The organism is Bradyrhizobium sp. LTSP885 (assembly GCF_000938305.1).
GTDB lineage: Bacteria > Pseudomonadota > Alphaproteobacteria > Rhizobiales > Xanthobacteraceae > Bradyrhizobium.
In genome coordinates, this window is the sequence record NZ_JYMT01000038.1 from 484,475 (window position 1) to 539,854 (window position 55,380).

Sequence of the window (55,380 nt, forward strand, 5' to 3'; positions counted from 1 at the left end):
GATCAGCGCCCGCTTGGTCCAGCCCGACCATTGGTGGGGAATGTCGAGCACGATACAGGGCATCGTGGTGCGCAGCGTATCGAAGATCGAGTCGAACGCCTCGGCTCCGAAATCGTAGACCTTGTCGAGCGTCGCCGGCGCCGCCAGCAGGCTCAGATGGTCGGTGCATTTCGACAGCAGGCGGTCGACGAAGGCCGTGTCGACGCGGTCGGGCGAGAACACCGCGTCGGCGATGCCTTGCGCCGGGTCCTGGTTGTAGTTGAGGCCCGCGGTGCCGAATGCGAGATCGAGATCGGCGACCACCGAATCCAGCGCCAGGTCGCGGGCGATCGCCCAGGCGACGTTGTGGGCGATCGTCGAGGAACCGACGCCACCCTTGGCGCCGACGACCGCGACGACGCGCCCGACGGCCTTGGCCTCCGGTGCCGAGAACAGGTTGCAGACCGCGCGCACCACGTCGATCGTGTGGGCCGGCGCGATCACATAGTCGCTGACGCCGCGGCGGACCAGTTCGCGATACAGCGTGACGTCGTTGATCTTGCCGATCACGATCACGCGGGTACCCGCGTCGCAGACCGTGGCGAGGTGATCGAGGCCGGTCAGCACGTCGTTGCGGCCTTCGGTCTCGAGGATGATGACGTTGGGCGTCGGCGCCGAGCGGTAGGCCTCGACGGCGGCCGCCATGCCGCCCATCTGGATCTTGAGATGGGCCTTGGCCAGCCGGCGGTCTTCGCCCGCCGACTGTACGGCGGCAGCGGTCTCGACCGTTTCGCAGAACGCCTGGACCGAAACCCGCGGCGCCGGCGCAATATGATCGTCCGCGGCCGGCGGCGTGACGTCCGTCTGCTGGTCGGAGTTTTGCTGCGCGTAGGTGATCATTTGCCTGTGTCGCTGAGTTTGGCCTTGTCGGACTCGGGATAGGCCGTCGCGGTGGCGGTACCCTTGCGATATTTTTCAAAGGCGATGCCACGTCGCGGCGTATAGGCCGGGGTCTCCGCGCGCGGCTGGACGAGGTCCGCTGGATTCTCGACCATGGATGCGAGGTTGCGCTGGTTGGCGCAGCCGAAATTGTAATACTGTTTGTTCTCGAGATAGGACGGGTTATGGACCGACGTGCCGAGGTCTTCCGGCCAGATGCCGCACGGCCCGGCGACCGCCGTGATCCTCGGATAGTTCACCCGGATCGCCGGCATCTGGCGCGGATCCTCGGGATGATATTTGCGAACCAGAATCCCGCGCGGCGGCACACCGACGGCGGCGAAGGTGGCCTGGATCTCGCGCAGCGAATCCTGGGCGGCGCGTGCGTTCGCGGTGTCGACGGGAACGTCGACGCTGACGGCACCGGTACCCTCGCGCATCCAGTCCTGCGCCATCCCCGTCACCTCGGCGCGCTGCTCGGCGGTCAGGCCGCCGCGGCCGCGGCCGACAAAGACCACGATCGAGCGATCGGCCTCGGTAACCGCGATCGGATGACGCTGCCGATAGTCGGCCGGCGCGTTCACCATCGCGAGGCTGTCATCAGAGGTGTGCTGGCAGGCGCCCAGCGTCACGGCCAAGCCGACGAGTGCGCCGGCGAGACCAAGGGCGCGCTTGCGTTCGGCGGGTATTGTGGATGTCGTCTGTGTCATCGTCCCGCCTCAGTCAGTGATGAAGCCGTAAGTGCCGCGGTAATTCCGCGCCGGCTCGGTGCGGCCAGGTACGCCGTAGATCCGATTGATGCTGCCCAACAGGTCAGCCTGCGGATCGGCGGCGTTGGCGAAGCCATCATCCGGACGCGAGAGATCCTTCTGGGCTACCGCGCGGACGATGTAAGGCGTCACCAGCACCATCAGCTCGGTCTGGTTGTTGACGAAGTCACGACTGCGAAACAGCGTCCCGAGCACGGGCAGCTCCGCCAGTCCGGGCAGACCGTTAATGGCCTGCTTGGTCTGGTCCTGGATCAGGCCGGCCATCGCCATCGAGCCGCCGGAGGGGATTTCCAGCGTGGTTTCGGCGCGGCGGGTCTTGATCGAGGGAATCGTCGTTCCGCCCTGGCCGCCGGTCAGCGCGTTGTCGCTCGACACTTCGGACACTTCCGTCATCACCCGCAGGCTGATCCGTCCCTCGGTCAGCACCACCGGCGTGAAGTTGAGCGAGATGCCGAACTTCTTGAAGCTGACCGTTTGAACGCACTGTCCGATCGCGCCCGACGTCGTCGTCTGGCAGGTCACGCCGGTCGGAATTGGAAACTCGCCGCCCGAGATGAAGGTCGCCGCTTCGCCGGAAATCGCGGTCAGGTTTGGCTCGGCGAGTGTCCGTATGACACCGGCGCTTTCCATGGCGCGTATCGTCGCCGACACCGATGGCGTGCTGCCGAACGCGGTGGTGATGGCATTGCCGGATGCGAGCGGACCGTTGTTGGCGGTAAACGCGTTACTGTTGGCGAACTTCACCACTGCCGTGCCGTAGTTGAGGTTGGCGGTGAGGTCGATGCCGAGCTGCTTGATCAGGCTGCGCGAGACTTCGGCGACGGTGACCTTTAGCATCACCTGGTCGCGGCCCCGAACCGAGATGGAGTTCACGACCTTGTCGGCGCTGCCGGCGAGCCGCGCGACGATGTCGGCGGCCTGCTGCGCCTCGATCGGGGTCGCCGCGCTTCCGGTCAGCATGACGCCGTCGCCGACGCCCTCGATCTGAATATCGGCATTGGGCATCGCCTGCTTGAGCGCGGCGCGTACGCCGTTGAGGTCGCGCTTGACGGCGATGTCGTAGGCGGCGATCTGCTGGCCGGCGGCGTCGAAGAACACGATGTTGGTCTGGCCGACGGTGGCGCCGATGATGTAGGCGCGCTGCGCCGAGCGGACCACGGCATTGGCGATCTTGGGATCGGCGACCAGTACGTCCTTGATGTCCCGCGGCAGGTCGATCACTACAGATTTGCCGATGCCGAGCGCCAGGAAGCGCGCATTCATCTGGCCGTCGGAAGCTGCGGGCGCGGGCGCGGGCGCGGCGACGCGGTAGTCGCTCGCCACCACCGGGCTCAATGCCGGGTTGAGCGTAAGCGCCGCGACCGCCGCAAACGACAGCGCGCGGATCGTGAATGCCCGCATCGTCCGTTGCGTTACCCTGCACGTCATCTCGTGTGCCCTCATCGTCACTTCTGCATCGTCGCTTGGCTTGCAACGCCGTAGCGGATGACGTTCACCGTCTCACCGCGCTTGGTGCGGTTGTCATCGCCCTTGACGTCGACCTGGTTGACGTCGGCGATGCTGCGCAGCGCGAGCGACAGCGTTCCGCTCTGGCGCGCGCGCGCCAATGTCTCGGTCTGTTCGGGCTTCAGCTCCAGCGTCACGGTCTTGCCGACCAGCGCGTTGGTACCGTCCTTCTCCTTGGGGGCCTGATCGATCGCGAGCACGCGGACATTGGTCAGGATGACCTCGGAATTGACAATGTCGGCGCCGCTGCGGTCCGGGTTCTTGTCCCGCTTGGATAGCAGGACGTCGACCCGGTCGTTCGGCAGGATGAAGCCGCCGGCACCGGTCTCGGGGGAAATTTCGGTCGATACCGCGCGCATGCCGGTCGGCAGGATTGCGGCCATGAAGCCGCTTCCGTCGGCCTTGACGAGCTTTTGCTCGCGGATCGGCTCGCCCTGAATGAACGGAGCGCGCGCGATCGAGCCGGTGATGTCCTTGATAGCGTCGGCGTTGGCGTCCTTGCGCATGAAGCTGCTGCTGGCGGTGGCGGCGGGCCAGGTCTGCCACTGCAGATCGTCAGGCTTCACGGTCTGGCCGAGGCCGATGTCGGACCGTGCGACCAGGATGTCGACCGTCGGCAGCTGCGCGACCGCAGGGGCGGGGGCCGGCTTGTTGTCGCTTCCGCTCGCCAGATAGAGGGCCGCGAGGCCGGCGCAGCCTGCGATAGCCAGGACCAGAATGCGGGCGGTATTCATTACGCTTCACTTTCCACATGACGCCGCGACGCTGCCGCCGCTGTGATGGGAGTTGACCAGCTATTCGTCAAAGCATGGTTAATGAGGCGTATCTAAATCGCCTTAACGGGTGGTTACCCGCGGGCCGTCAGCGCATGGCGAAGTGCGCGAGGTCGATCGTCTTGATCCAGTCGGTGTCCGGATAGATCATCAACGCGCCGAGGGCGAGCGCGATGCCGTAGGGAATCCCGGTCTGCTTGTCGTGCAGGCGGGTAAGCCAGGGCTGGGACGTGAAGGCGTAGGGCAGCGGCCACTGCCTGAGCTGCAGCAGCAGCACGGTCAGCGCGCCGCCGAACAGCGACGCCAGGACCAGATAGTCGAGCAGATGGTCGAACCCGAACCAGAGGCCGATGGCTGCCGCGACCTTGGCGTCTCCGCCCCCGACCCATCCCATGGCGAACATGCTGAACGCCACCACGAGCACCAGCGCACCGGCGCCGGCATGGTTGAGGACGTCGTGGACGTTCATCCCGGTCAGCGGCGCCATGACGACGAAGCCCGCCAGCAGCGCCAGCGAGACCCGGTTCGGAATCGTCATGGTGAGGAGATCGCTCGCCGCCGCGAATGCCATCAGGGCCGGAAACAGCATCAAGCGCGCGATGTCGAGGATCATGGATGAAACGCCGTCGAGCTGGAGCTGAGGTCGAGACCCGACGCTAGCGGCCAATGGTGAACAATCGGGAAAGGATCGTCCGCAAATAGCAAAGGTCCCGGGGATACCGGGACCTTTGAGGCGAATTCGTAGAAACCCGCTTACCTGAGCGAGGTCGAGATCGAGGTGAAGGTGGTGGACAGCGCCTTGCCGACGCCGTTGACGGCGGCAATGATCGCGATCGCGATGCCGGTCGCAATCAGACCGTACTCGATGGCGGTCGCGCCGGATTCGTCCTTCACGAAACGCGAAACGAGATTCTTCATAAATGACTCCTGTGTACACGTGGCTGGTCGAACTAGATCTGGTCTGGCCGGCGTTCTCAGCACCGTGACCATGCGGGCACCCTAAGGTTCGACAATTGCGGCGCAGTTAATTTGATCGCGCAAAGTCGGGGGGAACCCGCAGTTGTTGCGCACAGTAAATTTGGCATTAAGCCGCATGAACAAATTGCCGAATACTGTCTTGAGCGGATGTCCGGCCGGTCCGGATTCACAGCTCCTTAAGCGGAAGCCGATAGGCAAGAGACTTGCTATTAAAAGAAACTTGTCATTGAACGAGGCTACCATGTCCACGCTGCCCCTTGAAGTCATCGAGATGATGGGTCAGACGATGATGAAGGTGGCGCCGATCACGATCGGGCTGGCGCTCGTCTTCACGGTGTTGGCCCACTTCTGGGCCTGCAACCCCGGCAAGCCCTGGTGGCAGAAGCGCGAGCTCGTCACCGACATCTGCTACTGGTTCTTCGTGCCGGTGTTCGCCCGCGTGCTCCGCATCGGCCTGCTGGTGGTGGGCGCGGCTGCCGTCTTCAACGTGCATGGCGCCGACGAGCTGATCGCGTTCTACGACAATGGACATGGCCCGCTGTCGCAGCTGCCGCTCGCGCTGCAGGCGATCATCTTCCTGGTTGCCTCCGACTTCATGCTGTACTGGCTGCACCGGATGTTCCACGGCGGCGGCTTCTGGAAGTACCATGCCATCCATCATTCCTCCGAAGATCTCGAATGGATCTCGGCGGCGCGCTTCCATCCCGTCAACCTCTTGATCGGCACAATCACGGTCGATGTGATCCTGCTGATGGCCGGCATCTCGCCGAACATCATGCTGTGGGTTGGTCCCTTCACCACATTCCACTCCGCGTTCGTCCACGCCAACCTGAACTGGACGCTCGGCCCGTTCAAATATGTGATCGCGACACCGGTGTTCCATCGCTGGCATCACACCTCCCTCGAGGAGGGCGGCGACACCAACTTTGCGGGCACGTTCCCGATCTGGGATATCCTGTTCGGAACGTTCCGGATGCCCAACAATGTGCTGCCGGAGACCTACGGTGCCGACGACAAGGCGATCCCGACCGAGATCGCCGGACAGTTGGCCTATCCGTTCCGTCAATGATCTGATTGGCCGGGCTGCGCCGCCATGAGCTCGGAGACCGCAACCATCCCACGCGAGAGAGCCTCCGTCTTCGAGGTGCCCGCCTGGTTGTGGATGGGGTGCGGCGTCTATGGGCTGCTGCTGGTGACCGGCAGCCAGCTCCTCGTCGATTCCGATACCTATTGGCAAATCGCCATAGGCCGCTGGATCCTCGATCACGGCGCCGTGCCGTCGGTCGATATCTATTCGTTCACCCGGGCCGGCGAACAGTGGATGTCGTCGTCCTGGCTTGCGCAGGTCCTGTACGCCAAGGCCTATGATCTCGCCGGCTGGACCGGGCCCGTGGCGCTGGCCGCGATCTGTATAGCCACTGTGTGTGCGCAGCTCACCGCCATTCTGGGCCGCAAGATGCCGGCGACCTATGCGAGCGTCGTCGCGCTGGCGGCGCTGGAGCTGTCGACCGGCCATCTGCTGGCCCGTCCGCATGTGCTCGTGCTGCCGGTGATGATCGCCTGGACCAACGGCCTGATGACTGCCAGCGAACGCCGCGAGCCGCCGTCGTTCTGGCTGCTGCCGCTGATTGCGCTCTGGACCAATCTGCACGGCGGATTTCTGTTCGGCCTCGTGCTGGTCGGCGCATTCGCGCTCGACGCAATGTGGAACGCCACGTCGGCACAAAGACCGTCGCTTGCGCTGCGCTGGATAGCCTTCGGGATCGGCGCGCTCGCTGCCTGCTGCGTGACGCCCTATGGCTGGGGCTCGATCCTTGCCGCGTTGAAAATCCTTGGCCTCGGTGAGCTTCTGCGTCTCATCGGGGAATGGATGCCGGTGGATTTCGGCCGCTTCGGCGCGTTCCAGCTGGCCGTTCTCGCCTTGATCGGTGCCGCGCTCTCCAGCGGCGTGCGGCTGCCGCCGCCGCGGGTCGCCCTGGTGCTCGGCCTGTTGTACATGGCGCTGTCCCACGTCCGGAACGTCGAGATTTTCGCGCTGCTGCTGCCGCTGGTCGTGCTCGCGCCGGTGGCGACCCAGTTCGGCCTGCAGGCTGCGGGCGTTGCCCGGCTGAGGGCGGTGCCGGCGGTGGCGCTGCTCGCGGCGCTGTGCGCCTTGACCTCGGCCGTTGCGATGAGCGCGCGCATCGCGCCCCCGGCCGTCCAGTCGCCTGCGGCCGCAGTCGACGTCCTGAAGGCCTACAACGTCAAGCGGGTGCTCAACGACCTTCCGTTCGGCGGCTATCTGATCTGGCGCCAGGTGCCGGTGTTCGTCGACGGGCGCGCCGAGCTTTACGGCGAGACATTCGACGTCGCCTATTATCGCGCGCTCCAGCTCAAGGATGTCGACGGCTTCATCGGTCTGCTCCGGACCTACGACATCGACGCGGTGTTGCTGCAGCCGTCGACGCCTGCGGTCCAGCTGCTGGACCGCACAGCCGGCTGGCAGCGCGTCTACACGGATGACAACGCGGTGGTGCATGTGCGCGTTGCCAACTGACAGGACGGGATATGAGTTCAGCAGACGCGGCAATTGACGACAGGCAAGGCCTGCTGCGGCCGCCCGCGGCCGTGCTCATCGTTGGCCTGGTGATGTCCGTCTATGTGTGGGTGATCCTCGCCACGACAGTTCCATATCCCGGCAGGATCGGACTCGACTACAATACGCTCGGTACCGATTGGATGGTTTTCTACGGGGCGATCCGCTCGGTCCTGGATGGTCACGCGTCCCTGGTCTTCGACGGCGATCGCTTCACGGCGTTCCTCAACGCTACATTTGCGGACTGGCTCTCCAAGCCGCTCGAATTCCGGCCATGGGCCTATCCGCCGAGTTTTCTCGTGCTGCTGCTGCCGTTCGCGCCGCTGGGGTTCTTTGGTTCCTATGTGGCGTTTCAGGTGGTCAGTGCGGCCCTGATGGCGGCCGCATTGCGGTTGAATGCGGCGGGCCCGGGATCCTCCGGAGTCCTTCTGGTGATGGCCCTGCTGTGTCCGGCGTCCGCCATCAACGTGATGGATGGCCAGGCCGTGTTTCTGGTCGTCGCGCTGATCGTTGCCGGACTGGGCCTTCTCGAGCAGCGTCCGGTTCTCTGCGGGCTGGCGATGGGACTGCTGACGTTCAAGCCGCAGTTCTGCATTCTGGTCCCGCTGGCCCTGATCGCGGCCGGGCAGTGGCGTGCGCTATGGGCGGCCGGCCTGTCTGCCCTGGCCCTGGCGGTTGCGAGCGGCTTGATCTTCGGCTGGGACCTGTGGCTTCGCTGGCTTCCCCTCATGACCGAGAATCTGGTCAACCCCGATGCGAAGTGGATCGAGTATGGCCGCCTGTGGGGCAACAGCGTCTACGCCTGCGCCAGCCTGCTTGGCGCCCCACAGCAGCTGGCATCGGCGATCCAGCTCCTCGCAACGATCTTTGCGGCTGGCTCCGTTGTTCTCGCGTTCCGCTCGCGGTTGAGCACGATGGAGAAGACGGCCGTGTTTCTCGCGGCCACCGTCCTCGCCGCACCGCATTCCGGGCCTTACGATCAGGTGCTGCTAGTGGTCGCGGCGGCTTACTGGTTGATGGCGCAAGGCCGCTCGCAGCCGCTGTGGTGCTGGACCCTGATGTTCATGATCTGGCTTGTGCCGATCATCAGCCCGCCGCTTCTGTTTGCCCCGAGCCGGCTGGCCCCGTTGTTGACGGTGACGCTCATCGCGCTCGTGCTTCGCCGCGCGCTGCCGATGGTGAAGCTGCCGACGCGATAGACGTCCAATCGATCAGGCGCCGGCTCGCTCCGCATCCCGTTCGCGCGCCGGCGTCGACCTGTTCTGGAGCCGGACCAGGAGGATTGCGCCAGTGGTCAGGGCGGCACCGGCCAGGACATCGGCGAGGTGATGGCCCCCCACGGGCATCGTTGCCAGGAACATCGTTCCGTTCACGACTGCTACTGGGATCATGAGCCAGCGCGTATCGCGCGCGGCGTAGATCGTCATGAGACCCAGCATGGTGTGAAACGACGGAAAGCTGACGATACCGTCGGGTGCCGTGAGGTCGATGACGGAGAGTGTTCCATCGCGCAGTATGAGGAAGGTGTGCACAAAGGGCCACATCGGGCCCACGACTGCCGAGTAGTTTGCGAATTCCTGCGGAGCGGGCTCGAAATACGCGAAGGCGCCTGCGGCCGGAACCAGTGCCATGCCGATACACACCGCGATGGTGCTCAGGCTCAGAACGGCCATGAATTCCGTGATCCTGTCTCCACGGCGCCGCAAAACGAGCCACATCACGACCACGTCGGAGGCGGGACCTGTGGCGTCGTAGGCCTTGGCCAACACCTTCACGATGAACGGGCTGGCGTTCGTTGCCTGCAGAAAGCTCGGCCAGTCGAAGCCAAGCAGGTGATCGACATCCGCCAGGACGTTGTCCCTCAAGGGCAGGTCCGCGGCGGTGATCAGATAGCTCAGGGTAACCCCTCCGACCAGCAGCGCGCCAATAGGCAGGAACGTGCGCCACAGCAATTCGGTCAGATGCAGAACGTATCGCAGCAGAACTGCCGGACGTCTTTCGTCTCCGGCAAGACGGCTGGATGCGACAGCGAGGAAGATACCGGCGAACGCACTGAAACCGACGCATTTCAGGATGATCGCCCAGTTCGCCTGTGCAAATGAAATCCGCGAGCCTTGCAGCCAGATCACGTCGACAATGGCGTAGCCCAGGACGCACGACCAGACGACCGCCATGTGCCGCTGCGCGACGGCGCCATAGTCGCTGAACATGAGCCAGCGTCCCAGGGCGTCTCGAATCCCCGCCAGATTGACGGTCCGACCGCGGATGCCGGAAGTGGCGTTGCGTTTCTCGATCCCGGATATCGACGACACGTGATGTCCCTCGTCTTTTTGGCTGCGCAGAAGCTGGAGCGGGAATCTTAAGATTGCTATAATCGTGGAGCGCGCTCGCAGATGGCGACGCGGTCGGTCGCCTGATCTATGGTCAGGGGCATGGGCGAGCGCATTTTCGGCTCGTTGCGATCGCCGCCGATGGGACGATGATAGTGAGCCTGCCAGTCCAGATCGCCGAGATGCTCGGCCAGACGCTGATCCAGATGGTGCCCGCCACCATCGCACTCGCGCTGGTGTTCACGGTGCTGGCGCATGTCTGGGCCTGCAATCCCGGCCGGCCCTGGTGGCGCAAGCGCGAGATCGTCACCGACCTCTGTTACTGGTTCCTGGTGCCGCTGTTTGCCCGCGTGTTTCGCATCGGGCTTCTGGTTGTCATCGCCGGCCTCGTGTTCGGCATCCGCGACTCCGCCGAACTGGTTGCCTTCTATGACAACGGCCACGGGCCGCTGTCGACGCTGCCGATTTGGCTGCAGGCCATGCTGTTCCTCGTGATCTCCGACTTCGTGATGTACTGGCTGCATCGCATGTTTCATCGCGGCGGCTTCTGGCGATATCACGCGGTCCACCACTCGTCGGAAGATGTCGACTGGATTTCGGCCGCGCGCTTCCATCCGGTCAATCTTCTGCTCGGCACGGTTGGCGTCGACGTCCTGATGCTGACGGCCGGCATTTCGCCAAGCGCGATGCTCTGGGTCGGTCCGTTCAATCTGTTCCTGTCCGCTTTCGTACACGCCAACCTGAACTGGGATCTCGGCCCGTTCAGATATTTGCTGGCGTCGCCGGTCTTTCACCGCTGGCACCACACCTCGCTCGATGAGGGGGGCAACAGCAATTTCGCCGGCACTTTTCCGGTCTGGGATATCCTGTTCGGCACCTTCCGGATGCCGGCGGGCCGGCTGCCGGACGATTACGGCATCGACGACAAGGCCTTCCCGAGCGAGATCGCCGGACAATTGGCCTATCCGTTCCGGAAGTCGTGACATCCGCGCAATTCAAGCCTCGATTTTTGCTCTTCTTAAATGAATTGCCGTCAGATTTGCCCCGTCGGGCGCCGGTCCGCCGCGTATCGCTTTTGCCGGCTAGTCAACGTCCCGGGGTAGAGTATGTCGTTTCAGTCTCAGCGTATTCGCGCCATCGCGCGTTTTGGATTCGTCTTCCTGGCCGCAGCTGTGTTGCTGTGGCCTGCGGTCTCCAAGGCCGCGCCAGATCCTGACCGGATCGCGGTCAGCGTCGACCAGGCCAAGCTCGTCAGGCTGCCCTCGGGCATCGCGACGATCGTCGTCGGCAACCCCTTGATCGCCGACGTCACCCTGCAGAATGGCGGCGTCGTCGTCGTCACCGGCAAGGGCTACGGCGCCACCAACTTCATCGCACTCGACCGCACCGGCCAGGTGCTGGTGGATCGCCAGATCCAGGTTGAAGGCCCGCCAAGCGACCAGCTCGTCACCGTCTATCGCGGCATCGACCGCGAGACCTACAGCTGCATGCCGGTCTGCCAGCGCCGCATCACCCTTGGCGACGGCGAGACTTACTTCAAGTCAACAATGGACCAGGCCGGCACGCTGAACAGCCAGGCCAGCGGTTCGGCCGCAGCCGCCAAGCCAACGAATTGAGCCATTCCTGCTCCGGTGCATCCATGCGCCGGGGCCGCGGTCGATTGCAGGCCGCCATCTCGACACGGTTAAGATTGGCTTAATGGAACAGGGCATTCTGTCCCGATCCGACGAAACACTTCAACAATGGGTTTCCGGTAGCTGTTACCGGCCACATTCATCCGGGGTCGTTGATGCCGCTGCCCGCTCGTTTCTCCCAAAACCTCCTGCGTCGTTTCCGCCGCAACTCCCGCGGCTCGGCTGCGGTGGAGTTCGCGCTGATCGCGCCGCTGTTTTTCGGGCTGGTGTTTGCGATCGTCGAGACGGCCATGATCTTCTTTGCCGGCCAGGTGCTGGAGACCGTGACGCAGGATTCCGCGCGCGCGATCATGACCGGTCAGGCGCAGAGCGGCCTGGTGACGGGCTGTTCGACGCCCTGCACTCAGGCGCAGTTCAAGACCTACGTCTGCAACCAGATCAGTGCCTTGTTCGATTGCACCAACGGCATCTATATCGACGTGCGCAGCTACACCGCGTCCCAGTTCGGTTCAGTCAACCTCACCCCGCCGATCGATTCGGGCGGAAACTTCCTTCCGGCCATGCAGTACAGTACCGGTGGCGCCGGCAGCATCGTCGTGGTCCGCCTGTTCTATCAGTGGCCACTGTTTGTCACTTCGCTTGGTTTCAACGTCGCCAACCTGAACACCGGCAAACGTCTCCTGACCGCGACTGCGGCCTTCAAGAATGAGCCCTTCTGATGCGGAACATGCGACAGAGAGTGCGGATTTGGCTTGGTCTGCGGCGGTTCGCGCGCGACAGGCGTGGGCTCGCGGCCGTCGAGTTCGCCCTTATCCTCCCGCTGATGCTGCTGTTGTTCTTCGGCACCGTCGAGTTCTCGTCCGGCGTCGCCGTCGACCGCAAGGTGACGTTGATGGCGCGCACATTGTCCGACTTGACCTCGCAGTCGATCTCGGTCGCGGACAGTGATCTCACCAACTTCTTTAGCGCCGCCGTCGGGATCATGACGCCCTATGACCCGAGCCCGACCCAAGCCACGCTGTCGGAGATCTACATCGATACCACGCTGACCGCGAAGATCATCTGGACCAAGGCTGCGACCATTTCCAGCGGTGCCACGCAGGCGACGTTGACGACCTCGTCCCGCAGTGTGGGTGACAACGTCACCAGCATCATCCCACCGGCACTATTGATTTCGCAAACCTCTCTGATCTTCAGCGAAGTCAAATACAAATACGTTCCAACGGTCGGCTATGTAATGGCGAAAGCCGGCATCACGCTCAGCGACGTCGCCTATACCCGCCCGCGACAAGCGAATTGCGTGATCTATCCGACGCCCGCCTCGGGGTCTCCTCTGCCGCCTTGTCCGTCGACGTAGGCCGCTGTCGCTGCCGATCCCGACAAATAGCACCCGCAAAAAAGGCCGCACCTGAGGTGCGGCCTTTGATGTCTTGACGGCAATTTCCTCGAGCGTCGCGCTCGCGGGAAATCGGCTTATCCAGCGGCGCGGAGATTGTCGGCCGAGGATTTGCCGGAACGGCGGTCAGCTACGATCTCGTAAGAGATCTTCTGGCCTTCACGCAGAGTGCCAAGACCGGCACGCTCGACAGCACTGATGTGCACGAACACGTCGTTGCCACCTTCATCCGGCTGGATGAAGCCGTAGCCCTTGGTCGCGTTAAACCACTTCACGGTTCCCATGCTCACGGGGGTAGTCCCTTCTCAGATATACAAGTTCAAGACCCGCTGGTCGGCGGGGTGGTGAGATCGAATTTTTGGAAGGGTCGTCAGCGTCTGAACCGGCTGTACCGGTGGATAGCTAATGTCGTCCGGCCGAAAATCGATGGCCGATATATTATTCGATAGAGCGGTTCAAAACAATCCTGACGTGCGCGATTTTTTGGCCGGCGCGGGCGCCGGCCAATTGTTGCGCATGGCATCGGAATGTCATGCGCGCAACAGTTGCAAAGCCTCGGTTACCGACGGCGGAACTGACCGCCGCGCGGCGGTGCACCCCGCGGCGGGCCGCCGGGTGAACTCGGACGCTCGTCCTTGTGGCGGAATATCAGTCGGCCCTTTTCGAGATCGTAGGGCGACATTTCGATCGTGACGCGGTCGCCGGCCAACGTCTTGATCCGGTTCTTCTTCATCTTGCCGGCGGTGTAGGCGACGATCTCGTGTCCGGCGTCAAGTTGAACCCGGTAACGAGCGTCGGGGAGGATTTCGGTCACCAGTCCTTCGAACTGGATCAGCTCTTCCTTAGCCATGTGTTTCCTCAGATCGAGCGACGGCTAGTGCTGCGGTCGTTTGTTGCGGTTGGGCTGCGTGTTTGGCCGGCTCTCGCGATGCAAAAAGGCGACGCCCTGGATGCTTTCGCTGTTGCCAGCCTGCGACGAACGCGGCGACTCGCCCCGGTTCGTCTGCGGCGCGCCATTGTTACCACCTCCACGGCGGTGGCGGCGAGGGCCTTTTGCACCTGGAGCGGCCTCATTCCCACGGACATTGTGGGCGCGGGGCGCAGAACGGCCGCCCCGGTGCGGCTGCGGGCTCTGTGCCGGTGCGGCGTCGCGGCTACCTGGTGTGCGGCGGTCTTCCCGTGGCACCGTGATCTTGATCAGCCGTTCGATGTCGCGCAGATAGCCCATCTCCTCGGCGCCCGCGACCAGCGAGATCGCGACGCCCTCGGCGCCGGCGCGCGCGGTGCGGCCGATCCGGTGGACATAGCTTTCCGGGATGTTGGGCAGGTCGAAATTAATCACATGGCTGATGCCGTCGACGTCGATGCCGCGCGCGGCAATGTCGGTCGCGACCAGCGTGCGGATCTCACCGGTGCGGAACGCCGCCAGCGTGCGCTCGCGGTGGTTCTGCGACTTGTTGCCGTGGATCGCATTGGCACTGATTCCGGCGCGCTCGAGGCCCTTCACGACCTTGTCCGCGCCATGCTTGGTGCGGGTGAAGATCAGGGCGCGATTGACCGGTTCTTGCTTCAGAAGCTGGGCGAGAATCGCCGGTTTGGCCGCGAAATCGACCTGGATGATGCGCTGGACGATACGTTCGACCGTTGAGGCGACCGGCGTCACCGCGACGCGGGCGGGATCGCGCAGCATCGCCTCGGCGAGCTCGGCGATATCCTTGGGCATGGTCGCCGAGAAGAACAGTGTCTGCCGCTTGATCGGCATCTTGGCGACGATTTTGCGGATGTCGTTGATGAAGCCCATGTCGAGCATGCGGTCGGCTTCGTCCAGCACCAGGAATTCGACCTGGTTGAGTTTCAGCCCGTTGCTCTGCACGAGGTCGAGCAGGCGGCCGGGCGTGGCCACCAGCACTTCGACGCCTTGCATGAGGGAGCGGACCTGACGGCCCATCGGCACGCCGCCGATCGCCAGCGTCGAGGAGAGGCGGATGTGGCGGCCATAGGCATTAAAACTGTCGAGGATCTGGCCCGACAATTCGCGGGTGGGCGAGAGCACCAGCACGCGGCAGGTCTTGGGCTGCGGCTTGATGCGATTCTCCAGAATGCGGTGCAGGATCGGAAGCGCAAAGGCTGCGGTCTTGCCGGTGCCGGTCTGAGCGATGCCGACAACATCGCGGCCGGTGAGGGCGAGCGGGATGGTCTGGGCCTGGATGGGGGTGGGCGTGAGATAGTTTTCTTCTCGCAGCGCACGGGCGATGGGATCGGCGAGGCCGAAGTCCTGAAAGGAGGTCAAAAGGTCGTTCTTTCCATAAAACAGTCGTCGTCCCGGCGGATATCGCCAGAATCGCACGAGGGCGTCAGGACACCCGCGTGTCTGGGGCATCAGGCTAGGTTGGATGCAAAGGCGAGCCAGAAGCCGTTGAGACGACTTGAACACGCAGCTCGCGTGGGCGCGCCGCGATTCGCGCGGGCACCGCCACCATATGGACCAGGAACACGGCGTTTTCAAGATGTTGCAACCAGGTGGCAGCCGAAGTTCCCCGATCAACCGTCGCGCAGAATGTCAAAAACCCATGCCGGAAAATTAGCCAAACTGCCAATATTGCTCACGAAATAATCAGGATGCCCTCTGGGCATACATTTTTGTGGCCTAATTATTAGGCGATGGAGCTCCGTATTCTAACGGAACTCGCGAAGTTACCAAGTCTATTCAATACCTTAGAAGGTGTGAGGGGCGTGGCACAGTTCTTGCGATTCCCTTAACCGCAGGCGGCCAGGTGGCCGTTTCGCAAGCGTTCCACGCCTGCGTCAGGGAGATGACATTTCATGCTTACACAACTTACTCACGATATAGCGACGGTGACCCGTCGCCGCGCTCTCGCGGCGACTGCCGGCCTGGTTATGGGCCTGGCTGCGTCCTCGTCGTTCTCGCCCGCGCAAGCGGCCGACGACACCATCAAGGTGGGTATTCTCCATTCGCTTTCCGGTACCATGGCCATCAGCGAAAGCACGCTGAAGGACACCGTCCTGTTCATGATTGATGAGCAGAACAAGAAGGGCGGCGTGATGGGCAAGAAGCTCGAGGCCGTCGTCGTCGATCCCGCCTCGAACTGGCCGCTGTTTGCGGAAAAGGCGCGCGAGCTGATCACCAAGGACAAGGTCGCGGTCGTGTTCGGCTGCTGGACCTCGGTGTCGCGCAAGTCCGTGCTCCCCGTGTTCAAGGAGCTGAACAACATCCTGTTCTATCCCGTGCAGTATGAAGGCGAAGAGTCCGAGCGCAACGTGTTCTACACCGGCGCTGCGCCGAACCAGCAGGCGATCCCCGCCGTCGACTATCTGATGAAGGACGAGAAGGTGAAGCGCTGGGTGCTGGCCGGCACCGACTACGTCTATCCGCGCACCACCAACAAGATCCTCGAGGCGTACCTGAAGTCGAAGGGCGTCGCGCAGGAAGACATCATGATCAACTACACGCCGTTCGGTCATTCCGACTGGCAGACGATCGTGGCCGACATCAAGAAGTTCGGCTCGGCCGGCAAGAAGACCGCCGTGGTCTCCACCATCAACGGCGACGCCAACGTTCCCTTCTACAAGGAACTCGGCAACCAGGGCATCAAGGCAAAAGACATTCCGGTGGTCGCGTTCTCGGTCGGCGAAGAAGAACTCGCCGGCATCGACGCCAAGCCGCTGGTCGGCCATCTCGCCGCCTGGAACTACTTCGAATCGATCAAGACCCCGGCGAACGAAAAGTTCATCAAGGAGTGGCAGGCCTATACCAAGAATCCGAAGCGCACCACCAACGATCCGATGGAAGCCACCTATATCGGCTTCAATCTGTGGGTGAAGGCGGTCGAGAAAGTGAAGTCGACCGATCCGGACAAGGTGATCGATGCACTTCCCGGCATCGAGACGGCGAACCTCACGGGCGGTACCGCCAAAGTGCTTCCGAACCATCACATCACCAAGCCGGTCTACATTGGCGAAATCAAAGCCAATGGCCAGTTCGACGTGGTGTGGAAGACACCGGCGGAAGTCGCCGGCGACGCATGGTCGAAGGAATTGCCCGACTCCAAGGACCTGGTTGGCGATTGGGTCGGCAAGAAGTGCGGCAACTACAACACCAAGACCAGCAAGTGCCTCGGTTCGGGTTCCTGATCCGGGACTGCTGATCTGATCAACGACACAACAAAAACCTTCCAAGACACTGGAGAAGGCGGCGCGGTTCGCCGCCTTCTCCTCACACTCCGGCCGGGGTATTCACGTGTTCGCCAATTGTATTGACCGCTTTCGCGCGCTGTTTCTTTCGATCCTGCTGCTCAGCTGCTTTGTCCTGCCGGCGATGGCCGGTCCGTTCGAGGACTCGGTCGCCAAATTCGCCAATGATGAGTTCTCCGACACCGAGGACGCGGTCGGCGAGATCGCATCATCGGGCAATCCGCTCGCGTCCCCGATCATCAGCGCGCTGCAGGACGGCCGTTTGTCGGCTGATCCCGACAGCAAGAAGGTCTTCATCACCCAGCCCGACGGCAAGATCATCGACGCTGCGACCGGCGCCGCCGTCGACAAGCTGCCGGACAATGCCGCTGCCGTCCGCCTCAACAACCGGCTGCGCCGCACCGTGGATGCCGCGGTCGGCGGCCTGACACTGATGTCGTCGGACCCGGCGAAGCGCCTGTCTGCCGCGCAATCGGTGCTCAAGAGCCACGAGGAGAGTATGCTGCCGACCGTCGACAGCGCACTCGCCAAGGAGACCAATAAATCCACCAGGCAGGCGCTTGCCGAGGGGCGCGCCGCCATCATCCTGTTCAAGTCGGACGCGTCAGATAGCGACAAGCTCGACGCCGTGGCCGTGATCAAGGCGCGCGGCGACCAGGAGGCGCTGGCGCTGCTCACCAGTCTCGACGCCGGCCAGCCGCCGCTGGTTGCCAAGGCCGCGGCCTCCGCGATCTCCTCGATCCAGAGCAATCTGGCGCTGTGGTCGACGGTGCAGAACGCCTGGTATGGCCTGTCGCTCGGCTCGGTGCTGCTGCTCGCCGCGATCGGGCTAGCGATCACCTTCGGTGTGATGGGCGTCATCAACATGGCCCATGGCGAGATGGTGATGCTCGGCGCCTACACCACCTTCGCGGTGCAGGAGGTGATCCGCACTAGCTATCCCGGCCTGTTCGATTATTCGCTTCTGATCGCCCTTCCGCTTGCTTTCCTGGTCGCCGGTGGCATCGGCGTGCTGATCGAACGCAGCATCATCCGCTTCCTCTACGGCCGCCCGCTGGAAACCCTGCTGGCGACCTGGGGTCTGTCGCTGGTGCTGCAGCAGGCGGTGCGCACCCTGTTCGGTCCGACCAACCGCGAGGTCGGCAACCCTTCCTGGATGAGCGGTGCGTTCGAAGTCGGCCAGATCACCATCACCTACAACCGGCTCTGGATCTTCTGCTTCACGCTGGCGGTGTTCGCGATCCTGCTCGCGATGCTGCGCTATACCGCGCTCGGCCTTGAGATGCGTGCGGTGACACAGAACCGCCGCATGGCGGCGTCGATGGGTATCGCCACCTCGCGGGTCGACGCGCTGACCTTCGGCCTCGGCTCCGGCATCGCAGGGATCGCCGGCGTGGCGCTGTCGCAGATCGACAATGTCAGCCCGAATTTGGGCCAGAGCTACATCATCGACAGTTTCATGGTGGTGGTGTTCGGCGGCGTCGGCAATCTCTGGGGCACGCTGGTCGGCGCCTTCACGCTCGGCATCGCCAACAAGTTCCTCGAGCCGGTGGCCGGCGCGGTGCTCGGCAAGATCGCGATCCTGGTGCTGATCATCCTGTTCATCCAGAAGCGGCCGCGCGGCCTGTTCGCCCTCAAGGGACGGGCGGTGGAAGCATGACCCCGCACATCCTGACCCGCTCGCTCGATCGCGCCGCTGCTACCTTCATCCTGATCGTCGCGGCGCTTGGCATCCTGATCCCGCTGTCGAATCTCCTGCTGCCGCAGGGCTCGATGTTCCAGGTGCCGACCTACCTGGTGGCGCTGTGGGGCAAATATGTCTGCTACGCCATCCTTGCGCTCTCGATCGACCTGATCTGGGGTTATTGCGGCATCCTCTCGCTCGGCCACGGCGCGTTCTTCGCACTCGGCGGCTACGCCATGGGCATGTACCTGATGCGCCAGATCGGCAGCCGCGGCGTCTACGGCAACCCGCTCCTGCCTGATTTCATGGTGTTCCTGAACTATCCGAAGCTGCCATGGTACTGGCACGGCTTCGACATGTTCTGGTTCGCGGCGCTGATGGTCCTGCTGGCGCCCGGCCTGCTGGCCTTCTGCTTCGGCTGGCTCGCCTTCCGCTCCCGCGTCACCGGCGTCTACCTCTCGATCATCACGCAAGCGATGACCTACGCGCTGCTGCTGGCGTTCTTCCGCAACGATTTCGGCTTCGGCGGCAACAACGGCCTGACCGACTTCAAGGACATCCTCGGCTTCAACGTGCAGGCCGAAGGCACCCGCTGCGCGCTGTTCCTGCTGAGCTGTTTGGCGCTGATCATCGCCTTTGTGATCTGCCGCGCCGTCGTGAGCTCGAAGCTCGGCAAGGTGCTGATCGCGGTGCGCGATGCCGAAAGCCGCACCCGCTTCCTCGGCTACCGCGTCGAAACCTACAAGCTGTTCGTGTTCACGCTGTCGGCCTGCATGGCCGGCGTCGCTGGCGCGCTCTATGTGCCGCAGGTAGGCATCATCAATCCCAGCGAATTCGCGCCCGGCAATTCGATCGAAGCGGTCATCTGGGTCGCAGTCGGCGGCCGCGGCACGCTGATCGGCGCCGCGCTCGGCGCCGTCGTCGTCAACTATGCCAAGACCTACTTCACCTCGGGGCCGCTCGCGCCGTACTGGCTGTTCATGCTGGGCGCGATGTTCATCCTGGTGACGCTGCTGCTGCCGAAGGGCATCATCGGCACCTTCAACAGCTGGCGCGACAAGCAACGTAGCGCGGCGATCGAGGCCGACAAGGAAAGCGCCGCGCGCGAAGACGGCATCGGCGAACCGAACCCGGCGGAGTAGGCACATGAACGTGATGGATACCCGCGCCACCTCGGCCATGCTCTATCTCGACGGCGTGCACGTCTCGTTCGACGGCTTTCACGCCATCAACAACCTGTCGCTGACGCTGGCGCCGGGCGAGATGCGCGCCATCATCGGCCCGAACGGCGCCGGCAAGACCACAATGATGGACATCATCACCGGCAAGACGAAGCCGGACGAGGGCACCGTGCTATTTGACGGCACCGTCGACCTGACCCGGCTCGACGAGACCCGCATCGCCGAGCTCGGCATCGGCCGCAAATTCCAGAAGCCGACGGTGTTCGAGAGCCAGACCGTGCAGGACAATCTGCTGCTCGCGCTCAATGTCGATCACTCCGTCCGCGGCACGCTGTTCTGGCGCGGCAGCAAGGCCGAATCAGAGCGCATCGACAAGGTGCTCGAGACCATCCGCCTGACCGACGCGCGCAACCGCCTCGCGGGCTCCCTGTCGCACGGCCAGAAGCAGTGGCTCGAGATCGGCATGCTGCTGGCGCAGGATCCGAAGGTGCTGCTGGTCGACGAGCCGGTCGCTGGCATGACCGACGTCGAGACTCACCTGACCGCCGAGCTGCTGAAGCAGATCAACAAGAACCACACCATCATGGTGGTCGAGCACGACATGACTTTCGTCCGCGAACTCGGCGTCAAGGTGACCTGCCTGCATGAAGGTTCGGTGCTGGCCGAAGGCACCATCGACCAGGTGTCGGCGAACGAGCGGGTCGTTGAAGTGTATCTGGGGCGCTGAGCAATGCTGAAGGTCGACAACATCAATTTGTTCTACGGTGCGGCGCAGGCGCTGCGCGGCGTTTCGATCACGGCCGAGCCCGGCAAGGTGACCTGCGTGCTCGGGCGCAACGGCGTCGGCAAGACCTCGCTGCTGCGCGCGATGGTCGGGCAGTATCCGATTGCCTCCGGCTCGATCAATTTCGACGGCAAGGATATCACCGCGCTAAAACCCTATGAGCGGGCGCGGCACGGCATCGGCTTCGTGCCGCAGGGCCGCGAGATCTTTCCACTGCTCACGGTGGAAGAGAATCTCAAGACCGGCTTCGGGCCGCTGAAGCGCGAGGACCGCAACATCCCCGACGACGTGTTCTCGTTGTTTCCGGTGCTGCAGACCATGCTCGGCCGCCGCGGCGGCGACCTCTCCGGCGGCCAGCAGCAGCAGCTCGCGATCGGCCGCGCGCTGGTGATGCGGCCAAAGCTGTTGCTGCTCGACGAGCCGACCGAAGGTATCCAGCCCTCGATCATCAAGGACATCGGCCGTGCGATCTCTTATCTGCGCAACCTCGGCAACATCGCGATCGTGCTGGTCGAACAATATCTCGACTTCGCCTGCGAACTCGGCGACAGTTTCGCCGTGATGGACCGAGGCGCGGTGAAATATGCCTGCGACCGTGCGACCCTCGATCCCGCCGAGATCAGCCGCCAGATGGCGCTGTAATGAAACTGTGACGCCGCTCCTCGCGGCGCGGTAGGGGGAGCGTTGGGGCGGATGCGGAGCGAGATCGCAGGCGCATCTTCAGCGACATTTGCAGCGAACCGTGCCCAGGGCGCGGTGAGGTTCGACGTGCATCGAAGGGATGGCGCCACCCGCCGCGGTGATCTGCATGAATCAGGCTCTTTGCGCGTCCGCTTTCCATCGCCGGAAGACGACGGCCTGTCGGCGATGTTCGTCAACACCGCCGGCGGCATTGCCGGCGGCGACCGCTTCGACATCGCAATCGCGGCCGGCGAGGGCGCCCGGTTGACGCTGACCACAGCTGCGGCCGAGAAGGTCTATCGCGCCACTGGCGCGCCTGCGCGGCTCGGCATTGCCCTGAAGGCGGAGGCGGGGGCGCACCTCGCCTGGCTGCCGCAGGAGACCATCTTGTTTGATCGCGCCCGGATCCACCGCAGCTTCGACATCGATCTCGCCGAAGGCGCCTCGCTTTTGCTTTGCGAAATCGTGGTGTTCGGCCGCGCCGCGATGGGCGAGACGATGCGCCACGGCGAGTTTGTCGACCGCTGGCGGATGCGCCGCGGCGGCAAACTGGTGTTTGCGGAGACGATCCGCCTCGACGGCGAGATCGGCGACAAGCTCGCAAAACCCGCGATCGCCAACGGCGGCGCGGCGATCGGGACCGCACTGATTGTGCCGGGCGACGAGGCGCTGGTCGAGCGCCTCCGCGAGGCGTCGGAAAGCTTCGGCGGCGAGGTCGGCATCTCCGCCTGGAATGGATTTGCAATGGCGCGTTTCTGTGCCCAAGATGCGGCGAGGCTGCGCGCCGACATGATGACGGTGCTCGGCCGCGCCTCCGCTGTCCCGCTGCCGAGGCTTTGGCTCAATTAAGAAGCTGGCTCAACTCATCCTTTCAATCTGATCAGAGTGCTCGCATGAATTTGTCTCCCCGCGAAAAGGACAAGCTCCTGGTTTCGATGGCGGCCATGGTGGCGCGGCGCCGGCTCGAGCGCGGCGTCAAGCTGAACCACCCGGAGGCCATTGCGCTGATCTCCGACTTCATCGTCGAGGGCGCGCGCGACGGGCGCACGGTCGCCGATTTGATGCAGGCCGGCGCCAAGGTTTTGACCCGAGACCAGGTGATGGCCGGGATCCCCGAGATGATCCACGACATCCAGGTCGAGGCGACATTCCCCGATGGCACCAAGCTCGTCACCGTCCACGAGCCGATCCGATAGGAGCGCGACATGATCCCCGGCGAACTCTTCATCAAGGACGGCGAGATCGAACTCAATGCCGGCCGCAAGACCGTGACCCTGTCGGTTGCCAACACCGGCGACCGCCCGATCCAGGTCGGCTCGCACTACCATTTCTTCGAGACCAACCCGGCGCTGAAATTCGATCGCAAAAAAGCGCGCGGCATGCGCCTCGATATCGCCGCCGGCACCGCCGTCCGCTTCGAGCCCGGCCAGACCCGCGACGTCAAACTCGTCGCCCTCGCCGGCAAGCGCATCGTCCATGGCTTCCGCGGCGAGGTGAAGGGGAAGCTGTAACGCCATGCTCCCCGCGATCCGCCTTATCTCCGAAGCTGCCGAACTTGCTGCGCGCCGTCACAACGGGATGGCGCGCAAGGGGCGGGGTGGTGAGCCGCATATCAATCACCTCGCGGAGGTCGCGAACTTGCTCGCGACTGTGACTGAAGGCACCGATGCCGATCTCGTGGCTGCCGGCTGGCTGCACGACAGCATCGAGGATACCGAGACCACGCGCGAGGAACTCGCAAATAAATTCAGCGAACGTGTCGCCGGTCTCGTTGTCGAGTGCACCGATGACATGAGCCTGCCGAAACCGGTCCGTCGCCAGAGGCAGATCGAGGACGCTCCGCACAAGTCCCCCGGCGCCAAACTGATCAAGACCGCCGACAAGATCAGCAATATCGGCGCCCGGATCGTGCCGCATCCAAGCAAGGATGAGCGTGGCGATCTCGCCGATTATGCAGCTTGGGCCGACAAGGTCGTCGCCGGCTGCCGAGGAATCAATTCGCGGCTTGACCGCATCTTCGATGACACTATTGAGCGCGCAAGAACCGCGCTGGCTGAAACAGGGGGCTAACATGTCCGTGAAAATCAAACGTTCCGTCTATGCCGACATGTTCGGCCCCACCACCGGCGACAAGGTGCGGCTGGCCGACACTGACCTGATCATCGAGGTCGAGAAGGATCTCACCACCTATGGCGAGGAGGTGAAGTTCGGCGGCGGCAAGGTGATCCGCGACGGCATGGGGCAGTCGCAGGTGACCAACGCGCAAGGTGCTGTTGACACCGTCATCACCAATGCGCTGATTGTCGACCACTGGGGCATCATCAAGGCCGACGTCGCGATCAAGGAGGGCATGATTGCTGCGATCGGCAAGGCCGGCAATCCCGACATCCAGCCCAACGTCACCATCATCATCGGCCCCGGCACCGATGTGATCGCGGGCGAAGGCAAGATACTGACCGCCGGCGGTTTCGACAGCCACATCCATTTCATCTGCCCGCAGCAGATCGAGCACGCGCTGATGGCTGGCGTCACCTCTTTGCTAGGCGGCGGCACCGGACCGTCGCATGGCACTTTCGCCACCACCTGCACGCCCGGCCCGTGGCACATGGGGCGGATGATCCAGTCGTTCGACGCCTTCCCGGTCAACCTCGGCATCTCGGGCAAGGGCAACGCGTCGCGCCCGGCTGCGCTGGTCGAGATGATCAAGGCTGGCGCCTGCGCGCTGAAGCTGCACGAGGATTGGGGCACCACGCCGTCGGCGATCGACACCTGCCTGTCGGTGGCCGACGATTACGACGTCCAGGTGATGCTGCATTCGGACACGCTGAACGAATCCGGCTTCGTCGAGGATACCGTGAAGGCGTTCAAGGGCCGCACCATCCACGCCTTCCACACCGAAGGCGCCGGCGGCGGCCACGCACCTGACATCATCAAGATCGCCGGCCTGAAGAACGTGCTGCCGTCTTCCACCAGCCCGACGCGGCCGTTCACCCGCAACACCATCGACGAGCATCTCGACATGCTGATGGTGTGCCACCACCTCGATCCCTCGATCGCCGAAGACCTCGCCTTCGCCGAGAGCCGGATCCGCAAGGAGACCATCGCGGCCGAAGACATCCTGCACGATCTCGGCGCGCTCTCGATGATGTCGTCGGACTCGCAGGCGATGGGCCGGCTCGGCGAAGTCATCATCCGCACATGGCAGACCGCCGACAAGATGAAGAAGCAGCGCGGGTCGCTGCCGCAGGACAAGGGCAACGACAACGACAATTTCCGCGTCAAGCGCTACATCGCCAAATACACCATCAACCCGGCGATCGCGCATGGCGTCTCGAAGCTGATCGGCTCGGTCGAGAAGGGCAAGATGGCTGATCTCGTGCTGTGGTCGCCGGCGTTCTTCGGCGTCAAGCCGGACTGCATCATCAAGGGCGGCTCGATCGTGGCCGCTCCGATGGGCGATCCCAACGCCTCGATCCCGACGCCGCAGCCGGTGCACTACCAGCCGATGTTCGCAGCCTACGGCAAGGCGCTGACGGCGTCGTCGGTGGTATTTACCTCGAAGGCCGCCGTCGCCGGGGGGCTCGCCCGCAAGCTCGGCATCTCCAAGAAGCTCTACGCGGTGCAGAATACCCGCGGAAAAATCTCCAAGAAGAGCATGATCCACAATGACGCAACCCCGAACATCGAGGTCGACCCTGAAACCTATGAGGTGCGCGCAGACGGCGAGCTCCTGACCTGCGCGCCGGCGGAGGTGCTGCCCATGGCCCAGCGCTATTTTATGTTCTAAAACCCCTCCCGGTATCCAAAGCCAAAAGAGAAAACCGGGAGGAATTTCCGTGATTTACGTCGTAGCCACGTTGACCATCAAGCCCGAGACCCGCGCCGAATTCATCGCTGCGGCCACCGCCTGCATCAAGGAGGTCCGAAAGGAGCCCGGCAACATCGCCTACGATCTCCATGAGAGCGTCACCGACCACAGCAAGATGGTGTTCGTCGAGCAGTGGGAAAACGCCGAGGCGCTGGTGCCGCATCGCACCGTCGAACACATGAAGACGTTTGGCCGGGTCGCGGTGAAATGCATGTCTGCGCCGCCGAAGATCGAGGTGATCACGCCGGAGAAAGTCGACGTCCGCTAACGAACAAGAAGAAGGGAGACGATCCATGATCTATGTCATCGCCACCACGCCGATGAAGCCGGAAAATCGCGACGACTTCATCAAGGGACATAAGGCCTGCACGGCGGAGACCCTCAAGGAGAAGGGCTGCCTCTCCTATGACGGCCATGTCAGCGTCAACAATCCCAATCAGTATGTGGTGGTCGAGCGCTGGGAGACCCGCGAAGACCTCAACGCGCATGGCCGCGCGCCGCATATGAAGGTGTGGCGGGAGTATTCCTCGCAAATGAAGACCGCGCCGACGGTGATCGAGATCATCAGCGACGGCAAGGTCGAGAGGCTCTGAGGTCGGAATGATCCGCGCGACAAAAGTTCTGGGACAGCATCGCTGGACGGACACACCCGCCGACACCGTCGTGCTCGATTTCGACGACCGTCACCGGCGGCGGATGGCGATGACCGGCACGCGCGGGTTCGAATTCCTGCTCGATCTCGAAAACGCCGTCGCGCTGCGCGGCGGCGACGCGCTGGTGCTGGAGGACGGCCGCCTCGTCGAGGTGGTCGCCGCGCCCGAGCCGCTGCTGGAAATCCGCGGCAGCGATCCGCATCATCTGATCCGGGTCGCCTGGCATCTCGGCAACCGCCATCTGCCGACCCAGATCATGCCGAAGGGCCTGCGCATCCGCCGCGATCACGTCATCGAGGCGATGGTGAAGGGGCTCGGGGCCCGTGTCATCGAGATCGAAGCGCCGTTCGATCCCGAGGGCGGCGCCTATACCGGGCATGCCCATGCGGAAGAACCGCACGCGCATGACCATACCGGGCACGATCACGCCCAGAGCCACGCGCACGATCATGGCCATCATCACCACGGTGATGGACATCACCACAGTGATGACCATCATCACGACGAGCATTGCGGCCACGACCATCACGACCATTCCCATGCTCATGACCACAAATGAGACCGATCCAGCCGCTATCAGCGGCGGGATGACGGAGGGCGAGGCGAAGGCGCTGTACCGGCTGATGACGTGGCTGTCGCCATCGTTCCCGGTCGGCGCTTTCGCCTATTCCAGCGGCATCGAATGGGCAGTGGAAGCCGGCGACATCACCGATGCTGCATCGCTGCGTGGCTGGCTCGCGGCTGTTCTGGCCGAGGGCAGCGGGTTTTGCGACGCTGTGTTCGTCGCGCAAAGTTTTCGCGCGGCATCGGAGGGTGATCACGCCTTAAAGGAGATCGCCGAACTCGCCGCCGCCTTCGTGCCGTCGCGCGAGCGGCAGCTCGAGACCACGAGCCAGGGCCGCGCCTTCATCGACATCGCGCGCGCGGCCTGGAATTCGCCTGGCCTCGACGCGATGGTTGCCGCCTGTGGCGGCCCGATCGTCTATCCGGTCGCGGTCGGCCTGGTCAGCGCGGCGCACGGCATTCCGCTGGAGCCCACGCTGCACGCCTTCCTCCATGCCGTGGTCTCCAACTGGATTTCCGCAGGTAGCCGGCTGATCCCGCTCGGGCAGACCGACAGCCAGCGCGTGCTGGCCGATCTCGAGCCGGTAGCAGCCGCGACCGCCGCGCGCGCCGGCGCGGCGTCGCTCGACGATCTCGGCAGCGCGACTTTCCGCGCCGATCTCGCCAGCTTGCGGCACGAGACGCAATATACGAGGTTGTTTCGGTCATGATGCGCGATCGAGTGATGTCGGCGCCGCACCCTCGGCTGTCGTCCCCGCGAACGCGGGGACCCACAACCACAGGCTTCTGTGGTTGTGCAAGGCTGGAGCTCCAGCGCGTCGCGACAATGCAATTCGGTGGTTATGGGTCCCTGCTTTCGCAGGGACGACGATAGCGGAGCGACCTTCTCATGGCATCATCTCACGGCCCGTTGCGTGTCGGTGTCGGCGGCCCGGTCGGCTCCGGCAAGACCGCGCTGATGGATCTGCTCTGCAAGTCGATGCGCGAACGCTACGACATCGCGGCGATCACCAACGACATCTACACCAAATGGGATGCCGAATTTCTGGTGCGATCGGGCTCGTTGACGGCGGACCGCATCGCCGGCGTCGAGACCGGTGGCTGCCCGCACACCGCGATCCGCGAGGACGCCTCGATGAATCTGGCGGCCGTTGCCGACATGCGCGCCAAGTTTCCGAACCTCGATCTGGTCCTGATCGAATCCGGTGGCGACAATCTGGCTGCGACCTTCTCGCCGGAACTGGCTGATCTGACGATCTATGTCATTGACGTCGCCGCCGGCGACAAGATCCCGTCAAAGGGCGGCCCCGGGATCACGCGGTCCGACCTTCTCGTGATCAACAAGATCGACCTCGCCCCCTATGTCGGCGCGTCGCTGGAGAAGATGGATACCGACACCAGGCGGATGCGCGGCGAACGGCCCTTTGTGATGACCAACCTGAAGAAGAGCGACGGCCTCGAGCGCATCATCAGCTTCATCGAGACCAAGGGCGGCCTGCGGCCGCAGGGCAAGGCCGGCGCCAAGGCCTAGCCGTTAATCATTGTGGCGATGCCCGCTCTCTCCCCGTCATCCCCGCGCAAAGGCTTCGCCTTTGTCGCTGGAGGAGCGCGCTCTTGCGCGCGTCTCGAAGGATCGACGGCCACCGGCCGGGGGCCGTTCATCCTTCGAGACGGCCGCTACGCGGCCTCCTCAGGATGACGGTGAGGCCGGCGATAGCGCCTCCGCCGCAAAAAAGTTGCGCAATCGCCGGAACAAAATCCAACTTTGCCGATTAGCAACCTCTGGTGCCCAAAGATCAGCCGGGTGGTGTCAGCGTTAATGTTGTGGACCGGCTCATGTTGCGTACCGATGATTGCTATTCCATATTCCTCTGCGGCAGGTGTTCATCGCGTGTTGATTTGTCGCTGCCCCCGCACCCATCAGATGCCTTCCGTCCATTTCCGCCACCCCCTGATTGCCGAGTAAGCGAGTGGTTCGGCTGGGCTTCATCGTTGCCTTGATAGCGCTGATCGGAGCGTTGCTCTCCGGTCTCGCCGCCTATCGGGTGCACGATCAGGAGCTGGCGCTCGACGGCATCGCGCTGGCGCGGGCGATCGACGTGCATGCCAGCCTGGTGCAGGACCGCCTGACCGAGCGCGAGCTGCTGGCGCGGGTGGCGTCGGGCCTGTTCCGGGCGCCGTCGACGGTGAAGGCCAACATGCTGCAGCCGCTGCGCTCGGCGATCTATGCCTTCAAGACCGACTTCGTCGTCGCCGCCTGGATCGCGCGGCTGCGGCCGGACGAGCTGCCCGCAGCGGCGGTGGAGCTGAAAACCGCGGGGTTCACCGACCCGTCGATCCGCGATTTCGACGACCAGCCGCTCGACATCAAGGCGCTCGACCGGCCGATCAACGTGATGATGGATGTCGAGCCGCGCACCCCGGAAACCCTGAACATCCCGGGCCGTGCCTTCGACCGCCACTCCGTGGTCGGCCCGATGCTGGCGCAGGCGCTGGCCGACGCCAAGCCGGTGGCCTCGGACCCGATCCCGCTGCTGCGGCAGAATGGCCCGGTCGGCGTCGCGCTGGCGGCGCCGGTATTCCCCGAGGGGGCGTCGGAGCCGGCCGGCTTCGTCACCTTTTCCTACGAGCTGTCGTCGCTGATGCTGACCAATGACGACTCATCGCTGTTTGCGGTGGCGTTGAAGGATCCGCGCGATTCCAACGACGAGTTCACCGCCAACGAGCAGGGCGCCGTCACCTCGCGCACGGTGCGCGAGAACGGGCCGGCGCCGTCGATGGTCCGCACCGTGACGTTCGGCGGCCGCGACTGGTCGCTCGACTATTACGCCAAGAGCAACGCCACGGCGCGCGCGCAGCAGACCGCGACCATTGTCGCGGCGATCGGGCTGGCGCTGACCGGCATTGTCTGCGGTCTGTTCGGCTATGTCGCCTACAACAATCTGCGCCTCAGCCGCGAGATCGAGGTCAGGATCGGCTTCGAACGGCGGCTGACGGCCGTCATCGACGAGCTCAACCATCGCGTCAAGAACATCCTGGCGGTGATCCAGTCGATCGTGACGCGCACGCTGCGCCACGGCACCGACATCGACGCCGCACGCGACCTTCTGATCGGCCGCATCCACGCGATGTCCAACGTCGTGACGCTGCTCAGCGAGAGCCAGTGGCAGGGCGTCAAGCTGAAGGGCCTGTTCGAATCGCGCGCGATCCCGCATGCCGACCGCATCGCGGTGAACGGCCCGGACATCACCGTCAGCGCCCGCGCAGCGCAATCGCTGTCGCTGTTGTTCTTCGAACTCGCCTCGCATTCCGACGAAGGCCTGTCGCTGGTCGGCAAGCATCCGCACATCGTCGCCAACTGGGAGGTGACCGGGGAGGGCGACGACGCGATCTTCCATTTCCGCTGGGAGGAGTTCAACACCAGCGAGGCGACGCGGCGGGCGGACAGCGATTTCGGCCTGATCCTGCTCGACCGCGTCGCGCCCGAAGCGCTCGGCGGCACCGCAAAGCGCTATTTCACCGACGTCTCCTACGTCTACGAGCTCACCGCGCCGATGGACACCGTCGTCGACATGACCGAGCGCGACCGCACCGAGCAGTTCGCCGCGCCGGTGCGCGGGGGGCGGCGCTCGTAACTCGTAGATCAGCTTCCCCGTCATCCTGAGGAGCGCGAAGCGCGTCTCGAAGGATGCGGCCCGGCTGGTGCCCGTCGTGCTTCGAGACGCGCGTTCCGCGCTCCTCAGCATGACGGATCAAAGATCGCGTACCGATTCACCCAAACAAAAAAGGCGGCCCGACTGGGCCGCCTTCCTCTCCGACTTATCTCTCTCGATTAGCCGCCATTGCCGCCGATCACGGCGCGCACGGTGTTGTCGGGGCCGAAATCCTCGGCGCTGTCGACATAGAGCAGCGCGCTCAGCTTCGAGCGCGCGCGGTTGACGCGGCTCTTGATGGTGCCGACCGCGCAGCCGCAGATCGCCGACGCATCTTCGTAGGAGAAGCCGGAGGCACCGACCAGGATCAGCGCCTCGCGCTGGTCCTGTGGCAGCTTCTCGAGCGCGGCGCGGAATTCCTCGAACTCCAGATGCGCGGTCTGCGACGGCTGGCTCTTCAGCGTCTTGGCATAGTTGCCGTCGGCGTCCTCCACCTCGCGGCGCCGCTTCCGGTAGTCGGAGCGAAACAGGTTGCGCAGGATGGTGAACAGCCACGCCGGCAGGTTCGAGCCTACCTGGAACGAGTCGATATTGGCGATCGCGCGCAGCAAGGTCTCCTGCACCAGATCGTCGGCGCGGTCGCCATTGCCGGACAGCGAGATCGCGAATGCGCGCAGGCTAGGGACCGACGCCAGGATGTCGTCGCGAAGTTCATTGGTGAGAGGCATTAGTCCCCTCCATTGTTCTTGTCGGTATCGCCCCCGGCAGCGGCCGCCGCGGCAGCCTCGGGTCCGTCGAGCTTGCGGACCAGCTCCGCAAAGCGGTCGGGCACTCCCTGTCGTACCACGTCGTCGTACATGGCACGAAGCTGGTGGCCGATCCTCGACTGAATCTCGGCGTTGAGACCGCCCTGCTTCTTTACTTCCTTCATGATGTGATCCACGCTTCCCCGGGAGTTAAGTCTCTGATTTTCCAAGTCGTTTCCTCGAAAGAAAGGCTGACCTCTGGCCCGATCGGTCACGAGCTAATGCAAAGTTGCGCAGAAAGTTCCGCCACGCTGGAACTATTTCGTGGAACTTTCTGGCCTGTCGCGCGTAGACGGGCATGCAGGGGAACCGGGGTCGCCTCCCGGAATGGGATACGCCGTCCCCGGTCAACGCGTTTCAGGCCGGTTTGGCCTCACGAACAAGGATGGAGTGGGAATGTCCCGATCGCAGGTCGTTGCTGAACATCTTCCGCTGCTGCGCCGCTATGCCCGCGCGCTGACCGGAAACCAGGCGTCGGGGGACGCCTATGTCGGGGCCATGCTCGAGGCCCTGCTGCAGGACGCAGCATTGCTGGACGAGACGCACGGCCCGCGCGCCGGGCTGTTCCGGCTGTTTACCCAGATCTGGAATTCGGTGTCGGTCAATAACGACAATGCCGATGTGGCGACGCTGTCGCTGCCGCCGGAGCGCCGTCTCTCCAACATCACGCCACTGCCGCGCCAGGCCTTCCTGCTGCTTTCGCTGGAAGGATTTTCGGAGGAGGAGGTGGCCTACATCCTCGCTATCGACATCGCCGAGACGCGCAAGCTCACCGACGCCGCCGGCCGCGAAATGGCCGCCGAGATCGCGACCGACGTGCTGATCATCGAGGACGAGACCTTCATCGCGATGGACCTCGAAAGCCTGGTGAAGAATCTCGGTCACAACGTCATCGGCGTCGCCCGCACCCATTCGGATGCAGTGGCGCTCGCCAAGAACAAGAAGCCCGGCCTGATCCTCGCCGACATCCAGCTCGCCGACGGCTCGTCGGGCCTCGATGCCGTCAACGAGCTGTTGCGCATCTTCGAGGTGCCGGTGGTGTTCATCACCGCTTATCCCGAGCGCTTCCTGACCGGCGAGCGGCCGGAGCCGGCGTTCCTGATCTCAAAACCGTTCCAGCCGGCGATGGTCTCGGCGGTGGCGAGCCAGGCGCTGTTCTTCCAGCGCAACTCGCGCAACCGCGCGCCGCGGGCTGCGTCGGCATGAGCTGCTGAGTTGACTTGAAGCTGGTCAAACTGAACCGGCGTACCGCAAGGTGCGCCGGTTTTTTTATGCGCCCTGCGTGCGTCGCGCGACGGAACGGGCGTCCGCGCGGCGCGTTCTCCCGACGGAAACAGGAGCCAGACCATGCGCAAGGCAATCGCGGAGCTCGATGCGGAGCAAAGGGCGCAGCTGCTTTATGTTGCGGATATCGGGACGGCGATGCTCTCGTCGGCGCTGGTGGTCTGCATCCTGCAAGCGATCGTCGACCTGTTCGGCGCGGTCTGAACGGCTGCGCCACCGAGGCGATGCGCTGACGGTTGCGAACGTGCGGTAATCCGTGCGTCAATCCGTGTCCGGCGCGTTTGTGCCGCCGTCGGCCTGCGTGTGCCCATCCGGTCCCCGATTGAACACGCCATAATCGCTCGACTTCACGCCGGTGTCGCCGTCGACCGCCGCATTAGCCAGACCAAGCTTGAGCAGCTCGCGGACCGCCGCGGCCCGGGTCGGCATGCGGTGGCGGAAGCGGAAATCGTCGAGCGTTGCCAATTCCTCTGGAGACAACATGACCTGAAGTCGTTCACCCCGAAGCTCGTTCATCGCAAAACACCCAAAATGAGCTGATTGAGTAATTTGCTAAACCAGCAAACTCGCAGCGGGTTCCCCAAGCACAGACAAAAACGTCAAGTTAGCAAAATACTCTAGCAAAATCAATATGTTAAATCGGAACATGGAGCCGCTTGCCGCGTTTACTGCGTGGGAGAGACGCCATGACAGACGACGTCAAGCTACCCCGCAAGCTGTCAGAGGAGCCTAAGGCACCGAAGCCGCGGCGGCCTAGCCATGCGCGGGTCATCGAGCAACTGGACCGCTGGGCCAACAGCCCAGGCCTTCAACCGCCAAAGGTGAATGATGCAGACCCGAAAACGATCTGAACCCCACACCTTCGAGCAGCGCCTGGATGAGCACAGGCTGCGCCTCGAGGATGAACTCGCGCAACTGCCGCAGGGCGCGCAGCGCGAACAGGTCGCTGCGCGCATCGAGCAGCTGCGGGCCGCAGCCGAGCTGAACGCGTTGCTGTCGACGGCGGCGGGAGCTGACCGCAGCCCGTGATCTTGTCGCCGTGGCACCTTTTACATGGCGGTCGATGCCCCTTTCACGCATGGTGAAGGCATGACCGCCATCGAATCCTGTGGGGAGCAAGAATTTCGTCCCGACATCGAGATCATCGAGTCGATCGCCGCCATCCCGAGCATTCTCACCGTCGTCTCACGCGTCACCGGCATGGGCTTTTCGGCGGTGGCGCGCGTCACGCCTGATCGCTGGGTCTGTCTCGCCGCCAATGACGAGATCGGGTTCGGCCTCAAGCCCGGCGGCGAGCTCAAGGTCGAGACGACGATCTGCCACCAGATCCGCCAATCGGGTTGCGAGGTGGCGATAGACCATGTTGGCGAGGATGAGGTCTACCGCAACCATCAGACGCCGGCGATGTACGGCTTCCAGAGTTACATCTCGGTGCCGATTATCCTCAAGGACGGCAGCTTCTACGGCACGCTGTGCGCGATCGATCCGGAGCCGGCGAAGCTGAACAATCCCGGAATCATCGGCATGTTTCGGCTGTTTGCCGAATTGATCGCCGGCCATCTCGATACCGCACGGCGCCTGGTCACGGCCGAGGCGAGCCTGCTCGATGCGCGCACCACGGCCGAATTGCGCGAGCAGTTCATCGCCGTGCTCGGTCACGATTTGCGCAACCCGCTGGCCTCGATCACCGCAGGCGTGCGAGTCCTGCAGCGAACGCCGCTGGACGACAAAGCGAAGACGATCACCGAGCTGATGCAGAACAGCGTCACGCGCATGGCGGCACTGATCGACGACGTGATGGACTTCGCCCGCGCACGGCTCGGCGGCGGTATCGCGGTCACGCGCTCGAGCGAGGCGTTGGAGCCCGCGCTGCGCCAGGTCGTCGATGAGTTGCAGGCGGCCCATCCGGATCGTGTCATCCAGGCCGAGTTCGCGATTTTGCGTCCGGTGCTGGCCGACCGCGAGCGCGTTGCGCGGCTGTTGTCCAATCTGCTTGGCAATGCACTCACCTACGGCACGCCGGGAACGCCGGTCGAGGTCAGGGCCGCCACCAACGGCGCGTTCGAGCTCTCGGTCGAAAACCGGGGCCCCACGATTCCGCCCGCCACGATGGAGCGGCTGTTTGCGCCATTCACGCGCGGCGCCGTCGCCGACCAGAAGGGGCTCGGGCTTGGGCTCTACATCGTGTCGCAGATCGCGCGCGCCCATGGCGGCACCATCGACGTGACTTCGACGGACGACGTCACCTGCTTCACCTTCCGGATGCCGCTGCCGGCCGTGTAACACGCCGGCACGTGCGGCCCGCACAAAACGTCTTGCCCGCTTCCGCATCGCCCCCTAACATCGGCCCTGTTGATGGGGATGGAGTCCCCCGATAACCGCCGCAAGGCTGATGACTCCTACCGGGCGCGAGAGCGTCGGTAGGAGCACGTGCCACCCACCGACCCGATTGCGCCCCGCGAATGAGATGGGGCTGCATATGACGGGTCTTCCTGATTCACTCTCAATCGCGCTGTGGCTGGTCGGGTCGATCTGGCTCGTCGGTATCGTCGCCTGGCTCGGTGACGCTCCCGGTGAACTGGTCGTCGCGACCTTTGTGGTTGGATTGCTGACAGGCGTCGTCGAGTGGCGGGCTGGAAAGGTGAGACGTTGAATATTCATTTGCTTGCTGCGGTCGCCATTGGCGGCTCGCTGGGATCGGTCGCGCGCTATCTCGTGGCGATCGGCGCCGCCCGCCTGGTCGGCACCGGATTTCCCTGGGGAACGCTGGTCATCAACATCGTCGGCTCGTTCCTGATCGGCGTGTTCGCGGAATCCTTCGCGCTGACCTGGAACGTCAGCCAGACAATGCGGGTGTTCCTCACCGTCGGCATCTGCGGCGGCTTCACCACGTTCTCGACCTTTTCGCTGGATGCGATCGTGCTGATGCAGCGCGGCGAGCTATGGCCGGCCGCAGCCTATATCGCGGCCTCGGTCGCGCTCTCGATCCTGGCTTTGGTCGGCGGCCTGTATCTGGTGCGGGCGTTCGCGGTGTAGACCGTGTAGCTCGCCATGGTGCGCTCTTCCTCCCGTCATTCGGCGGGAATGGCTGGCGCAGGCTCCGCCAGCAGGTAATATGGAACCCGAGTGATGACAAAGGGCCTCCCGGAGATGAAGTACGTCGACGTCGCAGTGATTTCAGCCACCCTGTGGCTGCTGGCGTCGATGGTGCTGGACATCCTGACGCCGAAGTCCATTACCGTGTTCATGATCGGAGCGGCGCTCGCCCCGCCGTTCCTGATCGGGATCGGCATCCATTTCGCCCGCGAATATTTCAAGGCGAAGCGGCGCAGTTATCCTCCGCCGAGCCGGCTGGACGAACGCTTGGAGAATTGAGCAGGGCAGCTGCTTGCCATAGCGTTTTGAAGCGAAGTGGCGACCGGTTCGCGTGAAGACAACGCGTCAAGACAAAAGGCTCGCAGCATGACCAGCACGCTCCCGGATACGATCAACCGCCTCTACACCGATCCGGCCGAGTATATCGACAGTGACCACCCGGCGGTCGAGGCGTTCGCCCGCGCCGCCGTCCCGGCCGGCGCCGGTGTGCGCGACAAGGCGAGCGCACTCTACACCGCGGTCCGCGACGGCATCCGCTACAACCCCTATGTCAGCACGCGCGACGCCGAGAGCTTCCGTGCCTCGAGCGTGCTCGCGGCCGGCAATGGCTACTGCGTCGGCAAGGCCGCGCTCTATGCCGCCGCCTGCCGGGTCCACGGCATTCCCGCGCGCGTCGGCTTCGCCGATGTCCGCAACCACCTCACCACCGAAAAACTGCGCCAGAGCATGGGGACGGACATGTTCACCTGGCACGGCTTCACCGAAGTGTTCGTCGACGGCGCCTGGCGCAAGGCGACGCCGACCTTCAACGATACGCTGTGCGCCAAGCTCGGCGTCAAGCCGCTCGATTTCGATGGCCACACCGATGCGCTGCTGCATTCCTTCGACGGCGCGGGACGCACCTACATGCAGTATGTCAACGACCACGGCACCTATCACGATGTCCCCGCCAAATTCCTGATGCGCGAAATGGCGCGCGACTACGCCCACATGCAGGGCGAGGATCTCTCCGGCCGCGACATGGAGCGCGAAGCGGCGGAGCAGTGATCGACGTATCGCTCTGACCGCGACGGCCGTGCGCTCCCTCGCCCCGCTCTTGCGGGGTCGGGACGAGCGAAGGTCGCTCTTGGAGGGTGGGTGAGGGGCTGCCTCCGCGTGTCAATAAAGATGCAGGGGGATCGGGACGCCAGCCGGACCGACCACCAGGCCCCAGGTCTCGTCGGCAGCGACCTCGAACTCCCGATTCTGCGCCACGCCGCTCGCGATCTTGAGGGAGACCTTGTACTTGCCCGGCGGCAGATTGATTTCCTGGCTCTCTGGCGATTTGCGTCCGGTTGCGGTGTCGTCCGTCAACTCGGCGCCAGCCGCCAGCTCGATGGTCTGCTCGTTGATGGTGATGACGGCCTCTTCATTCGTGGAATTGCCGAGTAACAGCCTCACCTGCCCTGGCATCGGCAGGACGGCGGCATCGGTGGCGGCAGGCTTGCGCAGCGACAAATCGACGATCGTCCTGTCGTCCTGATGGGTGAGCCGGAGCAGCGCCGGCCCATCTGATGTCGTGAAGGCGATCACGGCGCCGCCCGGCTCGACGACTGCGCCGCCATTCTCCGACCAGCCGCGCTTGCTCAACTCGTGGCGATAGAAGCGGAGCACGCCTGCGAGATCGAGCGGCGTCTCGACGTGAAACGCCTTGATGAACGTTGAATTCTTCGCCGTCGTGACAAGCCAGGGCTTGGGCCGGGGCAGACCGGTGGCGGGATCGTCGTCCGAGGCCTGTGCCGGCGCCGCGTCCGAGGGCGTGGCGCAGAGCAGGCGCCTGGCGATGTAATTCCTGGGGCAATCGGCAACGGCCCACGACATAACGTCGACATAGATTGGCCGGGACGTGTCGCGCGAGCCCGACGGGATGGTATTTGTCGCGTCCGAGGGGGTGCTGAATATCGGGGTCGATTGGCTGATCGTTTTCGATGACCAGTGGTAGGTGCAATTGACTAATTTTGAAAAACCGGTCTCACAATAATGCTGGGGATCCATGACCTTTGCGAGCGCCCCCGTCAGTACGACGACCGTTGCGACGGCCGCCGCGACAGTCAGGCTGCCGACGAGCAAGACACCTTTCGTTCGCCGATTCATCGCCGGATCCGAACCTCCATGAGAGCCCTGGATCAGGTGCTCATTATGAGCTTAGTGGCGTTGGCCATGGAGCAAGTTCATCGCTCGTTTGTTTCCTCACACCAATTCTACGTGCGCGAGCGCAGGCGTAACGGCGAGGGCCCACCCTGAGCCGATGGTGCGCAATCAGGTCAGCTTCTAGCCCTTAGCCGGCATGCTTGGGCGAGGCGCCCGTGTCCGCTCCTGAGGGCAAAGCGGACATGGGCTGATCGGATTTGCCAATGCACGCCGTAATCAGCTGAGATCGAAATGCCGCACGATCGCCAAAGCATTCGCCTCAGCCGAATTCGCCTCGCTGTCCAGCACAAGGCAGTTTCGCCGCGGCACCGGTGACACCGCGTGCTGATCAAGGAACTGCTGGACGCCGGTCTCCGAAATCATCTTGCGGCGCGCCGCCCGGTCGGGGGTGCCGATACGCCGGACGATTTCCTCGGTGGAGCATTTCAGGTACACCGGCAGCAACTGCCCGCCGCGCCGTTCGACGATCTCCTCGAACTGCGCGAAGGTCGGCAGGTCGAGCGGATCAACGTAGACGAACGTCATCACCAGGAGCGGCAGGTTTTGCTCCAACGCGGCATCCAGCACCGACATGCGCACCGTCTGCACGAGCTCCCAGAACCCCGGCGCGCCGAAATCGAACACCGTGCGCGCGACGTCGATCGCGGCATGGTTGTCGAACAGCCGCCCGCTGGTCTGCGCCAGCAGTGCCTTCGCCGTCGTCAGCTTTCCCGCCGCCGGCGCGCCATGGATGAAGACGAGTTTCATGTGGGGAGTGTAGCGGCTGACGCAGGTCGCGTCATGTCGGTTCGCCAAAATCGGCCGGCCTCACCGCCGCCGCATAGTCTGGCGGCGACACAGGTGCCGGACTGTAACCCGCGATTAACCTCGCCGCGCGCCGTTCCATGAGAAGCTGCGGACCGACATAATTGGCCCGCATTGGTCGTGGAACGGTCATGCATGTTTGTTGCGTATCGGTATCAACGGCGAATGGTGCGTGCCGCGGGGGCGTTCTTGTTGTTGAGCCTTCCGCTCGGCGGCTGTGCGACGTCCACGGGGTCGTCGCTGATGGATGCGCGGGCCGAGGCACCGATGCCTCCCTCAATGCCTGCAAAGAAAGGCACCTATCTTCCGGTCGAAGATCTGCCGCCGCCGCGTGAGCAACCCGCCATGACGGATGCTGAACGGTCGAAGCTTCAGAATGAACTCATCGCCGCGCGTGACCGCCAGGCGGCGGCGGCAAAGGCGCAGGCGGAGCAATAAGGCGGGGCGATCACCGATCCCGTGAAGCCATAGCCGCGCGATAGAGCGCGGTGGTTGCGAATCGTTGTCGCGATCGCCTGCCTGCCAGTTGGTGTGAAAGCGCGACCAGTGAGCCCGGAGCCGCGCCGAAACGATTTAGGCGCGGAACGGCAATGGAACTTTCGACGCGCCATGATCCACGTCTGACGCGGATGTTTCGCGCAAATCTTGAGTGCGCGTGGTCGCCGCAATTTTCGTCGCGTTGCTGATAAATTCATCCAGCAATATTCACGCGTATACACGTCACGGCTTTGTCGCAGATTAACGGCAGAAATCGCGCGAGGAACCGTTTGAAAATCTCGGTGAAAAATAACGCCGGCTTGACGGGCATTTTCAGCGAACGCCTTTTTTGAGTTGAAATTCGATCGCATGGTTTGCCTTGCTTGTTTGATCTTCCAAGCGCCGATCGTGGAGCATCATATGACGGTTATTCCTCCCGCCAATGGCATTACCCTCCACAACGGCGACACGATGGATGTCAGCGGCGGCACTTCCGTCGATAGCACGACGATCCAGACTGGCGGTTCGCAGACGGTCGGCGGATCTTCCACAACAAGTACGGCAACCCACACTGTTATCGATGGCGGAGAACAGGACGTCGTCTTTGATGGTGTCGCCAGCTATACGACCATCAACGCCGGCGGCGTCCAGCGCGTCACCGGCGAATATATCCATGAAGGTCCAACCCCGGGCGAGGTTGATCACACCACGATCAACAGCGGCGGCGAGCAGGACATCGACACCGGCATCGCAACGACGACGACGGTCAATTCCGGCGGCGTCCAGAACGTCACGAATGGTGGCAGCGCCGGCGGCACGATCGTCAATGCCGGCGGTGTTCTCAAAGTTTCGGGTGAAACTGTGGAAACGGCGCCGGTGTATCCGGAGCCGGTGATCCAAAGCGTGGCGACCGCCGCAACCATCAACTACCAGGGCGAATTCGACGTCACCGGCGGCGGGACCGCCGTGAACGCGATCGTCAATGGCGGCGTCATGACCGTCTCGGGATCGATACCGGATCCATTCGCCAACGTCCCCGGCCAACCGGCCGTCGACGCCAGCACGGCCACCGGCACCACCATTGAAGATTTTGGAACCTTGACGGTATCGAACGGAGCATTGGTATCCGGCACAATACTCCAATTCGGCACGCTAAATGTGGCTGCAGGTGGGGCAGCGACCGGAACGACAATTAATTCTGGAACAATGGAGCTGTCCGCCGGCGCGACGGCGACCAGCACAACCGTCAATCAATATGGCGTGTTTATTGTGCTTGGTAACGCCAATGTTTCGGGGACAGTATTCAACTATGGCAGCACTTTCGAGATCGGCGACGGCACGATTGAAAACGGATTTACGGTTGCGAACGGTGTGACGCTGGACGTTCTGGACGGCGGTGTCGCCAATGGCAGCACCGTCTCCGCAGGCGGAACGCTCATCCTTGAAGCCGGCGCGACGATATCCAATACGACCTTCCAGAGTGGCGCAACGTTCATTGTCGAGTATGGCTACACGGAAAACGGCTTCACCGTGTCGGATGGCGTAACGTTTAAGGACTACGGCACGGCCACGGACACGACGATATCGGCGGGCGGCAAGCAAATCGTAGGTTACTTCGGCGACGGAGGCACTGCCACCAACACCATTATCAATGGCGGCGAGCAGGATGTCGGGCTTATCTCCACCGCGAGCTACACCACGATCAACATGGGCGGCATCCAGCGTGTCACCGGCCTTTATCTGCACGATGAGCCGGGGCCCGGACATGCCGATCACACGACCGTCAATAATGGCGGCGAGCAGGACGTCGATACCGGCATCGTGACGTCGACCACCGTCAATGCCGGCGGTGTCCAGAATCTCACCAACGGGGGCATTGCCAGCGGCACCATCGTTGAATCAGGCGGTGTCATCAATGCTTCGGGAGAGACGGTCTATCATTCTCCCGGCGGCCAATACGGCACCGTCATCAGAAGCGAAGTCGATTCAGCTGTTGTCGGCAGCGGCGGCCAATTGCACCTGACCGGGGCGGGGATCGCCATGAACGCCACCATCAATGGTGGTGTGATGACGGTTTCGGGATCAATACCAGACCCCCTGACTGGCGACCCAAGCGCACCAGCGGTCGATGCCAGCGCGGCGAGCGGAACAATCCTCAATTCAGGCAGTCTCGCCGTCTCGGACGGCGGCATCGTCACCTCCTCGACGCTGAACGGCGGCACGCTTGACGTGCTTAGTCAGGGCACTGCGAACGCTTCGACAATTCATCTTGGCGCCACAGAACTCGTCGAGGCGGGCGGCGTTGTCGGCGCGACCACGATCGCCGGCGGCGCGCTTGATCTCAAGGTGGGCGCGATGTCCGACGACGCGATCACCTTCTCCGGCCAAGGCACACTCGAGATCGAACAGAAGCTGGTATCGGGCGCATCGACCTTTGCAAGCCAGATCGAGGGCATTGCGCTCGGTGACTCGATCGATCTTTCCGGGCTGTCCTATGCAAGCGGCGCAACGGCGACGGTATCTGGCTCGACGCTCACGGTCAGCAACGGCACGGCCAGCGAGACCTTCACACTGGCGGATACGTCGGTCACGGGTTTCGGCATCGCGAAAGACAGCTCCGGCGGCATTCTGCTGACGGCCGCGGCCCTGCCGACCATCGCTGGAGCCATATCGGGACAAAAGACCAGCAACGAAGCTGCGATCAATCCATTCGCGACCGTAACGATCACAGATCCAAACGCAGTCGCAACGGATAGTCTGATCATCACGCTCGCGGGCGCGGCTGGTCTCCTGTCCGGGACAGGATTGACCTCGCTTGGAAACGAAACCTACGAACTGGCAGCGACCGGCGCTGCCAACCTGACCGCCGAGCTGCACGCCCTCAGCTTCGTGGCCTCGCCGCACGGAGACGGCAGCGCAACGACCAATTTCACCCTGAGCGACACCAGCAGCGTCGGTGTGACCGTCAGCGACGCCAGCACGTCCGTCATAGACACGCATCAGGCCGCCACCACGACGATCAACGGCCCGGCATCTGGCTATGCGACCATTGAGGGCACGACGGGCAACGACATCATCCACGCCTATGGCATGTTCAATATCATCCACGGCAACGGCGGGAACGACACGATCTACGCCGGAACATACGGCACGGTTGATGTGCCGAGCGGCGACAGCACCGTCTATCTGCAGGGGATCGTCAACCACGTAACCGGTGGCAACGGCAATATCACGGTCACGGGATCGACCGGCGCCACCACGATTGCGCTCGGCAATGGCAACGACACCATCAACGCCAGCGGGTATGGGAACATCATCACGCTGGGCAACGGCAACGATGTTGTCCATCCCGGTGACGGCGCGAGCCAGGTCACGGCTGGCAACGGCGACGACAAGGTGACGCTCTCCGGATATGGCAACACGCTCACGCTCGGGAATGGCAACGATGTCGTCACGGGCGGAGATGGCACCAACAGTGTCACGCTCGGCAACGGCAACAGCACCGTGAATCTCGGCGGGATGGGAGACCAGATCACCGTCGGCTCGGGAACAAACACGATCATAGCGGGCAGCGGATTGGACAACGTCGTTGCTGGCGCCGGCCACGATACGATCACACTCGGCGGAATTGCCAATCATTTGGTGCTCAACGGGTCCCAGGCCAATGTGACAAACCAGATTGGCCAGGACGTCATTATGGTCAATGGCGGATCAGACCAGTTTAACTTTGTCGGGTTTGGCAATCAGGCGAACATCAATGGCGCGGCCCATGTCAACATCATCGATCACGGCACGAGTCTGACCGTCTCGATCAACTCCAGCAACCAGGTCGATACGATTTCCGGATTTGGGAACGACACGCTCGGCGTCGTCGATCTTGCGAACGGCGTAGGCAATTACCATTCCGTCGCCGACATCATGAGCGCGCTAAAGACCGATGGGCACGGCGGGACCCTGCTTGCGCTGGGGAGTGGTCCTAATGCGGGGTCTATCGACTTCGTTGACGCCGCGATCAGCCAGTTGCACGCATCGAACTTTTTGATCGTGTAAAACTCAGCTTCTTGGCAACGCGCTTTACGAAAGCAACAGCCGGAGTCGTCCGTATTCGACTTCGGGAGGACAGGATCGTCCGTAGGGCGGGGCCTGTCGCTCAGCGGGCCGTGTCGCTGGGCGCTGCGTTGAGCGGCGCTCCGCCGGTCGAAATGGGCCCCGACGGCGTCGGAGCCCGAGACGGCGGCTTTCTCGGTTTCGGAGCAGCTTGCGCGATCGGCCTTGGAGCCGCCTGTGCGGTCGGGGCGCGCGGCGGCTCGGCAGCCGCTGGTGGTGAAACGGGAGCCGAAGAGGGGCTCTGCAGGGCATCGACCTTCGATGTCAGGGCCGCCAATCGATCGGCAATGGTCTTCAGCTGCTCCTGCTGGTCGGCGACGGCCCGGCCCAGGGCCGCGAGATCTTCGCCGGTCTTCTGTTGGCTGGCGAGGAGATCCGGCAGGGTCCCGCTATCGACGGCTGCCATCTTTCCGCCGGACGCCTCGTGGCCGAGAGACGGGACCAGAGGTGCGATTTCGGGCCATGCATAGACGCCGCCAGCACCCGCGAGGGTGAGGATGACGATCAGAAGGAGCCAAGGCCAGCGGCGCCGACGGGCGGGCAGGGGGCCTAAGGGCGAGTGGCCTTGCCACGCCCGGTCGGAATCGTTGCTCATGGGAGCTTCCTAGTCTGCCTCGCCAGCCGTTGCAATCGAGGCCGGGCTTGGCCACGTTGGGCCTAAAGCCCCGTTCGACTGGAGCCCCATTGGCACCCGCACCTACCTCTGAACTCCTTGAAGAACTTGTCGCGAAAGCACCGGACGGTCCCGTCGACCTGGAATGGCTCCTCAGCCATCTCGACAAGCGCTCGTTCGGACTTCTCCTGCTGCTGCTGGGATTGTTGGTGATCATCCCCGGCATCGCGACGATCGCGCTGATCGCGCTGCTGTTTCCCGCGGTCGAGATGATGCTCGGCTGGAGCGCTCCGTCGTTCCCGCGTTTCCTGTCAAAGCGGCAGTTCGACTTCAAGCGCTTCAAGCAGTTTACGGTCCGGGCCCGCCCACTGCTGCAAGCGATCGAGAGCGTCAGCCGGCCGCGGTGGAACGCGCGTCACGACGTGACGAACCGGCTCGTCGGGTTGGTCGTCTTTCTGCTGGCCTTGTCCGCCGGTTGGCCGCTGCCTCTGGTGAACGTCATACCGGGGATGGCGGTCGTCCTGATCGCGATCGCCTATCTGCAGGAAGACGGTCTGCTGCTCATCGTCGGGATGGCGGCGGCGTTGATTTGCCTGCTTGGCCTTGGTTGGACGCTCTGGGCGTCGGCCGGGGCCGTGATCGGCTGGATCAGGCACTGAAGCAAAAAAGCAGGGCGCGACCGGCATCACCACGGTCGCGCCCTACGTCACCGGTCAATGGGGCAGGGGGAATAACCGGCTGCCGGAATGACTCGGAACCCCCGGACTCGTTCCAGGCGAGCGAAAATATTTTCGTACACGGTTAAGTGATGGCGGCGGCCGCGAACCCCTTCGGTTCCGCTCGCGTTGTGTCCGTGATCGCCAAGGGAATTGTCACGGGGCGAGGGACATCCAAACATGTCACAGATCCAAAAGGGAATTCTCGGCGTGATCGCGATCGGCCTGACGCTCGGCGCTGTCCAGTTCGCATCCGGCCATGATCTGATCGGCGGTCAGCTCACCATTTCGGCGGTGCCCGACACCGTCTCGGCTGCACCCGAGACGATGGTCAATCGCGCCGCCAAGGCTGACCGCGCCGAGGTTCCGACGTTGGGCCAGAACAGCCGCACCATTGCGCTAAAGGTCGATGGGCTTCCGGACACCTCGGTGCTGGTTCGTGTTGCCGTGGCCAAGGAGGCACGCAGCCGCCCGGTCGGCCTCGGGCTATCCCTGCCCGGCGAGGGCCGCAAGGTCGCCTGTGAGCCCGTGGTCAGCGTGCTGACCGACGTCGCCAAGCTGCTGCAGCCCGGCCGCTGCATCACCTGATGCGCGCCGCCCCTTGGCACTGATTTGCCCGACGGCGCAGGCCCTCGCGGGATCATATCGCGAGAATACGAAGTTGCGTCCCCACCCACAGTTGTCATCGCCCAGCCCGTGCGCAATTTCGCACATGGACCGGGCGACCCAGTACGCCGCGGCTCATCGACTCAGGCACTGCTGCCTCTGGAATACTGGGGCACCCGGACGAGCCGGGCGATGACACCGGTTTGGTTGCCGCGATTTTAGGCCATCACGACCACGAAGCACTACGGCTCCTCCGCCGGCTCGCTGCTGGCGGCGGCGCTGCGGCTCGCCATCACGCCGAGCGCGATGCCGCCGATGGCCAGGATCGGGATCAGGCGCTTGATGCCGATGGCGCGGACGATCTGCAGGGCGGTGGCAAGCAGCATGGGGTCGGCGAGCAGGCCGGTTGTTGCGGCGGCTTTCGCGGCTTTTGCCGCTTCCGCGGCGCGCCGCAGCATCTGACGCTTGCGCATCGTGTAGCTGATGGCTGCGATCATTGCGACCACGAAGAAGATCGCGGCGCCCGCCAGGCACGCCTGCACCGGACCGTAGTTTTGCAGCACCAGCACGAAGGCGGCGGCGCACAGGAAGGCGGTGGTGATGAACAGCGCAATCGCGGCAGCGCCGGCGAGCGACGTCAGCCGCAACGCGCTTCCGGTCGATTCCTTGACGTCATCGATCAGCCGCTGAAGCATGGAGTTGCCTTGCCTTGAAAAGAGCATCGACGAAATTCGCGACAGCCCACCAGCGCTGCCATCTCGTCCAAAAGGGTAGTTTGTGTGCGCCTGCCATCACCGGGCCTCAGCTGGACAATGTCGTCTGCTTACCGCCGCCAAATGACTTACCGCCGCCAGGTGACGCCGATCAGAAAGCCGATGCCGATGGCGAGGCCGACGGTCGCAAGCGGCCGCTGCGTGATCACCTCTTCCAGCGTCTCCTCGATCGAGGACGCCGCGTCCTGCGCCGCACCCATCATCGCGCTGCCGCGCTCCGACATGTCGTCGAGGGTGGATTCGGCGTTGGCGCGGGCTTCCTTGTAATGGCGGCGGGCTTGCTTGCCCGCATTGCCGGCAAACGAGTTGAGCGCTTCGGTGATCTGTTCGGTGAGGGCGGCGATATCGTTTTTCACGGCGGTGACATCCTTCTCGAGACGATCGTAGGTCGCTTTGTCTGTCATGGTCCTGATCCCAGATGCGCTATCCGTGCTCGACATCGAAAGCTCCCGGAGACTCTGCGTTTCGATGAGCAAACGCTTGGCCACAGCCGAAGTTCCGTTGTGGAAATCCAAGGCAGACTTCGAGTTAGTCTTCCGGCGTCAGATGCTCCTTGACGATCAACGCCACGATCAGCAGCGGCGACGACAGGAAGGCGCCCATCGGGCCCCACAGCCAGGTCCAGAACGCCAGCGCGAGGAAGACTGCGAGCGCATTCAGCGACAGCCTGCGACCGACGATCGTCGGCGTCACGAAATGTCCTTCGAGGAAGGCCGCGGCCGCGAAGCAGGCCGGCGCGATCAGCCCGGCGCCGATGGTCGGAAACGCGATGACGCCGACCAGCACCAGCACCGCGAACATCGCGACCGGGCCGATGATTGGAATGAAGTTCAGCGTCGCGGCGAGCGCACCAAGTCCGGCCGGGTTCGGCGTGCCGGTGATGGCGCAGATCACGCCGGTGACGATGCCGACGCCGACATTGATCATGGTCACGGTCAGCAAATAGTTGCCGAGATGGGTTTCGATCCCGTTGAGGATGCGCAGCGCGCGCAGCCGCGCGGCGCGTTCGGTGAAGGTCATCACCATGGCGCGGCGTAGATCCGTCCAGCTCGCGATGAACAGGATCAGGGTCGCGATGAAAAGCATGAATTCGGCGAAGGTCGGCGACAGGAATTCCAGCGTCGGCTGCACCCATTCGAATTTCGGCAACTGGAACGTGGCCAGTGCTCCGGGGCTGCCGACCATGGTCTGCAGGTCCTGCCACAAAGCGAGCGGCCGGTCGAACACATGCATCTTCTCTCTCAGGATCGCGCCGAGTTCGGGCAGCCGCGAGCTCCACTCCATCATCGGCGCGGAGATCAGCCCAACCATGAAGGCGATCGTCGCGCCGACCGCGGTCACCAGCAGGACGGCGCCGAGCGGGCGGGGGATGCGGTAGCGTTCGAGCAGGCTTGCTGCCGGCGACAGCATGGTGCCGACGATGAAGGCCATGGTGATGGGCAGGAAGAACGCGCGCGCCACATAGAGCACCGCGACGACCACGATCAAGAGCAGCGCGACCAGCGCGAAGGCCACCAGCTCGGCGCGGCTGATGATCGGCGGAGTCTCGATCTTGCTGTCGGGGATCGGCGTGCCCTGATCTTGGGGCGCCTTGCTTTGAGGCGCCTTTGCCTGAGATGCCTTGCCTTGAGGTGCCGCCTTGCCTTGAGCTGCCTTGGCAAACAGACGTTCACTCGGAAAGACACGCACGAATGTTCTCCCGCTCGGGCACGAATAAATCCGCGCCGCGATCCGCGTGCCAACTCGGGAGCAAACGGGATGCACAGCGAAAGGTTCCATCGCGGGATCGTGAGGCTGTGTGGGTTGACAATCGTGGCCTTGCGACGATTCGCGGCGGAACCGGACGGCGGCGATCGACGTTGCTTCTACACAGCATCACCGCGATGCGTCACGCTTCAGGGGCAGTCCATGACACAGCAGTCTGCATCCAGCCGCCGGCTTCCGTCGCGCGCCGCGCGCAACCTTGCCTTCGCCAGCATCCTGTTGGTCGCGCCGTTCGTCGCCACCGGTTCGGCCAGCGCGCAAAGCTACGGCCAGGACACCTATGGCAACCAGGCACTCGGCTATGCGCCGACCCAGCCGGGCGGGTTTCCGACCGACCAGGTGATGACCGATCCCGCGACCGAGGACGGCGCGCTGCCGGAGCGGCTGCGCCGCACCACCGTCGCGATCAATACGTCAGAAGCGCCCGGCACCGTCATCATCGATACCGGCAACACCGCGCTCTATTACGTGCTCGGCGGTGGCCAGGCGATCCGCTACGGCGTCGGCGTCGGCCGCGAGGGTTTTACCTGGTCCGGCGTACAGACCATCAGCCACAAGGCGGAGTGGCCGGACTGGCATCCGCCGGCCGAGATGATCAAGCGCCAGCCCTATCTGCCGCGCTTCATGGCGGGTGGCCCGGGCAATCCGCTCGGCGCGCGCGCGATGTATCTCGGCTCCAGCGAATATCGTATCCACGGCACCAACGATCCCTCGACGATCGGCAAGTTCGTCTCGTCGGGCTGCATCCGCCTGACCAATGAGGATGTCGCCGACCTGTTCAGCCGCGTCGATGTCGGCACCAAGGTCGTGGTGCTGCCGAAGAACGCGCCGCATATCGCTGCCCGCGAGCTTGGCGCGTCGACGACGCAGATCTCGGTGCGTCCGGGTCCGGCGCAACCGCGTGCTGCAGTGACGACGCTGCCCTCGGGCCGTCAGGCGATGAACATCCCGGCGTCCTCCTCGCTGTACTGAGGATCGATGATGATGAGGCGGCATACCAGGCGGTTTGTGTTCGGGACGGCCGCGTTGCTCGGCCTGTCGCTTGCGCCCGCAGCCCAAGCCCAGGATTTCTTCTCGGCGTTGTTCGGCGGCTTCAACCAGGGCCGCGCGCCAGTGATCCGGATGCCGTTCGACGACGGCAATGCGCCCATACAGCAGGTCGAGCGCCCGCGCTATGGCGTTGGCCAGGCCTATTGCGTGCGGACCTGCGACGGCCGCTATTTTCCGCTTTCCGCGACCGGCGGCCAGAGCAAGGCGGAGACCTGCAACAGCTTCTGTCCGGCGAGCGCGACCGAAATCGTCTACGGCGGCAATATCAACAGCGCCGCGACCGAGAGCGGAAAACCCTATTCTGAGCTGCCGAACGCATTCCGCTATCGCGATGAGATCGTCGCGGGCTGCAGCTGCAATGGCAGGGATCCGGTCGGGCTCGCCGCGGTCAAGATCGAGGACGATCCGACCTTGCGCAATGGCGACATTGTCGCCGCCAGGGACGGGCTGATGGTCGCCCGCCGCGTCGATCGCCGCGGCGCCGAATTGAACTTCACGCCGGTGCCGGAGCGCATCCGCGCCAGATACGAGCGAGCGCCCGTGGTGGCGCGGGAGTAGCTGACGATGAGCGGTTGAGATTGCCGGACGACTTTTGGTTCCACGTCGGGGAACCGGTCGCGCAGCGGCACGTTAGCAAAGGGCTAACAGCAGTTTCAACGATGCCTGGAGGGGGCCCGCATGATCGTCAGCGTTCTCATCACGTTCCTTGTCGTTATTCTCATCCTTTATCTGATCAACATGCTGCCGCTCGACGGTCGCGCCAAGCAGATCGCGCGCGTCGTCGTGATTATCCTCGGCGTGATTTCCCTGTTGAGATACATCGCGTACTGAGCCGCGCACGGCGCCTAAAAAAGCCCCGGCTCGTGCCGGGGCTTTTGCTTGTCGTCGCGGCGTCGCGGATCAGCCCGCAGCCTTTGCCTCGCGGCGGCGCGCGGTGAGGATGTATTCGGTGTAGCCGTTCGGCTGAGTGCGGCCCTCGAAGACAAGGTCGCACGCGGCCTGGAAGGCGACACCGTCGAACGCCGGCGCCATCGGCTTGTAGAGGCTGTCGCCGGCATTCTGCTTGTCGACCACGACGGCCATCCGCTTCAGCGACTCCATCACCTGGTCCTGGGTGATGACGCCCTGATGCAGCCAGTTCGCCAGATGCTGGCTCGAGATGCGCAAGGTGGCGCGGTCTTCCATCAGGCCGACATCGTGGATGTCAGGCACCTTGGAGCAGCCGACGCCCTGGTCGATCCAGCGCACGACGTAGCCCAGAATGCCCTGGCAGTTGTTGTCGATCTCCTGCTTCACGTCATCGGGCGCCCAGTTCGACTGCGACACCGGGATGGTGAGGATGTCGGACAGCTTGGCGCGCGGCCCGCCCTTGGTGAGCTCCTGCTGCCGAGCCTGCACGTTGACCTGGTGATAGTGCAGGGCATGCAGCGTGGCGGCGGTCGGCGACGGCACCCAGGCGGTGGTGGCGCCGGCCTGCGGATGGCCGATCTTCTGCGTCAGCATGTCCGCCATCTTGTCGGGTGCGGCCCACATGCCCTTGCCGATCTGGGCGTGGCCGGGCAGGCCGTCGACGAGACCGGTGTCGACGTTCCAGTCCTCATAGGCCTTGATCCAGGGCTGCGCCTTCATGTCGTTCTTACGGATCATCGGACCCGCTTCCATCGAGGTGTGGATCTCGTCGCCGGTGCGGTCGAGGAAGCCGGTGTTGATGAACATGATGCGCTTCGAGGCGCGCTGGATGCAGGCCTTGAGGTTGACCGTGGTGCGGCGCTCCTCGTCCATGATGCCGACCTTGATGGTGTTCTCCGGCAGCGACAGCATCTTCTCGACCTCGGCGAACAGGTCGCAGGTCAGCGTCACCTCGTCCGGCCCATGCATCTTCGGCTTGACGATGTAGACCGAGCCGGTGCGGCTGTTCTTGAGCTTGGAATTGCCCTTGACGTCGTGGATCGCAAGCAGGCCAGCGACCGCGGCGTCGAGAATGCCTTCCGGGATCTCCTCGCCCTTGGCGTCGAGCACGGCGTCGGTGAACATGTGGTGGCCGACATTGCGCATCAGCAACAGGCTGCGGCCGTGCAGCTTCAGCTCGCCGCCGGCGGGTGTCTTGTAGACGCGGTCGGCGTTGAGCGCGCGGGTCAGGGTCTTGCCGCCCTTCTCGAAGTCGGCGGACAGCGTGCCAGCCATCAGACCGAGCGTGTTGCGATACACCAGCACCTTGTCCTCGGCGTCGACGGCGGCGACCGAGTCTTCCATGTCGAGGATGGTGGAGACCGCCGATTCCAGGATCATGTCGGCGACACCGGCGGCATCGTCCTTGCCGATGGTGTTGTTGCGGTCGATCTTGACCTCGACATGCATGCCGTTGTTGACCAGCAGGATGATGGAGGGCTGAGCCGCATCGCCCTGGTAGCCGGCGAACTGCGCGGCGTTCTTCAGCGCGGTGGCGTTGCCGCTCTTCAGCTTGGCCGAGAGCTGGCCTGCGATCACGCTGTAGGAGGTGACGTCGGTGTGGCTTGCGGTCGCCAGCGGCACGGCGGCATCGAGGAAGGCTTTTGCTTTCGCGATCACCTTGTCGCCGCGCGCCTTGTTGTAGCCGCGGCCGGCCTCGCTCGGATCATGCGGGATCGCGTCGGTGCCGTAGAAGGCGTCGTAGAGCGAGCCCCAGCGGGCATTGGCGGCGTTCAGCGCATAGCGGGCATTGGTGAGCGGCACCACGAGCTGCGGGCCGCAGATCTTGCCGATTTCCTCATCGACATTGGCCGTCTCGACCTTGTGGGTCGCGGGCTCAGGGAGAAGATAGCCGATCTCCTTCAGGAACGCGGTGTAGGCACTGGTGTCGAACGCCTTGCCCTTGTGGGCGCGATGCCAGTCGTCGATCTTGGCCTGCAGCGTGTCGCGGACGGCGAGCAGCTCGCGATTCTTCGGTCCGAGCTTCGCGAGGATGGCGGCCAATCCGGCCCAGAACGCGTCAGGCGCGATTCCGGTCTTGGGCGTCGCCTCCTTGGCGATGAAATCGAACAGGACAGGGGCGATCTTCAATCCGTGGGCATCGACACGAGTCATGATGGGCTTTCTCAAAGAAACGGGCGTTTAGGAGCTGTTTTCAAAAGAAAAGCAGCAAAAAACGCGCCAAAGGGCCGTGTTCACGGCTCTTTTAGCCCTAAAGCCACGGCTCTGAGAAGACCCTCTGTCGCCCACACCCAGTCGTGGGCGTCAGATATTTGCGGCGAGGTCGGCCAATTCGTCGAACAGGATATTGGTCGTTGCGAGCATGCGTTCGATTTGCTCAACGGCATCGCTGACCGAGCGGGTCGAGGTATCGATGGTGAGTTCGCAGCTGCTCGGCGGCTGGTAGTCATTAGTGATGCCGGTGAAGGACGGCAAGCCGCCGGCGCGGGCCTTGGCGTAGTGGCCCTTGGGGTCGCGGGTCTCGCAGACCTCGGCCGGGGTTGCGACATAGATCTCGCGGAACGCGCTGTCGGCGATGCGGCGTGCGGCCGCACGGTCGGCGGCCGATGGTGACACCGCGGCAACGATCGCGATATGGCCGTTGCGCGCCAGATGGGATGCCACTTCGGCGAGACGGCGGATGTTCTCGGCTCGATCTTGCGGCGAGAAGCCGAGATCGCTGTTCAGCCCGGCGCGCAAGGTGTCGCCGTCGAGCAGGATCGGCGAGCCGCCAAGGCTGAACAGCCGCCGCTCGAGCGCGCGCGCCAGCGTCGACTTGCCGGAGCCGGGCAGGCCGGTGAGCCAGACCACCGCACCATTGTGATGATAGCGCGCCGAGCGCTCGTCGGGCCGCAGCGCGGATTCCACCGGCACGATGTCGATCGGCACGGCCCGCTGGCCAGCGTCGACCGACAGCACGAGGCCACCGCCGGCGATGCGGCCGTTGACCTCGATCACGAGGCGGCCGGTGCGCGGGTTCTCGGTGTAGGGATCGGTCGCGACCGGCTGCGCCAGCGAGATGTCGATCTCGCCGACATGGTTGCGTGCGATCGCCGTGGTCTCCTCGTTCGACAGTGCGCCGGGATCGACAGCCTTTTCGATCGCGACGACGGTAGCGCGGGTCTCGCGCGTGCCGAGCCGGATCAGGATCTGGTCGCCCTTCGACAGCGGCTTGTCGTGCAGCCAGAAGATCCGCGCATGGATACGGCGGGTTTCCCGCGGGCTCTGGCCGACATGGCCGATCACGTCGCCGCGCTCGAGGAACAGCTCGCGGTCGAGCGTGATGCCGACCGAGCGCCCGGCCGTTTGCGGACCGTCGACCGGCGTGACCGGCCAGCTCTCGACCGTCTTGATCTTCGCGATCTTGCCGGCGGGCATGATGACGATCTCGTCGCCGGCCGCAAGACTGCCGGATTCGATGCGCCCCGCGACGATGCGGCGGTCGTCGAACTTGTAGATCGCCTGTACCGGCAGCCGCAGCGCAAGCAGCTCCAGCGGCCGCGCCGGCTCCAATGCATCGAGCGCGTCGACCACGGTCGGGCCGGTGTACCAGCCGATCCGTTGCGTGCGTTCGGCGACGCCATCGCCGTCACGTGCCGAGATCGGGATCACCGCGGTCGGCGTGACGCCGAGGCCGATCAGGTGTGCCGAGATCTCGTCGCTGATTTCCTTGAACCTGGCGGCGCTGAAATCGACCCGGTCCATCTTGTTGACGACGACTGCGACCTGCTTCACGCCGAGCAGATGCAGCAGATAGCCGTGCCGTCGCGTCTGGTCGCGCACGCCTTCGAGCGCGTCGATGATCAGCACGGCGCCGTCGGCCTGCGAGGCGCCGGTGATCATGTTGCGCAAAAACTCTGCGTGGCCCGGCGCGTCGATCAGCACGACGTCGCGCGAGCCGGTGCGGAAGCGGATCTGCGTGGTGTCGATGGTGATGCCCTGGTCGCGCTCGGTCTGCAGCGCATCAAGCAGGAACGACCACTCGAACGGCATGCCGCGCCGCGCGCTGACCGCCTTGAGCATTTCCAGCTTGCCATCCGGCAGGCTGCCGGTCTCGTGCAGCAGGCGGCCGACGAGGGTGGATTTGCCATGGTCGACATGGCCGACGATGACGATACGCACTTGCGGCCGCGTCGTGCCGTTGGGCGTTGCCGAAATCGAGGCGGTGGGAAGGATCATGTTCATGAGAACGCTCACGCCAATATGAAATCAGAGATAGCCGGCGACACGCAGCCGCTCGAATGCATCCTCGGTCTCGTGATCGAGCGCGCGTCCGGCGCGCTCCGGGACCTTGGTGTCCTCAAGCTCGGCGAGAATCTCGTCGATGTTCGAGGCGGTCGAAGCGACCGGGTTGGTGATGTCCTGATCGCCCAGCGAGCGATAGCGCTTGCCGTCCTTGGCGAGATAGAGCGGGATGATCGGGATGTTCTCGCGCTTGGTGTAGGCCCAGATGTCGGCCTCGGTCCAATGCAGGATCGGATGGATGCGCAAATGCGCGCCTTGCGGCGGCGAGGCGTTGAAATGGTCCCAGAACTCCGGCGGCTGGTCGCGCACGTCCCATTCGCCCTCCAGCCCGCGCGGCGAGAACACCCGCTCCTTGGCGCGGGTGGCCTCCTCGTCGCGGCGGATGCCGGCGATCAACCCGTCAAAGCCGAACTTGTTGAGCGCGAGCTTCAACCCCTCGGTCTTGCGCGCGGCGGAACGCGCGGCCGGCGGCAGAGTCGGATCGACGCTTTCGATCGGCGGGCATGGCTCGACGCGCAGGTCGAGATCCCATTCCTTGCCAAAGCGTTCGCGGAACGCATACATCTCCGGAAACTTCTTGCCGGTGTCGACATGCATCGCGGGAAACGGAACCCGACCGAAGAACGCTTTCCGCGCCAGCCAGATCATCACATTGGAGTCCTTGCCGAGCGACCACAGCAGCGCCAGCTTCTTCAGCCGGGCGAACGCTTCGCGCAAAATGTAGATGCTTTGCGCCTCCAGTTCGTCGAGGTGGTCCATCGACGGGGCGCTCCGATCGGCCGAAATCTTCGGCACGGAAGCTGCTTGGATAGAGGCTGCGGGCCGCAACCCGGTGGCGGCGGATTCCTTGTCGAGAAGATGCATCTATCGGCCTTGGCCAGAGGAGGTGAAAATTCTACAGTTGCGCCGCAATAGAGAAGAAATAATTTTCTCTTTATTGGCCTTGATCGAGAGATAAATAGAAAATAATTTCAGTCAACCCCCAAGTTGGGGAAGCGAGTGTCTGATGCGATACCTGCCCGTGTTTCTGGATCTGCAAGTCGGCAAGGTGCTGCTCGTTGGAGCGGGCGACCTCGCACGCGCCAAGCTGCGGCTGCTCGCGGCTGCGGGCGCGCAGGTCCGCTGGTACGCGACCGACAGCGACCACGAACTCACCGGAATAGCTGCGGAAGATGCCGCGCGTATCGAACGCGCCGATGGCGACCCGCTCGCGGCCGATCTCTCTGGCATCATCGCAATTCTTTGTGCCGGCGCCGGCGACATCGGTGTCGCCATGGCGGCGCGCGCAAGGGCCGTCGGTCTGCCCGTCAATGTGATGGATGACCTCGCGCATTCGACCTTCATCTTTCCCGCGATCGTCGATCGCGGCGATGTCGTGGTCGCGGTCGGGACAGGCGGTACCTCGCCGGTGGTGGCCCGTCGCGTGCGCGAGCGCATCGAGGCGGTGCTGCCGGCGCGGATCGGCGATCTCGCCGGCTTCATCGGACGCTTCCGCAAATCGATCCATGCCCGCATCGAAGAGTTTCCGCTGCGCCGCCGCTTCTGGGAGCGCATCGTCGATGGCCCGATCGGCGCGCTGGTGCTGGCCGGCCGCAAGGACGAAGCTGAGCAGGCTCTGAACGCGATCGCCGATCCCGCCGCATTCGCCGGCGCGAGCGCGCAAGGAAAAGCCATCGGGCACGTCACGCTGGTCGGCGCCGGGCCGGGCGACCCGGACCTGCTCACCGTCAAGGCGTTGCGC

General features: G+C 63.9%; 61 protein-coding genes and 1 riboswitch (2 of these 62 only partly in view). Of the genes, 39 read left to right on the forward strand and 22 right to left on the reverse strand.

What is annotated here, in order from left to right; translation table 11 throughout:
- From UP09_RS26000 to UP09_RS26025, 6 genes are all read right to left on the reverse strand, one after another.
- Positions 1-879, reverse strand: partial view of a CpaE/TadZ family protein gene (locus UP09_RS26000; RefSeq protein ID WP_044541116.1) — the 5' portion only. The gene continues 390 nt to the left of window position 1, outside the view; only the first 879 of its 1,269 coding nucleotides appear in the window; it begins with the start codon at positions 877-879; its stop codon lies beyond the left edge, outside the window.
- Complete coding sequence (locus tag UP09_RS26005) at positions 876-1,628, reverse strand: CpaD family pilus assembly protein (RefSeq protein ID WP_044541117.1); 753 nt, start codon at positions 1,626-1,628, stop codon at positions 876-878. The genes UP09_RS26000 and UP09_RS26005 overlap by 4 nt, the downstream gene beginning before the upstream one ends.
- A gap of 9 nt (positions 1,629-1,637) precedes the next feature.
- Positions 1,638-3,089, reverse strand: a complete 1,452-nt coding sequence (locus UP09_RS26010) for a type II and III secretion system protein family protein (protein WP_082070281.1) — start codon at positions 3,087-3,089, stop codon at positions 1,638-1,640.
- 44 nt (positions 3,090-3,133) lie between these two features.
- Positions 3,134-3,928, reverse strand: coding sequence for a Flp pilus assembly protein CpaB (gene cpaB / locus UP09_RS26015; RefSeq protein ID WP_044541118.1), 795 nt, complete (start codon positions 3,926-3,928; stop codon positions 3,134-3,136).
- 127 nt (positions 3,929-4,055) lie between these two features.
- Positions 4,056-4,580, reverse strand: a complete 525-nt coding sequence (locus tag UP09_RS26020) for an A24 family peptidase (RefSeq protein ID WP_044541119.1) — start codon at positions 4,578-4,580, stop codon at positions 4,056-4,058.
- A 140-nt stretch (positions 4,581-4,720) separates the two neighbouring features.
- Entirely contained in the window at positions 4,721-4,885 is a 165-nt protein-coding gene (locus UP09_RS26025) for a Flp family type IVb pilin (RefSeq protein WP_044541120.1), read from the reverse strand.
- Positions 4,886-5,186: 301 nt separating this feature from the next.
- Between UP09_RS26025 and UP09_RS26030 the strand changes: the two genes are divergently transcribed.
- From UP09_RS26030 to UP09_RS26040, 3 genes are read left to right on the forward strand one after another with little or no spacing between them, the layout of a single operon-like run.
- On the forward strand, positions 5,187-6,014 hold the full coding sequence (locus UP09_RS26030; RefSeq protein WP_044541121.1) for a sterol desaturase family protein: 828 nt from the start codon (positions 5,187-5,189) through the stop codon (positions 6,012-6,014).
- A gap of 24 nt (positions 6,015-6,038) precedes the next feature.
- Positions 6,039-7,481, forward strand: a complete 1,443-nt coding sequence (locus tag UP09_RS26035; protein WP_044541122.1) for a hypothetical protein — start codon at positions 6,039-6,041, stop codon at positions 7,479-7,481.
- An 11-nt stretch (positions 7,482-7,492) separates the two neighbouring features.
- Complete coding sequence (locus UP09_RS26040) at positions 7,493-8,719, forward strand: glycosyltransferase family 87 protein (RefSeq protein ID WP_082070282.1); 1,227 nt, start codon at positions 7,493-7,495, stop codon at positions 8,717-8,719.
- Positions 8,720-8,731: 12 nt separating this feature from the next.
- Here UP09_RS26040 and UP09_RS36435 read toward each other — a convergent pair whose 3' ends face one another.
- On the reverse strand, positions 8,732-9,832 hold the full coding sequence (locus UP09_RS36435) for a phosphatase PAP2 family protein (RefSeq protein ID WP_052833208.1): 1,101 nt from the start codon (positions 9,830-9,832) through the stop codon (positions 8,732-8,734).
- 170 nt (positions 9,833-10,002) lie between these two features.
- On the opposite strand from UP09_RS36435, the gene UP09_RS26050 reads away from it, so the two are divergent.
- The 4 genes from UP09_RS26050 to UP09_RS26065 all read left to right on the forward strand — a co-directional run bounded on the left by UP09_RS26050 (position 10,003) and on the right by UP09_RS26065 (position 12,841).
- Positions 10,003-10,833, forward strand: coding sequence for a sterol desaturase family protein (locus UP09_RS26050; protein ID WP_082070294.1), 831 nt, complete (start codon positions 10,003-10,005; stop codon positions 10,831-10,833).
- Positions 10,834-10,956: 123 nt separating this feature from the next.
- Positions 10,957-11,466: a pilus assembly protein N-terminal domain-containing protein gene (locus UP09_RS26055; RefSeq protein WP_044541123.1), complete on the forward strand. Its 510-nt coding sequence runs from the start codon at positions 10,957-10,959 to the stop codon at positions 11,464-11,466.
- 173 nt (positions 11,467-11,639) lie between these two features.
- Positions 11,640-12,203, forward strand: coding sequence for a TadE/TadG family type IV pilus assembly protein (locus tag UP09_RS26060; protein ID WP_044541124.1), 564 nt, complete (start codon positions 11,640-11,642; stop codon positions 12,201-12,203).
- 8 nt (positions 12,204-12,211) lie between these two features.
- A complete protein-coding gene (locus tag UP09_RS26065; protein WP_044541247.1) occupies positions 12,212-12,841 on the forward strand; it encodes a TadE/TadG family type IV pilus assembly protein in 630 nt (209 codons plus the stop codon).
- Between the two features lie 116 nt (positions 12,842-12,957).
- Here UP09_RS26065 and UP09_RS26070 read toward each other — a convergent pair whose 3' ends face one another.
- The 3 genes from UP09_RS26070 to UP09_RS26080 form a co-directional block, all read right to left on the reverse strand.
- Entirely contained in the window at positions 12,958-13,170 is a 213-nt protein-coding gene (locus UP09_RS26070; RefSeq protein ID WP_016842648.1) for a cold-shock protein, read from the reverse strand.
- A gap of 269 nt (positions 13,171-13,439) precedes the next feature.
- Positions 13,440-13,730: a translation initiation factor IF-1 gene (infA, locus tag UP09_RS26075; protein ID WP_044541125.1), complete on the reverse strand. Its 291-nt coding sequence runs from the start codon at positions 13,728-13,730 to the stop codon at positions 13,440-13,442.
- 24 nt (positions 13,731-13,754) lie between these two features.
- A complete protein-coding gene (locus UP09_RS26080; RefSeq protein ID WP_044541126.1) occupies positions 13,755-15,170 on the reverse strand; it encodes a DEAD/DEAH box helicase in 1,416 nt (471 codons plus the stop codon).
- 533 nt (positions 15,171-15,703) lie between these two features.
- Here UP09_RS26080 and urtA point away from each other — a divergent pair.
- The 16 genes from urtA to UP09_RS26160 all read left to right on the forward strand — a co-directional run bounded on the left by urtA (position 15,704) and on the right by UP09_RS26160 (position 30,142).
- Complete coding sequence (gene urtA, locus UP09_RS26085; RefSeq protein WP_044541127.1) at positions 15,704-17,032, forward strand: urea ABC transporter substrate-binding protein; 1,329 nt, start codon at positions 15,704-15,706, stop codon at positions 17,030-17,032.
- Positions 17,033-17,216: 184 nt separating this feature from the next.
- Positions 17,217-18,752, forward strand: coding sequence for an urea ABC transporter permease subunit UrtB (urtB, locus tag UP09_RS26090; RefSeq protein WP_245302217.1), 1,536 nt, complete (start codon positions 17,217-17,219; stop codon positions 18,750-18,752).
- The gene (gene urtC, locus UP09_RS26095) at positions 18,749-19,918 is read left to right on the forward strand and encodes an urea ABC transporter permease subunit UrtC (protein ID WP_044541129.1); all 1,170 of its coding nucleotides are present in this window, start codon (positions 18,749-18,751) and stop codon (positions 19,916-19,918) included. Before urtB ends, urtC begins: the two co-directional genes overlap by 4 nt.
- 4 nt (positions 19,919-19,922) lie before the next feature.
- The gene (gene urtD, locus UP09_RS26100; protein ID WP_044541130.1) at positions 19,923-20,684 is read left to right on the forward strand and encodes an urea ABC transporter ATP-binding protein UrtD; all 762 of its coding nucleotides are present in this window, start codon (positions 19,923-19,925) and stop codon (positions 20,682-20,684) included.
- A 3-nt stretch (positions 20,685-20,687) separates the two neighbouring features.
- Positions 20,688-21,383, forward strand: coding sequence for an urea ABC transporter ATP-binding subunit UrtE (gene urtE / locus UP09_RS26105; protein WP_044541131.1), 696 nt, complete (start codon positions 20,688-20,690; stop codon positions 21,381-21,383).
- 51 nt (positions 21,384-21,434) lie between these two features.
- On the forward strand, positions 21,435-22,271 hold the full coding sequence (locus tag UP09_RS26110; protein WP_044541132.1) for an urease accessory protein UreD: 837 nt from the start codon (positions 21,435-21,437) through the stop codon (positions 22,269-22,271).
- A 44-nt stretch (positions 22,272-22,315) separates the two neighbouring features.
- Positions 22,316-22,618 carry an urease subunit gamma gene (locus tag UP09_RS26115; protein ID WP_044541133.1) on the forward strand — a complete coding sequence of 101 codons (303 nt, stop codon included), beginning with the start codon at positions 22,316-22,318 and terminating at the stop codon, positions 22,616-22,618.
- A gap of 9 nt (positions 22,619-22,627) precedes the next feature.
- Positions 22,628-22,933: an urease subunit beta gene (locus UP09_RS26120; RefSeq protein WP_044541134.1), complete on the forward strand. Its 306-nt coding sequence runs from the start codon at positions 22,628-22,630 to the stop codon at positions 22,931-22,933.
- Between the two features lie 4 nt (positions 22,934-22,937).
- A complete protein-coding gene (locus tag UP09_RS26125) occupies positions 22,938-23,492 on the forward strand; it encodes an HD domain-containing protein (protein WP_044541135.1) in 555 nt (184 codons plus the stop codon).
- Between the two features lies 1 nt (position 23,493).
- Positions 23,494-25,209 (forward strand): urease subunit alpha, encoded by a 1,716-nt coding sequence (gene ureC, locus UP09_RS26130; protein WP_044541136.1) that lies wholly within the window; start codon positions 23,494-23,496, stop codon positions 25,207-25,209.
- A gap of 49 nt (positions 25,210-25,258) precedes the next feature.
- The gene (locus UP09_RS26135; protein WP_044541137.1) at positions 25,259-25,558 is read left to right on the forward strand and encodes a putative quinol monooxygenase; all 300 of its coding nucleotides are present in this window, start codon (positions 25,259-25,261) and stop codon (positions 25,556-25,558) included.
- 25 nt (positions 25,559-25,583) lie between these two features.
- Positions 25,584-25,883 carry a putative quinol monooxygenase gene (locus UP09_RS26140; protein WP_044541138.1) on the forward strand — a complete coding sequence of 100 codons (300 nt, stop codon included), beginning with the start codon at positions 25,584-25,586 and terminating at the stop codon, positions 25,881-25,883.
- A gap of 7 nt (positions 25,884-25,890) precedes the next feature.
- Positions 25,891-26,502 (forward strand): urease accessory protein UreE, encoded by a 612-nt coding sequence (locus UP09_RS26145; RefSeq protein ID WP_044541139.1) that lies wholly within the window; start codon positions 25,891-25,893, stop codon positions 26,500-26,502.
- Positions 26,483-27,217 carry an urease accessory protein UreF gene (locus UP09_RS26150; protein WP_044541140.1) on the forward strand — a complete coding sequence of 245 codons (735 nt, stop codon included), beginning with the start codon at positions 26,483-26,485 and terminating at the stop codon, positions 27,215-27,217. The genes UP09_RS26145 and UP09_RS26150 overlap by 20 nt, the downstream gene beginning before the upstream one ends.
- 179 nt (positions 27,218-27,396) lie before the next feature.
- Complete coding sequence (gene ureG / locus UP09_RS26155) at positions 27,397-28,038, forward strand: urease accessory protein UreG (RefSeq protein WP_044541141.1); 642 nt, start codon at positions 27,397-27,399, stop codon at positions 28,036-28,038.
- A 439-nt stretch (positions 28,039-28,477) separates the two neighbouring features.
- Positions 28,478-30,142, forward strand: a complete 1,665-nt coding sequence (locus tag UP09_RS26160) for a CHASE domain-containing protein (RefSeq protein WP_044541142.1) — start codon at positions 28,478-28,480, stop codon at positions 30,140-30,142.
- Positions 30,143-30,339: 197 nt separating this feature from the next.
- Here the strand turns inward: UP09_RS26160 and UP09_RS26165 are convergent, their stop codons facing one another.
- Both UP09_RS26165 and UP09_RS26170 read right to left on the reverse strand, forming a co-directional pair.
- Complete coding sequence (locus UP09_RS26165) at positions 30,340-30,888, reverse strand: sigma-70 family RNA polymerase sigma factor (RefSeq protein WP_044541143.1); 549 nt, start codon at positions 30,886-30,888, stop codon at positions 30,340-30,342.
- Positions 30,888-31,091, reverse strand: a complete 204-nt coding sequence (locus UP09_RS26170) for a NepR family anti-sigma factor (protein ID WP_044541248.1) — start codon at positions 31,089-31,091, stop codon at positions 30,888-30,890. The genes UP09_RS26165 and UP09_RS26170 overlap by 1 nt, the downstream gene beginning before the upstream one ends.
- A gap of 271 nt (positions 31,092-31,362) precedes the next feature.
- Here UP09_RS26170 and UP09_RS26175 point away from each other — a divergent pair, with 271 nt between their 5' ends.
- A complete protein-coding gene (locus UP09_RS26175) occupies positions 31,363-32,172 on the forward strand; it encodes a response regulator (RefSeq protein ID WP_044541144.1) in 810 nt (269 codons plus the stop codon).
- A 141-nt stretch (positions 32,173-32,313) separates the two neighbouring features.
- A complete protein-coding gene (locus UP09_RS36635; RefSeq protein ID WP_245302197.1) occupies positions 32,314-32,454 on the forward strand; it encodes a hypothetical protein in 141 nt (46 codons plus the stop codon).
- A 57-nt stretch (positions 32,455-32,511) separates the two neighbouring features.
- Here the strand turns inward: UP09_RS36635 and UP09_RS26185 are convergent, their stop codons facing one another.
- Complete coding sequence (locus UP09_RS26185) at positions 32,512-32,766, reverse strand: hypothetical protein (protein ID WP_044541145.1); 255 nt, start codon at positions 32,764-32,766, stop codon at positions 32,512-32,514.
- Between the two features lie 309 nt (positions 32,767-33,075).
- On the opposite strand from UP09_RS26185, the gene UP09_RS26190 reads away from it, so the two are divergent.
- The 6 genes from UP09_RS26190 to UP09_RS26215 all read left to right on the forward strand — a co-directional run bounded on the left by UP09_RS26190 (position 33,076) and on the right by UP09_RS26215 (position 36,393).
- Complete coding sequence (locus tag UP09_RS26190) at positions 33,076-33,279, forward strand: hypothetical protein (protein ID WP_156164767.1); 204 nt, start codon at positions 33,076-33,078, stop codon at positions 33,277-33,279.
- Positions 33,280-33,339: 60 nt separating this feature from the next.
- Complete coding sequence (locus tag UP09_RS26195) at positions 33,340-34,533, forward strand: GAF domain-containing sensor histidine kinase (RefSeq protein ID WP_044541251.1); 1,194 nt, start codon at positions 33,340-33,342, stop codon at positions 34,531-34,533.
- Positions 34,534-34,598: 65 nt separating this feature from the next.
- Positions 34,599-34,659: riboswitch (Fluoride riboswitch) on the forward strand.
- Positions 34,660-34,729: 70 nt separating this feature from the next.
- Positions 34,730-34,903, forward strand: coding sequence for a hypothetical protein (locus UP09_RS26200; RefSeq protein ID WP_156164768.1), 174 nt, complete (start codon positions 34,730-34,732; stop codon positions 34,901-34,903).
- Entirely contained in the window at positions 34,900-35,286 is a 387-nt protein-coding gene (gene crcB / locus UP09_RS26205; protein WP_044541147.1) for a fluoride efflux transporter CrcB, read from the forward strand. The genes UP09_RS26200 and crcB overlap by 4 nt, the downstream gene beginning before the upstream one ends.
- Before the next feature lie 93 nt (positions 35,287-35,379).
- Complete coding sequence (locus UP09_RS26210; protein ID WP_245302199.1) at positions 35,380-35,625, forward strand: hypothetical protein; 246 nt, start codon at positions 35,380-35,382, stop codon at positions 35,623-35,625.
- An 87-nt stretch (positions 35,626-35,712) separates the two neighbouring features.
- Positions 35,713-36,393, forward strand: coding sequence for a transglutaminase-like domain-containing protein (locus UP09_RS26215; RefSeq protein ID WP_044541148.1), 681 nt, complete (start codon positions 35,713-35,715; stop codon positions 36,391-36,393).
- A gap of 111 nt (positions 36,394-36,504) precedes the next feature.
- Here the strand turns inward: UP09_RS26215 and UP09_RS26220 are convergent, their stop codons facing one another.
- Positions 36,505-37,455 (reverse strand): hypothetical protein, encoded by a 951-nt coding sequence (locus UP09_RS26220; RefSeq protein WP_156164769.1) that lies wholly within the window; start codon positions 37,453-37,455, stop codon positions 36,505-36,507.
- A 297-nt stretch (positions 37,456-37,752) separates the two neighbouring features.
- Positions 37,753-38,331, reverse strand: a complete 579-nt coding sequence (locus UP09_RS36445) for a P-loop nucleotide/nucleoside kinase family protein (protein ID WP_156164770.1) — start codon at positions 38,329-38,331, stop codon at positions 37,753-37,755.
- A gap of 144 nt (positions 38,332-38,475) precedes the next feature.
- On the opposite strand from UP09_RS36445, the gene UP09_RS26230 reads away from it, so the two are divergent.
- A complete protein-coding gene (locus UP09_RS26230) occupies positions 38,476-38,778 on the forward strand; it encodes a hypothetical protein (protein WP_044541149.1) in 303 nt (100 codons plus the stop codon).
- Between the two features lie 459 nt (positions 38,779-39,237).
- Entirely contained in the window at positions 39,238-42,867 is a 3,630-nt protein-coding gene (locus UP09_RS26235; protein ID WP_044541255.1) for a beta strand repeat-containing protein, read from the forward strand.
- Between the two features lie 100 nt (positions 42,868-42,967).
- Here the strand turns inward: UP09_RS26235 and UP09_RS26240 are convergent, their stop codons facing one another.
- Complete coding sequence (locus tag UP09_RS26240) at positions 42,968-43,519, reverse strand: hypothetical protein (protein WP_052833214.1); 552 nt, start codon at positions 43,517-43,519, stop codon at positions 42,968-42,970.
- Positions 43,520-43,566: 47 nt separating this feature from the next.
- On the opposite strand from UP09_RS26240, the gene UP09_RS26245 reads away from it, so the two are divergent.
- Together UP09_RS26245 and UP09_RS26250 are read left to right on the forward strand one after the other, a co-directional pair.
- On the forward strand, positions 43,567-44,196 hold the full coding sequence (locus UP09_RS26245; RefSeq protein ID WP_063840162.1) for an exopolysaccharide biosynthesis protein: 630 nt from the start codon (positions 43,567-43,569) through the stop codon (positions 44,194-44,196).
- 237 nt (positions 44,197-44,433) lie between these two features.
- Positions 44,434-44,841, forward strand: coding sequence for a hypothetical protein (locus tag UP09_RS26250; protein WP_044541151.1), 408 nt, complete (start codon positions 44,434-44,436; stop codon positions 44,839-44,841).
- Between the two features lie 260 nt (positions 44,842-45,101).
- Here the strand turns inward: UP09_RS26250 and UP09_RS26255 are convergent, their stop codons facing one another.
- The 3 genes from UP09_RS26255 to UP09_RS26265 form a co-directional block, all read right to left on the reverse strand.
- Entirely contained in the window at positions 45,102-45,554 is a 453-nt protein-coding gene (locus UP09_RS26255; protein ID WP_044541152.1) for a hypothetical protein, read from the reverse strand.
- A gap of 146 nt (positions 45,555-45,700) precedes the next feature.
- Complete coding sequence (locus UP09_RS26260; RefSeq protein ID WP_044541257.1) at positions 45,701-46,072, reverse strand: ElaB/YgaM/YqjD family protein; 372 nt, start codon at positions 46,070-46,072, stop codon at positions 45,701-45,703.
- 88 nt (positions 46,073-46,160) lie between these two features.
- Complete coding sequence (locus UP09_RS26265) at positions 46,161-47,198, reverse strand: AI-2E family transporter (RefSeq protein ID WP_044541258.1); 1,038 nt, start codon at positions 47,196-47,198, stop codon at positions 46,161-46,163.
- Positions 47,199-47,540: 342 nt separating this feature from the next.
- Here UP09_RS26265 and UP09_RS26270 point away from each other — a divergent pair, with 342 nt between their 5' ends.
- The 3 genes from UP09_RS26270 (at position 47,541) to UP09_RS37770 (ending at position 49,277) form a co-directional block, all read left to right on the forward strand.
- On the forward strand, positions 47,541-48,368 hold the full coding sequence (locus UP09_RS26270) for a L,D-transpeptidase (protein WP_044541153.1): 828 nt from the start codon (positions 47,541-47,543) through the stop codon (positions 48,366-48,368).
- Positions 48,369-48,377: 9 nt separating this feature from the next.
- Complete coding sequence (locus UP09_RS26275; RefSeq protein WP_044541259.1) at positions 48,378-49,004, forward strand: DUF2865 domain-containing protein; 627 nt, start codon at positions 48,378-48,380, stop codon at positions 49,002-49,004.
- A 120-nt stretch (positions 49,005-49,124) separates the two neighbouring features.
- Positions 49,125-49,277 carry a Thivi_2564 family membrane protein gene (locus UP09_RS37770; RefSeq protein WP_156164771.1) on the forward strand — a complete coding sequence of 51 codons (153 nt, stop codon included), beginning with the start codon at positions 49,125-49,127 and terminating at the stop codon, positions 49,275-49,277.
- Positions 49,278-49,346: 69 nt separating this feature from the next.
- Here the strand turns inward: UP09_RS37770 and UP09_RS26280 are convergent, their stop codons facing one another.
- From UP09_RS26280 to cysD, 3 genes are all read right to left on the reverse strand, one after another.
- Positions 49,347-51,509, reverse strand: a complete 2,163-nt coding sequence (locus UP09_RS26280) for a malate synthase G (RefSeq protein ID WP_044541154.1) — start codon at positions 51,507-51,509, stop codon at positions 49,347-49,349.
- A gap of 150 nt (positions 51,510-51,659) precedes the next feature.
- Entirely contained in the window at positions 51,660-53,579 is a 1,920-nt protein-coding gene (gene cysC / locus UP09_RS26285) for an adenylyl-sulfate kinase (RefSeq protein WP_044541155.1), read from the reverse strand.
- Between the two features lie 24 nt (positions 53,580-53,603).
- Positions 53,604-54,398: a sulfate adenylyltransferase subunit CysD gene (gene cysD, locus UP09_RS26290; protein WP_044541260.1), complete on the reverse strand. Its 795-nt coding sequence runs from the start codon at positions 54,396-54,398 to the stop codon at positions 53,604-53,606.
- A 247-nt stretch (positions 54,399-54,645) separates the two neighbouring features.
- Here cysD and cysG point away from each other — a divergent pair, with 247 nt between their 5' ends.
- Positions 54,646-55,380, forward strand: the 5' portion of a protein-coding gene (gene cysG / locus UP09_RS26295) for a siroheme synthase CysG (protein WP_044541156.1). 702 nt of this gene lie beyond the right edge of the window; 735 of the gene's 1,437 nt are visible here — the first part of the coding sequence; its start codon is at positions 54,646-54,648; the stop codon falls past the right edge of the window.

Bases quoted from the DNA above. Each gene is read 5' to 3' on its own strand.
- UP09_RS26110 (WP_044541132.1), top strand. From the start codon at position 21,435: ATGCGGAGCGAGATCGCAGGCGCATCTTCAGCGACATTTGCAGCGAAC.
- UP09_RS26055 (WP_044541123.1), top strand. From the start codon at position 10,957: ATGTCGTTTCAGTCTCAGCGTATTCGCGCCATCGCGCGTTTTGGATTC.
- UP09_RS26175 (WP_044541144.1), top strand. From the start codon at position 31,363: ATGTCCCGATCGCAGGTCGTTGCTGAACATCTTCCGCTGCTGCGCCGC.
- UP09_RS26255 (WP_044541152.1), bottom strand. From the start codon at position 45,554: ATGCTTCAGCGGCTGATCGATGACGTCAAGGAATCGACCGGAAGCGCG.
- UP09_RS26150 (WP_044541140.1), top strand. From the start codon at position 26,483: ATGCTCATGACCACAAATGAGACCGATCCAGCCGCTATCAGCGGCGGG.
- urtD (WP_044541130.1), top strand. From the start codon at position 19,923: ATGAACGTGATGGATACCCGCGCCACCTCGGCCATGCTCTATCTCGAC.
- UP09_RS26115 (WP_044541133.1), top strand. From the start codon at position 22,316: ATGAATTTGTCTCCCCGCGAAAAGGACAAGCTCCTGGTTTCGATGGCG.
- cysD (WP_044541260.1), bottom strand. From the start codon at position 54,398: ATGGACCACCTCGACGAACTGGAGGCGCAAAGCATCTACATTTTGCGC.
- UP09_RS26020 (WP_044541119.1), bottom strand. From the start codon at position 4,580: ATGATCCTCGACATCGCGCGCTTGATGCTGTTTCCGGCCCTGATGGCA.
- UP09_RS26170 (WP_044541248.1), bottom strand. From the start codon at position 31,091: ATGAAGGAAGTAAAGAAGCAGGGCGGTCTCAACGCCGAGATTCAGTCG.
- UP09_RS26060 (WP_044541124.1), top strand. From the start codon at position 11,640: ATGCCGCTGCCCGCTCGTTTCTCCCAAAACCTCCTGCGTCGTTTCCGC.
- UP09_RS26215 (WP_044541148.1), top strand. From the start codon at position 35,713: ATGACCAGCACGCTCCCGGATACGATCAACCGCCTCTACACCGATCCG.
- UP09_RS26210 (WP_245302199.1), top strand. From the start codon at position 35,380: ATGACAAAGGGCCTCCCGGAGATGAAGTACGTCGACGTCGCAGTGATT.
- cysC (WP_044541155.1), bottom strand. From the start codon at position 53,579: ATGAACATGATCCTTCCCACCGCCTCGATTTCGGCAACGCCCAACGGC.
- UP09_RS26030 (WP_044541121.1), top strand. From the start codon at position 5,187: ATGTCCACGCTGCCCCTTGAAGTCATCGAGATGATGGGTCAGACGATG.
- UP09_RS26195 (WP_044541251.1), top strand. From the start codon at position 33,340: ATGACCGCCATCGAATCCTGTGGGGAGCAAGAATTTCGTCCCGACATC.
- UP09_RS26185 (WP_044541145.1), bottom strand. From the start codon at position 32,766: ATGAACGAGCTTCGGGGTGAACGACTTCAGGTCATGTTGTCTCCAGAG.
- UP09_RS26280 (WP_044541154.1), bottom strand. From the start codon at position 51,509: ATGACTCGTGTCGATGCCCACGGATTGAAGATCGCCCCTGTCCTGTTC.
- ureG (WP_044541141.1), top strand. From the start codon at position 27,397: ATGGCATCATCTCACGGCCCGTTGCGTGTCGGTGTCGGCGGCCCGGTC.
- UP09_RS26010 (WP_082070281.1), bottom strand. From the start codon at position 3,089: ATGCGGGCATTCACGATCCGCGCGCTGTCGTTTGCGGCGGTCGCGGCG.
- UP09_RS26165 (WP_044541143.1), bottom strand. From the start codon at position 30,888: ATGCCTCTCACCAATGAACTTCGCGACGACATCCTGGCGTCGGTCCCT.
- UP09_RS26270 (WP_044541153.1), top strand. From the start codon at position 47,541: ATGACACAGCAGTCTGCATCCAGCCGCCGGCTTCCGTCGCGCGCCGCG.
- infA (WP_044541125.1), bottom strand. From the start codon at position 13,730: ATGGCTAAGGAAGAGCTGATCCAGTTCGAAGGACTGGTGACCGAAATC.
- UP09_RS26145 (WP_044541139.1), top strand. From the start codon at position 25,891: ATGATCCGCGCGACAAAAGTTCTGGGACAGCATCGCTGGACGGACACA.
- urtA (WP_044541127.1), top strand. From the start codon at position 15,704: ATGCTTACACAACTTACTCACGATATAGCGACGGTGACCCGTCGCCGC.
- UP09_RS26005 (WP_044541117.1), bottom strand. From the start codon at position 1,628: ATGACACAGACGACATCCACAATACCCGCCGAACGCAAGCGCGCCCTT.
- UP09_RS26230 (WP_044541149.1), top strand. From the start codon at position 38,476: ATGTTTGTTGCGTATCGGTATCAACGGCGAATGGTGCGTGCCGCGGGG.
- UP09_RS26120 (WP_044541134.1), top strand. From the start codon at position 22,628: ATGATCCCCGGCGAACTCTTCATCAAGGACGGCGAGATCGAACTCAAT.
- UP09_RS26035 (WP_044541122.1), top strand. From the start codon at position 6,039: ATGAGCTCGGAGACCGCAACCATCCCACGCGAGAGAGCCTCCGTCTTC.
- UP09_RS26140 (WP_044541138.1), top strand. From the start codon at position 25,584: ATGATCTATGTCATCGCCACCACGCCGATGAAGCCGGAAAATCGCGAC.
- UP09_RS26250 (WP_044541151.1), top strand. From the start codon at position 44,434: ATGTCACAGATCCAAAAGGGAATTCTCGGCGTGATCGCGATCGGCCTG.
- UP09_RS26260 (WP_044541257.1), bottom strand. From the start codon at position 46,072: ATGTCGAGCACGGATAGCGCATCTGGGATCAGGACCATGACAGACAAA.
- UP09_RS26190 (WP_156164767.1), top strand. From the start codon at position 33,076: ATGATGCAGACCCGAAAACGATCTGAACCCCACACCTTCGAGCAGCGC.
- UP09_RS26275 (WP_044541259.1), top strand. From the start codon at position 48,378: ATGATGAGGCGGCATACCAGGCGGTTTGTGTTCGGGACGGCCGCGTTG.
- UP09_RS26025 (WP_044541120.1), bottom strand. From the start codon at position 4,885: ATGAAGAATCTCGTTTCGCGTTTCGTGAAGGACGAATCCGGCGCGACC.
- ureC (WP_044541136.1), top strand. From the start codon at position 23,494: ATGTCCGTGAAAATCAAACGTTCCGTCTATGCCGACATGTTCGGCCCC.
- urtC (WP_044541129.1), top strand. From the start codon at position 18,749: ATGACCCCGCACATCCTGACCCGCTCGCTCGATCGCGCCGCTGCTACC.
- UP09_RS26040 (WP_082070282.1), top strand. From the start codon at position 7,493: ATGAGTTCAGCAGACGCGGCAATTGACGACAGGCAAGGCCTGCTGCGG.
- UP09_RS26200 (WP_156164768.1), top strand. From the start codon at position 34,730: ATGACGGGTCTTCCTGATTCACTCTCAATCGCGCTGTGGCTGGTCGGG.
- UP09_RS26240 (WP_052833214.1), bottom strand. From the start codon at position 43,519: ATGAGCAACGATTCCGACCGGGCGTGGCAAGGCCACTCGCCCTTAGGC.
- UP09_RS26065 (WP_044541247.1), top strand. From the start codon at position 12,212: ATGCGACAGAGAGTGCGGATTTGGCTTGGTCTGCGGCGGTTCGCGCGC.
- UP09_RS36635 (WP_245302197.1), top strand. From the start codon at position 32,314: ATGCGCAAGGCAATCGCGGAGCTCGATGCGGAGCAAAGGGCGCAGCTG.
- UP09_RS26125 (WP_044541135.1), top strand. From the start codon at position 22,938: ATGCTCCCCGCGATCCGCCTTATCTCCGAAGCTGCCGAACTTGCTGCG.
- cpaB (WP_044541118.1), bottom strand. From the start codon at position 3,928: ATGAATACCGCCCGCATTCTGGTCCTGGCTATCGCAGGCTGCGCCGGC.
- UP09_RS26235 (WP_044541255.1), top strand. From the start codon at position 39,238: ATGACGGTTATTCCTCCCGCCAATGGCATTACCCTCCACAACGGCGAC.
- urtE (WP_044541131.1), top strand. From the start codon at position 20,688: ATGCTGAAGGTCGACAACATCAATTTGTTCTACGGTGCGGCGCAGGCG.
- UP09_RS37770 (WP_156164771.1), top strand. From the start codon at position 49,125: ATGATCGTCAGCGTTCTCATCACGTTCCTTGTCGTTATTCTCATCCTT.
- urtB (WP_245302217.1), top strand. From the start codon at position 17,217: ATGGCCGGTCCGTTCGAGGACTCGGTCGCCAAATTCGCCAATGATGAG.